General features: G+C 41.7%; 53 protein-coding genes and 2 pseudogenes (1 of these 55 cut by a window edge). 33 read left to right on the top strand and 22 right to left on the bottom strand.

The annotated features are described in order from the left end of the window. A protein-coding gene (gene purF, locus LC653_RS04095) for an amidophosphoribosyltransferase (RefSeq protein ID WP_229492732.1) crosses the window boundary here: on the bottom strand, positions 1-1,131 show its 5' portion. The gene continues 369 nt to the left of window position 1, outside the view; 1,131 of the gene's 1,500 nt are visible here — the first part of the coding sequence; the start codon lies at positions 1,129-1,131; its stop codon lies beyond the left edge, outside the window. Positions 1,132-1,480: 349 nt separating this feature from the next. Further along, on the bottom strand, positions 1,481-3,925 hold the full coding sequence (gene purL, locus LC653_RS04090; RefSeq protein ID WP_229492730.1) for a phosphoribosylformylglycinamidine synthase subunit PurL: 2,445 nt from the start codon (positions 3,923-3,925) through the stop codon (positions 1,481-1,483). A 393-nt stretch (positions 3,926-4,318) separates the two neighbouring features. Here purL and LC653_RS04085 point away from each other — a divergent pair. Further along, a pseudogene (locus tag LC653_RS04085) lies at positions 4,319-5,439 on the top strand (IS630 family transposase). A 583-nt stretch (positions 5,440-6,022) separates the two neighbouring features. Then, the gene (locus LC653_RS04080) at positions 6,023-6,928 is read left to right on the top strand and encodes a hypothetical protein (RefSeq protein ID WP_229492728.1); all 906 of its coding nucleotides are present in this window, start codon (positions 6,023-6,025) and stop codon (positions 6,926-6,928) included. 534 nt (positions 6,929-7,462) lie between these two features. Here LC653_RS04080 and LC653_RS04075 read toward each other — a convergent pair. Continuing rightward, positions 7,463-7,948, bottom strand: a complete 486-nt coding sequence (locus tag LC653_RS04075; RefSeq protein WP_229492727.1) for an allophycocyanin subunit alpha-B — start codon at positions 7,946-7,948, stop codon at positions 7,463-7,465. A gap of 220 nt (positions 7,949-8,168) precedes the next feature. Here LC653_RS04075 and rlmD point away from each other — a divergent pair, with 220 nt between their 5' ends. Then, positions 8,169-9,575 carry a 23S rRNA (uracil(1939)-C(5))-methyltransferase RlmD gene (rlmD, locus tag LC653_RS04070; RefSeq protein WP_229492725.1) on the top strand — a complete coding sequence of 469 codons (1,407 nt, stop codon included), beginning with the start codon at positions 8,169-8,171 and terminating at the stop codon, positions 9,573-9,575. A gap of 390 nt (positions 9,576-9,965) precedes the next feature. Continuing rightward, positions 9,966-10,415: an ATP-binding protein gene (locus LC653_RS04065; RefSeq protein ID WP_229492723.1), complete on the top strand. Its 450-nt coding sequence runs from the start codon at positions 9,966-9,968 to the stop codon at positions 10,413-10,415. A 91-nt stretch (positions 10,416-10,506) separates the two neighbouring features. Here LC653_RS04065 and LC653_RS04060 read toward each other — a convergent pair whose 3' ends face one another. Further along, positions 10,507-10,782, bottom strand: a complete 276-nt coding sequence (locus LC653_RS04060; RefSeq protein ID WP_229492722.1) for a DUF6439 family protein — start codon at positions 10,780-10,782, stop codon at positions 10,507-10,509. 44 nt (positions 10,783-10,826) lie between these two features. Here LC653_RS04060 and LC653_RS04055 point away from each other — a divergent pair, with 44 nt between their 5' ends. The 5 genes and pseudogenes from LC653_RS04055 to LC653_RS47195 form a co-directional block, all read left to right on the top strand. Next, complete coding sequence (locus LC653_RS04055; protein ID WP_229456953.1) at positions 10,827-11,189, top strand: sll0565 family protein; 363 nt, start codon at positions 10,827-10,829, stop codon at positions 11,187-11,189. Positions 11,190-11,315: 126 nt separating this feature from the next. Next, positions 11,316-12,707, top strand: coding sequence for an asparagine--tRNA ligase (gene asnS / locus LC653_RS04050; RefSeq protein WP_229492720.1), 1,392 nt, complete (start codon positions 11,316-11,318; stop codon positions 12,705-12,707). Between the two features lie 92 nt (positions 12,708-12,799). Then, positions 12,800-13,030 carry a DUF2281 domain-containing protein gene (locus LC653_RS04045; RefSeq protein WP_229456950.1) on the top strand — a complete coding sequence of 77 codons (231 nt, stop codon included), beginning with the start codon at positions 12,800-12,802 and terminating at the stop codon, positions 13,028-13,030. Beyond that, a complete protein-coding gene (locus LC653_RS04040; RefSeq protein WP_229492718.1) occupies positions 13,024-13,392 on the top strand; it encodes a type II toxin-antitoxin system PemK/MazF family toxin in 369 nt (122 codons plus the stop codon). The genes LC653_RS04045 and LC653_RS04040 overlap by 7 nt, the downstream gene beginning before the upstream one ends. Before the next feature lie 282 nt (positions 13,393-13,674). Further along, positions 13,675-13,794 (top strand): annotated as a pseudogene (locus LC653_RS47195) (amino acid--tRNA ligase-related protein); the annotation flags it as partial. A gap of 141 nt (positions 13,795-13,935) precedes the next feature. On the opposite strand, the gene LC653_RS04035 reads toward LC653_RS47195, so the two are convergent. Both LC653_RS04035 and LC653_RS04030 read right to left on the bottom strand, forming a co-directional pair. Then, positions 13,936-14,157, bottom strand: a complete 222-nt coding sequence (locus tag LC653_RS04035; RefSeq protein WP_229492717.1) for an RpnC/YadD family protein — start codon at positions 14,155-14,157, stop codon at positions 13,936-13,938. Between the two features lie 34 nt (positions 14,158-14,191). Next, positions 14,192-14,626 (bottom strand): hypothetical protein, encoded by a 435-nt coding sequence (locus tag LC653_RS04030; RefSeq protein WP_229492716.1) that lies wholly within the window; start codon positions 14,624-14,626, stop codon positions 14,192-14,194. A 431-nt stretch (positions 14,627-15,057) separates the two neighbouring features. Here LC653_RS04030 and LC653_RS04025 point away from each other — a divergent pair, with 431 nt between their 5' ends. After that, on the top strand, positions 15,058-15,366 hold the full coding sequence (locus LC653_RS04025; RefSeq protein WP_229492714.1) for an NIL domain-containing protein: 309 nt from the start codon (positions 15,058-15,060) through the stop codon (positions 15,364-15,366). Positions 15,367-15,443: 77 nt separating this feature from the next. Here the strand turns inward: LC653_RS04025 and LC653_RS04020 are convergent, their stop codons facing one another. Beyond that, positions 15,444-16,121 carry a response regulator transcription factor gene (locus tag LC653_RS04020; protein WP_012407592.1) on the bottom strand — a complete coding sequence of 226 codons (678 nt, stop codon included), beginning with the start codon at positions 16,119-16,121 and terminating at the stop codon, positions 15,444-15,446. Positions 16,122-17,257: 1,136 nt separating this feature from the next. Between LC653_RS04020 and groES the strand changes: the two genes are divergently transcribed. From groES to LC653_RS03995, 5 genes are all read left to right on the top strand, one after another. After that, positions 17,258-17,569 carry a co-chaperone GroES gene (gene groES, locus LC653_RS04015; protein ID WP_100898362.1) on the top strand — a complete coding sequence of 104 codons (312 nt, stop codon included), beginning with the start codon at positions 17,258-17,260 and terminating at the stop codon, positions 17,567-17,569. A 132-nt stretch (positions 17,570-17,701) separates the two neighbouring features. After that, entirely contained in the window at positions 17,702-19,336 is a 1,635-nt protein-coding gene (gene groL / locus LC653_RS04010) for a chaperonin GroEL (protein WP_229492712.1), read from the top strand. Positions 19,337-19,420: 84 nt separating this feature from the next. Next, the gene (locus LC653_RS04005) at positions 19,421-20,233 is read left to right on the top strand and encodes a DUF4351 domain-containing protein (protein WP_229492710.1); all 813 of its coding nucleotides are present in this window, start codon (positions 19,421-19,423) and stop codon (positions 20,231-20,233) included. A 20-nt stretch (positions 20,234-20,253) separates the two neighbouring features. Next, positions 20,254-20,487, top strand: a complete 234-nt coding sequence (locus LC653_RS04000) for a DUF4351 domain-containing protein (RefSeq protein ID WP_229492703.1) — start codon at positions 20,254-20,256, stop codon at positions 20,485-20,487. 3 nt (positions 20,488-20,490) lie between these two features. Continuing rightward, positions 20,491-22,467, top strand: a complete 1,977-nt coding sequence (locus LC653_RS03995) for a 3'-5' exonuclease (protein WP_229492702.1) — start codon at positions 20,491-20,493, stop codon at positions 22,465-22,467. A 75-nt stretch (positions 22,468-22,542) separates the two neighbouring features. Here LC653_RS03995 and LC653_RS03990 read toward each other — a convergent pair whose 3' ends face one another. Next, complete coding sequence (locus LC653_RS03990; protein ID WP_229492701.1) at positions 22,543-22,725, bottom strand: type II toxin-antitoxin system HicB family antitoxin; 183 nt, start codon at positions 22,723-22,725, stop codon at positions 22,543-22,545. Positions 22,726-22,843: 118 nt separating this feature from the next. Here LC653_RS03990 and LC653_RS03985 point away from each other — a divergent pair, with 118 nt between their 5' ends. From LC653_RS03985 to LC653_RS03940, 10 genes are all read left to right on the top strand, one after another. Next, on the top strand, positions 22,844-23,623 hold the full coding sequence (locus LC653_RS03985) for a class I SAM-dependent methyltransferase (RefSeq protein ID WP_229492822.1): 780 nt from the start codon (positions 22,844-22,846) through the stop codon (positions 23,621-23,623). Between the two features lie 66 nt (positions 23,624-23,689). Next, a complete protein-coding gene (locus LC653_RS03980) occupies positions 23,690-24,628 on the top strand; it encodes an SPL family radical SAM protein (protein ID WP_229492700.1) in 939 nt (312 codons plus the stop codon). Next, positions 24,621-25,907 (top strand): photosystem II assembly protein, encoded by a 1,287-nt coding sequence (locus LC653_RS03975; RefSeq protein ID WP_229492699.1) that lies wholly within the window; start codon positions 24,621-24,623, stop codon positions 25,905-25,907. The genes LC653_RS03980 and LC653_RS03975 overlap by 8 nt, the downstream gene beginning before the upstream one ends. A gap of 74 nt (positions 25,908-25,981) precedes the next feature. Continuing rightward, positions 25,982-26,821, top strand: coding sequence for an urease accessory protein UreD (locus tag LC653_RS03970; RefSeq protein WP_229492698.1), 840 nt, complete (start codon positions 25,982-25,984; stop codon positions 26,819-26,821). A 39-nt stretch (positions 26,822-26,860) separates the two neighbouring features. Beyond that, positions 26,861-27,163 carry an urease subunit gamma gene (gene ureA / locus LC653_RS03965; RefSeq protein WP_229492697.1) on the top strand — a complete coding sequence of 101 codons (303 nt, stop codon included), beginning with the start codon at positions 26,861-26,863 and terminating at the stop codon, positions 27,161-27,163. Between the two features lie 21 nt (positions 27,164-27,184). Beyond that, positions 27,185-27,490: an urease subunit beta gene (locus LC653_RS03960; protein WP_229492696.1), complete on the top strand. Its 306-nt coding sequence runs from the start codon at positions 27,185-27,187 to the stop codon at positions 27,488-27,490. A gap of 211 nt (positions 27,491-27,701) precedes the next feature. Beyond that, positions 27,702-29,417, top strand: a complete 1,716-nt coding sequence (gene ureC, locus LC653_RS03955; RefSeq protein ID WP_229492695.1) for an urease subunit alpha — start codon at positions 27,702-27,704, stop codon at positions 29,415-29,417. Between the two features lie 233 nt (positions 29,418-29,650). Continuing rightward, the gene (locus LC653_RS03950) at positions 29,651-30,076 is read left to right on the top strand and encodes a hypothetical protein (RefSeq protein WP_229492694.1); all 426 of its coding nucleotides are present in this window, start codon (positions 29,651-29,653) and stop codon (positions 30,074-30,076) included. A 97-nt stretch (positions 30,077-30,173) separates the two neighbouring features. After that, positions 30,174-30,389 carry a RelB antitoxin-like protein gene (locus tag LC653_RS03945; protein ID WP_233718030.1) on the top strand — a complete coding sequence of 72 codons (216 nt, stop codon included), beginning with the start codon at positions 30,174-30,176 and terminating at the stop codon, positions 30,387-30,389. Beyond that, on the top strand, positions 30,383-30,754 hold the full coding sequence (locus LC653_RS03940; RefSeq protein ID WP_229492692.1) for a type II toxin-antitoxin system VapC family toxin: 372 nt from the start codon (positions 30,383-30,385) through the stop codon (positions 30,752-30,754). Before LC653_RS03945 ends, LC653_RS03940 begins: the two co-directional genes overlap by 7 nt. 69 nt (positions 30,755-30,823) lie before the next feature. On the opposite strand, the gene LC653_RS03935 is transcribed toward LC653_RS03940, so the two are convergent. The 5 genes from LC653_RS03935 to LC653_RS03915 form a co-directional block, all read right to left on the bottom strand. Beyond that, positions 30,824-31,105, bottom strand: coding sequence for a hypothetical protein (locus LC653_RS03935; protein WP_229492691.1), 282 nt, complete (start codon positions 31,103-31,105; stop codon positions 30,824-30,826). Then, entirely contained in the window at positions 31,092-31,229 is a 138-nt protein-coding gene (locus LC653_RS03930; RefSeq protein ID WP_229492690.1) for a hypothetical protein, read from the bottom strand. Before LC653_RS03930 ends, LC653_RS03935 begins: the two co-directional genes overlap by 14 nt. Positions 31,230-31,338: 109 nt before the next feature. Then, positions 31,339-31,497 (bottom strand): hypothetical protein, encoded by a 159-nt coding sequence (locus LC653_RS03925; RefSeq protein ID WP_229492689.1) that lies wholly within the window; start codon positions 31,495-31,497, stop codon positions 31,339-31,341. A gap of 24 nt (positions 31,498-31,521) precedes the next feature. After that, positions 31,522-35,124, bottom strand: coding sequence for a WD40 domain-containing protein (locus LC653_RS03920; RefSeq protein WP_229492688.1), 3,603 nt, complete (start codon positions 35,122-35,124; stop codon positions 31,522-31,524). Continuing rightward, complete coding sequence (locus LC653_RS03915; protein ID WP_229492687.1) at positions 35,124-36,734, bottom strand: AAA-like domain-containing protein; 1,611 nt, start codon at positions 36,732-36,734, stop codon at positions 35,124-35,126. Before LC653_RS03915 ends, LC653_RS03920 begins: the two co-directional genes overlap by 1 nt. Before the next feature lie 359 nt (positions 36,735-37,093). Between LC653_RS03915 and LC653_RS03910 the strand changes: the two genes are divergently transcribed. Further along, on the top strand, positions 37,094-38,239 hold the full coding sequence (locus LC653_RS03910) for a hybrid sensor histidine kinase/response regulator (protein ID WP_229492686.1): 1,146 nt from the start codon (positions 37,094-37,096) through the stop codon (positions 38,237-38,239). A 195-nt stretch (positions 38,240-38,434) separates the two neighbouring features. Next, positions 38,435-39,817: an aldehyde dehydrogenase gene (locus tag LC653_RS03905; RefSeq protein ID WP_229492685.1), complete on the top strand. Its 1,383-nt coding sequence runs from the start codon at positions 38,435-38,437 to the stop codon at positions 39,815-39,817. A 91-nt stretch (positions 39,818-39,908) separates the two neighbouring features. Here LC653_RS03905 and LC653_RS03900 read toward each other — a convergent pair whose 3' ends face one another. The 3 genes from LC653_RS03900 to LC653_RS03890 form a co-directional block, all read right to left on the bottom strand. Further along, complete coding sequence (locus LC653_RS03900) at positions 39,909-40,514, bottom strand: sulfite oxidase-like oxidoreductase (protein ID WP_229492684.1); 606 nt, start codon at positions 40,512-40,514, stop codon at positions 39,909-39,911. A 377-nt stretch (positions 40,515-40,891) separates the two neighbouring features. After that, positions 40,892-41,065: a 50S ribosomal protein L32 gene (gene rpmF, locus LC653_RS03895; protein WP_094328804.1), complete on the bottom strand. Its 174-nt coding sequence runs from the start codon at positions 41,063-41,065 to the stop codon at positions 40,892-40,894. A gap of 383 nt (positions 41,066-41,448) precedes the next feature. Continuing rightward, positions 41,449-41,916: a hypothetical protein gene (locus LC653_RS03890; protein WP_229492683.1), complete on the bottom strand. Its 468-nt coding sequence runs from the start codon at positions 41,914-41,916 to the stop codon at positions 41,449-41,451. Between the two features lie 200 nt (positions 41,917-42,116). Here LC653_RS03890 and LC653_RS03885 point away from each other — a divergent pair, with 200 nt between their 5' ends. Continuing rightward, positions 42,117-44,009 carry a caspase family protein gene (locus LC653_RS03885; RefSeq protein WP_229492682.1) on the top strand — a complete coding sequence of 631 codons (1,893 nt, stop codon included), beginning with the start codon at positions 42,117-42,119 and terminating at the stop codon, positions 44,007-44,009. Positions 44,010-44,093: 84 nt separating this feature from the next. Here LC653_RS03885 and LC653_RS03880 read toward each other — a convergent pair whose 3' ends face one another. Further along, on the bottom strand, positions 44,094-44,471 hold the full coding sequence (locus tag LC653_RS03880; RefSeq protein ID WP_229492681.1) for a Mo-dependent nitrogenase C-terminal domain-containing protein: 378 nt from the start codon (positions 44,469-44,471) through the stop codon (positions 44,094-44,096). Positions 44,472-44,978: 507 nt separating this feature from the next. Between LC653_RS03880 and LC653_RS03875 the strand changes: the two genes are divergently transcribed. Next, positions 44,979-46,175: an anion transporter gene (locus LC653_RS03875; RefSeq protein ID WP_229492680.1), complete on the top strand. Its 1,197-nt coding sequence runs from the start codon at positions 44,979-44,981 to the stop codon at positions 46,173-46,175. Between the two features lie 18 nt (positions 46,176-46,193). Here the strand turns inward: LC653_RS03875 and LC653_RS03870 are convergent, their stop codons facing one another. The 4 genes from LC653_RS03870 to LC653_RS03855 form a co-directional block, all read right to left on the bottom strand. Beyond that, a complete protein-coding gene (locus tag LC653_RS03870; protein ID WP_229492679.1) occupies positions 46,194-46,499 on the bottom strand; it encodes a Uma2 family endonuclease in 306 nt (101 codons plus the stop codon). A gap of 223 nt (positions 46,500-46,722) precedes the next feature. Beyond that, positions 46,723-48,489 carry a ribonuclease J gene (locus tag LC653_RS03865; RefSeq protein ID WP_229492678.1) on the bottom strand — a complete coding sequence of 589 codons (1,767 nt, stop codon included), beginning with the start codon at positions 48,487-48,489 and terminating at the stop codon, positions 46,723-46,725. 279 nt (positions 48,490-48,768) lie between these two features. Next, positions 48,769-49,653 (bottom strand): 4-hydroxy-tetrahydrodipicolinate synthase, encoded by an 885-nt coding sequence (gene dapA, locus LC653_RS03860; protein ID WP_229492677.1) that lies wholly within the window; start codon positions 49,651-49,653, stop codon positions 48,769-48,771. A gap of 133 nt (positions 49,654-49,786) precedes the next feature. Further along, complete coding sequence (locus tag LC653_RS03855) at positions 49,787-50,830, bottom strand: aspartate-semialdehyde dehydrogenase (protein WP_229492676.1); 1,044 nt, start codon at positions 50,828-50,830, stop codon at positions 49,787-49,789. Positions 50,831-51,714: 884 nt separating this feature from the next. Between LC653_RS03855 and tig the strand changes: the two genes are divergently transcribed. From tig to LC653_RS03835, 4 genes are all read left to right on the top strand, one after another. Then, positions 51,715-53,148 (top strand): trigger factor, encoded by a 1,434-nt coding sequence (gene tig / locus LC653_RS03850; protein WP_229492675.1) that lies wholly within the window; start codon positions 51,715-51,717, stop codon positions 53,146-53,148. Between the two features lie 667 nt (positions 53,149-53,815). Further along, positions 53,816-54,514, top strand: a complete 699-nt coding sequence (gene clpP / locus LC653_RS03845; RefSeq protein WP_229492674.1) for an ATP-dependent Clp endopeptidase proteolytic subunit ClpP — start codon at positions 53,816-53,818, stop codon at positions 54,512-54,514. Positions 54,515-54,523: 9 nt separating this feature from the next. Further along, positions 54,524-55,864 carry an ATP-dependent protease ATP-binding subunit ClpX gene (gene clpX / locus LC653_RS03840; protein WP_229492673.1) on the top strand — a complete coding sequence of 447 codons (1,341 nt, stop codon included), beginning with the start codon at positions 54,524-54,526 and terminating at the stop codon, positions 55,862-55,864. Positions 55,865-55,968: 104 nt separating this feature from the next. Next, on the top strand, positions 55,969-56,889 hold the full coding sequence (locus tag LC653_RS03835; protein WP_229492672.1) for an alpha/beta fold hydrolase: 921 nt from the start codon (positions 55,969-55,971) through the stop codon (positions 56,887-56,889). A gap of 276 nt (positions 56,890-57,165) precedes the next feature. Here the strand turns inward: LC653_RS03835 and LC653_RS03830 are convergent, their stop codons facing one another. Then, complete coding sequence (locus LC653_RS03830; protein ID WP_229492671.1) at positions 57,166-57,525, bottom strand: hypothetical protein; 360 nt, start codon at positions 57,523-57,525, stop codon at positions 57,166-57,168. Positions 57,526-57,671 lie beyond the last annotated feature (146 nt).

The raw sequence follows: 57,671 nt of genomic DNA, 5'->3' as shown, positions 1-57,671 counted from the left end.
TTTACCCGCCAGCACATCTTTGAGGGGGTTGAGTTTCATACGGATACCTGACTCGCGCATGGTTTGTGTTGGCTGAATAAAGGTTCGTCCAACATAGCGATTTTTAATCAGTCCTTCAGCGTAAGCTACACCAGAAGCTTGGGAAAATCCGATCGCAGCAGGGATACCAGAATCAGGAACACCAAAGACAATATCGGCATCTACAAAGGATTCTTTAGCTAGTTGATGTCCTAACCGCATCCGATAGCTGTACAAACTCTCGTTGTGCATGATGCTATCAGGGCGGGCAAAGTAAATCATCTCAAAAATACACAATTTCCTCTGGGGCTGTTGACTCCAATGATAGGAAGCCAAACCTTCTTCAGTAATCCAAACTAATTCCCCTGGTTCTACATCTCGCAGGTATTCGGCTCCAATGATGTCTAAACCACAAGTCTCCGAAGCCAAAACGTAACGGACTGGATTACCAGCCAAAGTGCCAATCACTAGGGGGCGAATGCCATTGGTGTCCCGAACACCCATAACGCCGTTAGGAGTGCCAATAACTAAACTAAAGGCTCCTTGGCAACGATGAAATGCCTGAATTGCACCTTCTAGCCAATCTGCACCAGCGTTGATGGCTTCTGCGATCGCAAAAGCGATCATTTCTGAGTCTGTTGTCGTGACTAAGTTGCATTTGTTCTCAAGCAACTCTTGACGTAATTGTACGGTATTGACTAAATTACCATTATGTGCTAGGGCTATTGAACCTAAGCGAGTTTCTAGTACTGCGGGTTGGGCATTAACTTTGCGGCTAGAACCTGTGGTGGAATAACGAGTGTGACCAACAGCAAGGCTACCAGGCAACTGATCCAAGATGGATTCATTAAAGACTTGAGACACCAAGCCCATATCTTTGTGGAGGTGTACTTGTGTACCCTCAAAGGTGGCAATACCAGCTGATTCTTGACCCCGATGCTGGAGGGCATACAATCCAAAGTAGGTCAGTTTAGCAACGTTTTCTCCTGGTGCGTAGATGCCAAAAACACCACAAGCTTCTTCTGGCTTGTCAGGCTGATTTTCATGACTATTGATTGGGTTGTTGGTCTGGTCGGGGTATTCATCCGAAGTGACAGAATGAATAGAAATCATGCTAGCTTTGCTCCTGGTGGGGGGGTCAAGTCACTGGGATTATGTCTATAGATAATTACAGATTTCTTAATAAATCTTTAACCATCTATTAAAACAGTACCGTAATTATGATCACAGACGCTACTAAAAGAGTTAGGAGTTAGGAGTGAGAAGTTAGGGGTTAGGAGTGGGGAGTGAGGAGTTAGGAGTGAGGAGTTAGGAGTTAGGAGTTGTGCTGTTTATTGCGAATTGCTCTGTTGGCAGCGTTAGCGAGTCTTCTCCCAAGGGGAGACGCTTTAGCGCAACGAGCGTCATTGCGAATTGCGAATTGGTTTTATTCCTAACTCCTCACTTTCAACTCCTCACTTGTTTAACTGGGGTTAGTGCTATGGATGGCAAGACGTTTGGCGATCGCGTGGGAATAGCGATCGTTCATATCTTCGATCCTAACTTTGATTAAGGCTTGGTTATCAGTAGTGAAAACCCCCAAACCCGTCTCATAATTACGAACCGTGCCCAGTTTTTGCCACTCTTGACCCAGATGTTCCTGTAAATATGATTCCCAAATTTCTTGTTGTTCTGATGCTACAGAAACAAAAATCCTGGCACCACCTTCGGCAAACAACACTTCATCCAGACGGTTTAACTGCGTTGGTGCTATTTCTAAATTGATTTCGGCACCAAGATTGCCAGAAATGCAACATTCTGCTATTGCGATCGCCAATCCCCCCTCAGCACAATCATGGGCTGAACGTACCCAACCATTACGAATTCCTTCACGACAAACTTTCTGGACGCGACGTTCTAAGTCAAAATCTACTTGTGGTGGTTTTCCGGCAACAGTACCGTGGATTGTGGCTAAATACTCCGATGCTCCCAAACTGATTTTGGATGCCAGAGTCAATCCGAGAAGATAAATTACATCGCCGGATGCTTGCCAACCTTGACCACAAATTTTGGTGATATCGGGAATCAAGCCCACCATACCGACTACTGGGGTGGGATAAATTGGTTGTGGGATGCCTTGAGAATCGAGGGTTTCATTGTACAAAGAGACATTTCCGCCTGTAACGGGTGTTGCCAATTCTCGACAACCTTCTGCCAAACCGCGACAAGCTTCTGCCAATTGCCAGTAACCAATCGGTTTTTCTGGAGAGCCAAAATTCAGGTTATCCGTCACCGCCAGAGGTTCTGCACCTACGCAGCTAAGATTGCGTGCAGCTTCTGCCACCACTGCCTTAGCTCCCTCGTAGGGGTCAAGATAAACATAACGAGGATTGCAATCTACCGTCGCCGCCACTCCTGATTTTAGATTTGGGACTTCGGCTACGCTCAGTCGAACGATTTGGGATTTTAGACTTCGGCTCCTTTCGACTTCGCTCAAGGCAAGTCGCTCAGTCGAACGATTGGGGATTTGTTCTAGGGGGCGCAAACGGATAACAGCCGCATCTGCACCACCTGGTAGTATTACTGTATTATTTTGTACTTGATGGTCATATTGACGATATACCCAGTTTTTAGATGCGATCGTGGGTGTATCGAGCAAGGTTAACAAAATATCATTCCAACTTTGCACGCCTCCTTGGAGTTCTATTCCAGCAGTTGTGCAAGCAGGTAAGGAATCAGGTGTCCATTCCCAAGCTTGACGCGCATATTCTGGCGGTTCTGTCAACAATTCCCTGTTATATAGTGGGGTATTCTCCGCCAAAGCCTCGGCGGGAATTTCTGCTGCTACTTCACCTTGAAAGAGAATCCGCACGATGGGTTCAGCGATGACAGTACCAGCGACAACGGCTTGAAGTCCCCAACGGTGGAAAATGTCGATTAATTCCTGCTCACGTCCTTTGTGGGCAACGAACAGCATTCGTTCTTGAGATTCCGAAAGCAGATATTCATAAGGAACCATCCCAATTTCTCTTGCGGGAATCTTATCTAAATCGAGTTCAATTCCCACACCGCCTTTTGCCGCCATCTCTGAAGTAGAACAGGTGATACCGGCTGCTCCCATATCCTGGGCGGCGACAACTGCACCTGTCTTAAACGCTTCCAGACAAGCTTCAATTAACGACTTTTCCAAAAATGGATCGCCCACTTGCACAGCAGGGCGATCGTCTATTGACTGATCGCTCAATTCTGCACTGGCAAAACTCGCGCCTCCCATGCCATCGCGCCCGGTGGTGGAACCAACATAAAGCACAGGGTTGCCTAAGCCAGATGCTCCAGATTTGACGATTTCTGGTGTTTCCATTAATCCTAGTGCCATAACGTTCACCAGGGGATTACCAGAATAAGCAGGGTCAAAGTAAACTTCGCCGCCAACGGTGGGTACTCCCACACAATTACCATAATGTGAAATTCCCGCCACTACGCCTTGGAACAGCCTTTGAGTTTTGGCATCTTCTAGGGAACCGAAACGCAGGGAATTTAGTAGAGCAATGGGACGCGCACCCATTGTAAAAATATCTCTGAGAATACCCCCTACTCCCGTTGCTGCACCTTGAAATGGTTCTACAGCTGATGGGTGGTTGTGGGATTCAATCTTAAAAGCTAGTTGGAGTCCGTCGCCCAAATCTACAACACCAGCATTTTCACCAGGCCCCACGAGGATGCGGGGCCCCTCAGTGGGAAATTGTTTGAGTAGAGGTCGAGAATTTTTGTAACAGCAATGCTCTGACCACATTACCCCAAACATTCCCAGTTCAGCTTTGTTGGGATGACGCCCTAACCGACGGACAATTTCTGCGTATTCTTCTGGTTTAAGACCTTCAGCAGCGATTTCTTGCGGGGAAAAGAAAGCAGGAGATGTGGCGGTCATGGAAATAATGCACCAATTGTACAGAGCATTATTCTATCGATTTAATTAACCTGTAGATGCGGTTATAGGATAATTCATACTAAACGGTACAGATTTAACAAAATAAATTTACCTAAATAAAGATATAGCAATCCGGAATCATCTGTGAGAAAATATTTAAACTATAATCGTAGTTTTAAACACTCATTAACAACTGAATTTTGAGGCTAGAATTATATATATTGCATAATACATCGCTTCAAAGTAAGTTATATAAAGTACATTAGATGTCACCGTATTTTATCATAAATCATTTAGGATTGCTATATATATCTTTGTATACCTAAAGATAGATTGTAAGCTAATCGGCACTTAGGTTGCATAATAAGAAGATGAAGCTGTCTAAAAGCAAGTATGCCACCACCAGCCAAGAACTTTTTAACGCCGTCACAAGTTACCCAGTTACAGCAAGCTCTAAAAGAGAGCGAAATACCGCACGTCAGAGAAAGAATTCTAATTATTCTGCTGCAAAATGATGGTAAACCACAACACGAAATTGCTAAATTTTTAGGCTGTTCGCCTAGAACAGTTGCATATTGGTGTATGCATGGAGATCCAGATAATCTAGAAACTCTACATAATAAAAGAGAATACGAACATTACCGTAAAGCTACGCCTGAATATATTGAACTGTTATTAAAAATCGTTGATCAAGAACCATCAGATTTAGGTTATGAATTTGGAAGATGGACAGCCGAGAGATTAGCAACATATTTAACCGAGCAAACAGGGATTGATTTAAGTAGTTCTCAGGTGAGGAGAATATTAAAGCGAAAAAAGTATAGTTATATCTGGGCTAAATATGGCTTAGAAGATAAACAGAATCCAATAGATAGGGCAAAGTTCCAAGAAAAACTTGCTCAATATCTAACAATAGCACAAGAAGAGCCAGAGCGATTACAGGTATGGTTTTGGGACGAGAGCGGTTTCAGTTTACGTGTAATTCGCCGGAAGAATTGGGGTAAAAAAGGAAAGCGCAAAAATGTTCCAGGACAACGGCGTTGTGGTCGGGTAAATGTGATGGGAGCAATCAGAGAATCAGACCGCAAACGGGTATGCTTTTTTGTAAAAAAAGGGAATGCGGATATTTTTTATGAGCAACTACAACAATTAAATGAATTAATCAAACAAGAGTGGGTAAGTAATGTTACCGTTCTGAAGATTTTGCTAAGTATGGGCCGAAGATTATTTTAATTTTAGATAATGCTAGTTTTCATAAACGCAAGGATGTTCTAGCTAAAATATATCAAGATTTTACGAATTTAGTTTTAGAGTTTTTACCAGCTTACAGCCCTGATTACAATATTATCGAATTAGTCTGGCATTCATGTAAAGAATATATTGCTCACCGTCTTTTTCAATCAGTAGATGAATTGAAAGCACTACTAGATAGGCTGTTAAATCAAGGTGAATTAGTGATTAAATGGTATCGGAAAATCAAAAATAAAGGCGATTTTAACTATATTGCAGCTTAAATGCTGATTAGCTTATTCAATGCTTATTTACTGGTAATTATACTGCTAAGAATGAAGTAATAAAATTTTCCGCTCTTCATTACATATTATGCTAAATCTTCTTGATTAAACTCTGAAAACCTTGCCATACAATAAAAATGAACATTATTTACTAACATTTTAGAGTTTCGGCAATAATTTGGGCTTTTGACCTTAATTTCTAAGTCAAGCTTTGATGTTTAACTAATAATTTGGCATAACAGGTACTGAAGAATCAAATTTTCTTTCCTCTTAATATATGCATAGATCGTTTCCAGAATCTGGAAATGGCTATCAGTCTGTCAGATGATCCACTAGTTGAACGCACAAAAAACTCAGAAGATGCGATGCCTGCGGCGGGCTACGCCTACGCACTTGCTGAATAAGGGTTTAATGCCCTGGAATCTGATTAATTCCTTGGAACTTCATTCAGCTTAAGTGACTGCTACAACAACAGACTCAATCGCTGAATGGCTTTCAAAGAAGGGATTACGAAAGTTTCTTAAAAGACTACTCATCCAAAAAGCAAACTGACCTTACTAACCTAATTGAGAGGATTTTGATCGTGTCTAGACTAACCGTTCCACCCAATTTCATCGGCACCCAAGGTTCTGATACTCTAGTCGGAGAAGAGTTAAATGCATCTTCAGCAATAGGTATTGATATTTTAACTGGAGGTTTCATTTCTAGTTTCATTTCTACGAGATCAGGAAATGACACCGTTCAGGGCACGGGTGCTGGTGACAACGGCCTCGATAGCACTGGCGGTGACGGTGGAGATGGGATTGGTATCAGTAATAGTGGCTATCTGGATTCAGGGAACGGAGAAGATACGATTATTGGCAACGGTACTGGTGGCTTGGGCGGTGAAGGCGCTGAAGGCGGTGACGGTGGAGATGGAATTGGTATCCAGAATGCTAAAGACGGCATCATCACTACAGGATGGGGCAATGATACAATTACTGGTTATGGCAATAGCTTAGGAACAAACGCCATCGCCTATGGCATATTCAACGATGGAGTTATTGATACTGACAACGGTTCAGACATCCTTACCGGACAGGCTACAGCAACAATTGGTGGTACAGCCTATGGCATTTATGGGCAAGGAATCATCAAGACTGGCAATGGCAATGACGAAATTCTCGCCACCAGTACCATTGATGGAGTTCGACAGAAAGTCACCATCGGTGGTGGAATCAACATCGTTCTGGGCACTGGGAATGACTACTTACAGGGGTTCGGTGCTGTAACGGTCGATGGCGGAGATGGTTTTGACACCCTCGATCTCAGGGCTTTCAATCGCTCTGAACTCATCATATCTGGTGTTATTTCCGGCAATACCCTTAACACTGCGAACATCACTCTCAACAGCAATGGAAACTCCATTAGTCTGTCTACGACTGGCTTTGAAAAATTTATCTTTGCAGATAGCTCTTTCTGCTACAGCACTTTGGCAAACGGGGCATAGGTTTGTTAATTCCTCTATCTCGTGTTTTAACCCCTGAGTGTCTAATTGGTGTTGTTTGCTCTGAAGCTGAAAAAGCATTTACCAGCGTATATATTCTTAACTCAAAGTTACGGATATTTACTGATGCTCAGAAATTATTCGGGTATATGCAGTTTAGCTGTAACAATCATGTGACGAGAATCACACATATCTATGATTAGGATCGTCTCCCTGCCATCCCCAGCTAGGCATAATTAATGACAACTGAACTCTAGCCGAGTCATTAATAGGGAACACACTTAATTGCCGACAGCCTTAATCAAGGACTGTCGGTTTTTTCTGTCCGTATGTCCTTTATCCTTTGAGCAATCCCCCATAGTTATACTTAAATAAATTTCCCCACAACTGGTTAGTAACTTGACAGAGATTTTGCCACAGCCACTACCAAATGTGGGGAAGGTATGATCAAATTGGGTATCTTATGCCTATCGAGCGCTTATTGCACTCACTCTAGTAGACCGGAAGTATACTCCTAGAACCAGCACACACTTTGTATTAAGACATCGCTTGAATGATGTAATCAAAGTAGGGTGCTGCTTCTGCAGCGTCTTCTGCACTCAGTAAGCTAAGGGAGGCTATTTTGAGGGAATTGATCGCTTCTACCATTCCAGGCACGGGAACGCCCAATGAATTGTACATTTCCCGCACACCAATCAAACCAATTTTTTCAATTGGCTCTTTGTCGCCGGCAAGTACACCATAAGTAATTAGACGCAAGTACCAGCCAAAATCACGGATACATAGAGAGCGTTGGCGTTCTCCGTAAGCATTACCTCCGGGGGAGATAAAGTCAGGACGCTTCTGCCAAAGTTGTTTGGTTGCTTCTTGAACTATCTTTTTTTCGTTTTCGGCTAAGGTAGCCGCAATCCGCGTCCGTTGTACGCCGGTTTCCAAAAAGTCTTTGATGTTTTTAAGTTCGCCACTGCTGGGATAACGCAGTTCGTCGTCGGCTTTGAGAATAACTTGGCTAATTACAGTCATGATTATTGAAATCACCTGAAATATTATCTGTTAGTTTAGCGAGTTGCAGGTACACAAGTGAAGAGATAGGAGCTACTTATGTATTGAATTTATCTGTTTAGGGAGTGGGGAGTGGCGAGTGGGGAGTAGGGAGTGGGGGAGATGAGGGAGCAGGGGAAGAAAGAATAACTAATGCCCTATGCCCAATAACAAATGACTAATGACTAATGACTAATGACTAATGACTAAAATAATTTGGCAACAGGGTGAATTAATTGAAGTAACGATCGCTAACCTGAGTGATACAGGTGATGGTGTGGGACGCGCTGATGAGCGTGTAGTGTTTGTCCCAGATACTGTACCAGGCGATCGCGCGATTGTCCGTTTGGTACATGTTAAACCAAAATACAGCCACGGGAAGCTCCAGGAGCTATTGGAACCATCTCCCCACCGTATACGACCTAGTTGTATTGTGGCGGATAAGTGCGGTGGTTGCCAGTGGCAGCATATTAATTATAATTACCAGCTAGTTGCCAAGCAAAATCAAGTTATCCAAGCTTTAGAACGCATTGGCGGTTTTGTCCAACCACCGGTAGATCCGGTACTCGCCGCCGTTTCTGCTTTAAGCTACCGTAATAAATCTACATATCCTCTAGGTATATCGGCAACAGGACAGGTACAAGCTGGTTACTACCAAAAAGGTAGTCACCAATTAATTAACTTAAATCAATGTCCAGTCCAAGACGCGCGATTAAATCCCTTACTTGCCGAAGTTAAGCAGGATATCCAACAACGGGGTTGGCGAATCTATGACGAACAGCGCCACCTTGGACAAATTCGCCATCTTGGTTTACGCATTGGCCGACACACTGGAGAAATGTTGCTGACTTTGGTGGTGAAAGACTGGAATTTATCAGGAATTGAAACCCAAGCCCAGGAATGGTTAAAGCGTTATCCGCACTTAGTGGGAGTGTCGCTCAACCGCAATAGCGATCGCACAAATGCTATCTTTGGATCAGAAACCCGTTGCATCGCTGGAGTCCCACACCTGCGTGAAAATTTTGCTGGACTGGAATTTCAAGTGCGCCCAGATACATTTTTCCAAGTGTATACAGAAACCGCAGAGGCACTATTGCAGGTAATTCAATCAGAACTCAATCTTCAAGGGCATGAGTTGCTAGTTGATGCCTACTGTGGTATTGGGACTTTAACTTTACCCCTCGCCAAAAAAGTCCGGATTGCTACAGGATTAGAAGTGCAACCAGCAGCAGTGGAACAAGCTATTTTGAATGCCCACCGCAACGGAATTGATAATGTGACATTCCAAGTCGGGGCAGTAGAGAAATTGCTGACAAAAATGGGCACAATACCAGAAGTAGTAATACTCGATCCGCCACGTAAGGGGTGCGATCGCGCAGTCATCGACACTTTACGGCAACTGAAACCATCTCGGATAGTTTACGTCAGCTGTAAAGTAGCTACCCTCGCCCGTGACCTGAAATTGCTTTGTCAAGATGGGCAATATACTATCACACGGGTACAACCTGCTGATTTTTTTCCTCAAACTGCTCATGTTGAAGCTGCCGCCTTTCTTGTGCTATCAGATTTGCACAAGGATAGTAATTCCTTTACAAAAACTGAAATTTGAAATTTTTAGTCTAGTGCATACTAAAGATGCTAAAATTGAATTAAGCTAAAAATAAAAATTCGTTTTGTTTAAATAAATTCAAGCTGCATAGGTTCTTAGAAATATGAATTGGATTGTGTAAATTACAAATCGGCAATTAACTAGAGTATGCCAATACTCTGTCAAATTACTAGCATCTTTTTAAGTTGCTGACTTCATTATCAAACCTATTCCAGCCGCTATATATCTAAACAATCCCAACTCATACTATAAAGCTAATGCTCCCTAGCATTTTCAAAATTTAGTTTTAAAGACGCAAGTTTGAAGGCAGCATGACCACCTCAAGTTTTATCAGGGTGCCTGTAATAGCAAACTGATGTCTAGCTAACTGAAAGCTATGGGGTTTCTTTTGTGATTACTATTTCACTCCGTCCAGTTGCACGTTATTGGGGCACTATTAGTTTTGCCTCAACCCTCTACCTTTGTCCAATATTAGATTTACTGTTGGCAGAAATCCCATCAAAATTACAAGCAGAACTGCGGCTAGGACTTCAAGAAGCCCTAGTAAACGCAGCTAAACATGGCAATAATCTCGACCCAAGTAAAACAGTTGTAGTCCGTTTTTCCTTAATAGATAATCAATATTGGTGGATAATATCAGACCAGGGTAGCGGCTTTACTCCTTCATCTAGTAATGAAGAAGAACCAACAGACTATCTCCCACCAGATGAGTCAGAAAGTGGTCGTGGTTTATGTCTTCTGCATCAAATCTTTGATCAGGTAGAGTGGAACCGCAAAGGCACAGAATTGAGGCTTTGTAAACAAATGGAAACTCGCCGAGGAATATCTCTGCGGCGATAAGAGGGGAGTGGGGAATGGTGAGTGGGGAGTGGGGAAAGTTATTGATTAGTTGTTTTTTACTAACTATTCCCTATTCCCTATTCCCTATTCCCTACTTCCCATGAGTTGGACAGGGAGGGGCAGAAATGGAGCGATCTAACCAACCAATTGCCTGTTCTAATCTAGCTTGAGCTTCTTGTGGCTGATTCTTTAAAAGATACACAATAGCTGCTGCCACTTGTTCATTAGCGCGGGAATTGCGGTTAGACTTGAGGCGATGCCAATCGTTAGGGGAAATGCTCAGTCTTTCCATGAGGGCTTGAGCGAGTTCCAGAGTACTAAGTTCATTCAGTTGACTGGTTTGAGGCAGCTGGGTAGATTGGGACATAACTATTGGCACATTTGCATTTACTTCTACTGTACTACTTGTAAATGAAGCCGCCAAAACAATCACAGCCATCAGCAGAAAATCCAGAACCAGATTTTGAACAAGAGCTAGAGGAAGTAGAGCGATCGCTCCTATCCTTAAAAGAACGTTACGATCAAGTGCAACGCGATCGCCAACAACAGGCACAATGGCAACAGCGCCGCGATCAACTAAAGCACAATAAATCTCAGACACCAGAAATCAAAGCAGAGTTACGGCAAATTCAACAGCAATTGGAAATGCTAGAACTAAACTTAGAAAGCCAGTTATTTTCTTGGCGTAGCCTCAAAAAACCTTTCTGGCAAGTCGTCCGCTTTGGTGGAATGGGCGTTATCATAGGCTGGATATTAAAGTCTTGTGCTGGATAATCCTAATTTTGGATTTTAGACTTCGGCTACGCTCAGTCGAACGATTTTGGATTTTGGATTGGATTAACTCGTTAAGATTCTTTAATATCCGTACTCCTTACGTTGATGAAATATAAGTTGTAAAATATGGCAAATCGACGGATTGCAGAAATATTGCGAAGTGGTCAACCTGATGAGTCCCTCCAAGTGCAAGGCTGGGTGCGGACGAAGCGCGAGTCCAAAGGGTTTGCTTTTATTGAAGTCAATGACGGCTCATCACTAGCTAATTTGCAAGTCGTCATTAATCAGGATTTGCCAGATTACGAAGCTATTTTGAAAAAATTGAATACAGGTGCTGCTGTTGAGGTGACAGGGGTACTAGTGGCTTCTCTTGGTAAAGGACAACGGATTGAGTTGAAAGCCGAGTCCGTGAAAGTTTACGGGGAAGCTGATCCCGATACATATCCCCTGCAAAAGAAACGCCATTCCTTTGAGTTTCTGCGAACCATTGGACATTTGCGATCGCGTACCAATTCTTTTGGTGCAGTTTTCCGCGTCAGAAATGCTTGTTCAACAGCAATTCACCAATTTTTCCAAGAAAGAGGCTTTTTGTGGGTACACACACCCATCATCACCGCTAGCGACTGCGAAGGCGCGGGTGAACTTTTTAGCGTTACCAGTTTAGATTTAAAGAATATTCCCCGCACAGATAATCAAGCAGTAGATTATAGCCAAGACTTTTTTGCTAAACCCACCTATTTAACAGTTAGCGGCCAGTTGGAAGCGGAAGTTATGGCGATGACGTTTTCTAACGTCTACACCTTTGGCCCTACCTTCCGTGCCGAAAATTCCAACACCTCCCGCCACCTAGCAGAATTTTGGATGGTTGAGCCAGAAATGGCTTTTTGTGACCTAGAAGGCGATATGGATTTAGCTGAGGCGTTTCTCAAACACATTTTTAAATATGTGTTGGAAACTTGCCCAGAAGATATGGAATTTTTCAATGAACGCATTGATAAATCTGTGTTGGCAACAGCCGAAAATATTATTAATAATCAGTTTGAACGCTTAACTTATACAGAAGCCATCAAACTTTTAGAAAAAGCTGATGTTAAATTTGAATATCCAGTGAGTTGGGGTTTAGATTTACAATCAGAACACGAACGGTACTTGGCTGAACAATTATTTAAAAAGCCTGCGATCGTTACAGATTATCCAGCGCAAATCAAAGCCTTTTATATGCGTTTGAACGACGATGAAAAAACCGTTCGTGCAATGGATATTCTCGCACCCAAAATTGGCGAAATTGTCGGCGGTTCCCAGCGCGAAGAACGTTTAGAAGTATTAGAACGCCGCGTGTTAGCGCAAGGATTAAACCCAGAAGACTTGTGGTGGTATCTTGATTTGCGTCGTTATGGTACTGTTCCCCATGCGGGTTTTGGACTAGGTTTTGAACGACTCGTGCAATTTATGACGGGTATGGGAAATATTCGTGATGTGATTCCCTTTCCACGTACACCACAAAGTGCTGAGTTTTAGTTTAAATTTTAGACCTGGCCATTTCTAATCGCCAGGTCTTGACTTTTTTTGACTTTTGTGGATAAAGAGAAATCCATCTGAAAAGATTTATCATGAGCATACAAGACCAAACCATTGGTAAAATCCGGCAAATGCCAGAAGCTTTAGTTCAGGAAGTAAGTGATTTTATCGACTTCCTATTAATGAAGCATAGCGGTAAGAACTGGGAACTATGGCTTCAGTTTAGCGAGTCGTTAGAAATAGTGGAATCAGATTTTTCAGAATATTTATCTAATTTAGAAGATTATGAAGAACGCTTGGCGCGTGGAGAAATTCAGTGGTAGATATCTCAAGAGGAGATGTAGTTTTGTGTGATCTAAATCCTGTTATTGGTACAGAACAAGCAGGGATTAGACCTGTCGTAGTAGTGCAAATTGATCGGGCAAATGCTGTTAGTCCTCATACTATTATTGCACCATTCACCTCAAAAATTAGACGGGCTATTTTAGCCTCTCATGTGTTTGTACCTGCTGGTATCGGTGGTTTAAGCCAAGATTCTGTAGTGCTTTGTGAGCAACTTAGAGTTGTTGATAAATCAAGAATTATCAGAGTGATTGGTCATTTGGATGATAATTATTTAGATGAATTGGCAATAGCTTTATGTACTATCCTTGGGTTAAGGATTATGAACAATGATAATGAGTGATATCATGTTCGCTTGATTACTTATTAAACCCGAAGAACCCCACCCCGACAATCGTCGCTTCGTCTCCCCTCCCCGCAAGCGGGGAGGGGATTAAGGGGTGGGGTGCAATGACTGTGGAAATCATAACTAATTATGCGAACATGATATGATAAATATTAGGTATTCTCACATCATTTATTTATATAGTTAAGCTAATCGTCATTCATTTTTCTAGAATGATTCGCTCGTAGTAAGGGCTTCAGCCCTGCTTTTATGCAACTTAAATGCTAATTAGCTTATTGAACTGTCCCACATGCGGATTTTGGGTTGGGTTTTGAACGACTCGTGCAATTTATAAGGGGTATGGGAAATATTCGTGATGTGATTCCCTTTTTGCGTACACCGCAAAGTGCTGAGTTTTAGTTTGAGAATTTGAAAACCAGGGGATTATAAATCGCATCTATACAAACCAAGTCCGTCTGCGCGGACTAATAAAAACTTTGAAACCCGCGAATGCGGGTTTTGCTTGTATAGCCGTGTATTTTATAAAGCGATTAGTTAAAATTAAGAATTTTGAATCTCCTCTTGTAAAACTTGAACTTGCTCAATAGATAATTCAGTAACTTGAGCAATTTGCTCTAAACTCATTCCAATTCGCAACAAATTTAAAGCCAACTTTCTTGTTGTTTCTGCTTTGCCTTCGGCTTTGCCTTTGGCTTTGCCTTTGGCTTCACCTTTAGCTTCGCCTTCTTCTAGGATTTGTTGATAAATGACTGATTCGCGCATAATCTCACTCCTTAAAATCTTGCTAATTACATTTTTATTTAACACCAGACCTGCTAAAATGCCACTGGCAGCAGCTATATTTCAGATCCCAATAGCAAATAAGGGTGTTATTGTAGTCTGCGATCGCAAAATAATATGGATGATGTTGTTCAGGGTTGTAGCAATCTAGATTAAATTCTGTCAAGGTATGTAGGCATTGCATTTTTGCAAAGGGCAGATAATTCAATATGGCTTGTTCAGCAATAGCTTCGCTGCTATAGGACAATAAGAGCAAAGCTGATTGCCGCACTTCTCTGACATCATCGCCCAATGCCTGGATTACTAGATCAATTCCTTTAGACCCATATTGAAATGCTTCTAAAAGAGCATCCACTTTTTCTTTTGTAGAACCACCGCGCAAACGATATCTAATGCCCTCTAATCCCTCTAGTGCTGCACTAGAAGAAGAAACTAGGTCGTCTTCTCTCATAACCTCGCTGTTATCTGTGGGGGAATTTATCTAATAGTGTATGTCCATTAAATCTGTTAAAAGGGGAGAAATCTTAAGCGCATATTTTGCCAGTACAACAGTAAATATCGTAAACAATTAACTTTTATTCATATCTAAGTTTCTAGTAATAGAGTTTTCTAATATTTACTTTATACAAAATAAATTAGGGTTACAACAATTGTTGTAACCCTACAGATTAGCTATATTAAATCTGCTTAAAAAGCATCATAAAATAATAATCAACCTCATAACTACCGAATTATGAACAATTCTTCACATTTACTATATCTAGATTAACGGTTTGCAAAGGCAAATACTTTCTTGCTTGCCTGCGTTGGATAAGTGACGCTAGTGTTAAAAGAATTGTGCAAAGTCAAACCTTCATCTCAGAAGTCGAGTAGGAAGCTAGAATGGCAATTCCAAGTAAACAAGTAAAATCTAATACTGATATTTTAGATAATAGACGCACCCAAACTCGTATCCAAGTTCACATTCCTAAAGACTTACATGAGGAACCAGTCATTTCACGACTGGTTTCTCACTATGGCATTACAGTGATTATTGCTGATGCTCAGGTAAGCGCAAACGTGCCACAATATAGCTGCTTCGATCTGGAACTGCGAGGTACTGTTTCTCAGATTAAAAGCGCCCTAACTTACCTGGATGAACTAGATTTAGAAGTTTTGCACCAATCCAGCCCTGAAAAAGATGGGTGGTAAATCTTAGTTAGGAGTTAGGAGTTAGGAGTTAAAAAATTCATAATTCATAACTCCTAACTTTTAACTCTTAACTGGGTTTAGGCCATTTGATTTTCAATCGCCCACCGCGCTAGTTCAGTGCGGTTGTGGAGATTGGTTTTGCCCAACATATTGGACACATGGCTTTCAACCGTGCGCTGACTAACATTTAGTTCTTCAGCAATTTCCCGGTTAGCTAAACCCCTAGCGACAAACTGGACTACTTTCAGTTCGGTTGGGGTTAATTGCACGTCGAAGGGAACCTGGATACGGGAACCGTTTTCGCCTCCTTTTGCTTGGTGTTCTTTCCAACGGATAGTTTGTTTCAGCGAGGATTCAACTTGTGCGACGAGTTCTTCTGGTTCAAAGGGTTTGACCATATAAACATCAGCACCTTTATTCAGACCCTTAACTCGGTCTGCACTTTGTCCCTTAGCTGAAAGGAAAAGAACCGGAATCCAACTGGTGCGTTCGTTTTGCCGGACTTGTTCTACAAAAGTATATCCGTCCATTTCCGGCATCATCACGTCGCAGATAATCATGTCTGGAACATCTTGCTCTAAAATTTCCAGAGCTTCACGTCCATTTTCGGCGGTGATGACTTCGTATCCCCGGAATTCTAAGTAATCCTTCACCAGCAAGATGAGGTTAGGGTCATCATCAATCAATAGAAGTCGTTTGTGATCTTTCATGCTGGGCTCTTTCATAGCAGTGGCACTTGTCGCGCTTCGGTCCATCAAAGTCTTGAATATTTATCCTCTATTGTGGGTTATTTCGAGATGTTGTCCTTTTTCCTACTTAACTTGCCTTTGCTGTCTCGAAGTCTCAAAAAATGCCGAGCACTTTCAAGAGACTAATAGCTGGATAGCAAAAGTCCAGCAAGGATACGTATAGCAGTAGTATCTATAATGCGCTATTATATATCGCATTGAAAGTGACGGGCGAAAAAACACTGATTAAATAATAATCCTTCTGACTCACAAGTAAGTATTGGCTTAAAGATGACCCTACCTCAAAACCAACCCGCACTTTCTTAAAGCTTACTACTGTACCATATCCTTCGGTTGTTAAGCCTCTATGAGGTGTTCACAATAAACTAGGGAAGTTTCTGGCAAAGGATGGGTTAAAAATGCATATTTTTCTACCACCTTATTGCCTATTACACCTTATTGCCTATTAAGTGTTCTTGGATGATCCGCTCAATAACTTCCGGGCTTGCTTGGGGATATCAGACACCATTAGGGTAAACCACCATTATGAGTCCAGAACAACAAACGCGCAAGCAGTTGGCTTTAGTTCTATAGACGCAAATGGGATGACTCTGTTGCGGCTCATCAAATTTTAACTCTTTAAGTCGCTTTTTTAAGTATTCCCAGGATTCCAGACTAGCTCGTTTTGAGTAGTAGTTAGCAATTGTCTGGTCAGCGCAAATAAAAATGTGTCGCTGAATTTTTGCAATTCCTAAAGTTTCTACATAATTACTCAGGGCTTTATGTTCTAGAGACTTAGCGGCTTTGGGGATTTGATGGCTTGACTGGATCGCTGTATTGTTACTTATCGAGCGGCTCCCTGATTACAGTTTTATAACAATTTCCAAGCTTTGCAAATAAAGTTCTGAGAAGGGGAGTAGGGAGTAGGGAGTGGGGAATGGGGGAAGAATTCTTATAACTCCTAACTCTCCACTCCCTACTCTCTTCGTAACTTACGGAACAGAACCCGAAAGGTAGAAATAATTAAGCATTTATACTTGAGTAGATATCTGAGCCTCTAGTTCGGGAACCCGTACTCAAAGAATTCTTGCCATTGGACGCTACTTTTCGGTAGATTAGCACTCAGGAGTTGAGAGTGCTAATCTCTAAAGGAAAGAAATAATATGGCAGCTTTATCTCTAAGCGTTTCTACAGTTAAACCTTTAGGCGATCGCGTTTTCGTAAAAGTGAACGCCTCTGAGGAAAAGACCGCAGGTGGTCTGTATTTGCCCGATACCGCCAAGGAAAAGCCCCAGGTAGGGGAAGTAGTGGCTCTTGGCCCTGGCAAGCGTAATGACGACGGAAACCGTCAGGAATTGGAAATCAAAGTCGGCGATAAGGTGCTGTACTCGAAGTACGCTGGCACTGACATCAAACTCGGCACCGAAGAATATGTACTGCTTTCTGAAAAAGATATTTTAGCAGTCGTTATCTAGTGGGGAGTGGGGAATGGGGAATAGGAAAGAGTTTTCCCGATGCCCAATGCCCAATACCCAATACTTCGACTTCGCTCAGTACAAGTGCCCAATTCAACAAAAAATTGACTTACTCCTGGAATTTAGACACCTATGGCAAAGCGCATTATCTACAACGAAAACGCCCGTCGCGCCTTGGAACGAGGCATTGACATCCTGGCTGAGGCTGTAGCTGTTACCCTTGGCCCCAAAGGTCGTAACGTAGTCCTAGAAAAGAAATTTGGCGCACCGCAAATTGTCAATGATGGTGTAACGATCGCCAAAGAAATCGAATTAGAAGACCACATTGAAAACACTGGTGTAGCTCTGATTCGTCAAGCTGCTTCTAAGACCAATGATGCTGCGGGCGATGGTACGACCACTGCCACCGTTTTAGCTCATGCGATCGTCAAAGAAGGCTTGCGGAACGTTGCAGCTGGTGCTAATGCAATTTCGCTCAAGCGTGGTATAGACAAGGCTACTGGCTTCCTCGTAGAAAAAATTGCTGAACACGCCCGTCCAGTAGAAGATTCCAAAGCCATTGCCCAAGTTGGTGCGATCTCGGCTGGTAATGACGAAGAAGTTGGTCAGATGATTGCCCAAGCAATGGACAAGGTGGGCAAGGAAGGCGTAATTTCCCTAGAAGAAGGGAAATCTATGTTCACCGAATTGGAAATCACCGAAGGGATGCGCTTTGACAAAGGCTACATCTCTCCCTATTTCGCTACCGACCCTGAGCGGATGGAAGCGGTTTTTGATGAGCCTTTCCTACTGCTGACCGATAAGAAAATCGCCCTAGTGCAAGACCTCGTACCAGTGTTAGAGCAAGTAGCTCGTGCTGGTCGTCCTTTGGTGATTATCGCTGAAGATATTGAGAAAGAAGCTTTAGCAACCTTGGTAGTAAACCGTTTGCGCGGTGTACTCAACGTGGCTGCTGTTAAGGCTCCTGGCTTTGGCGATCGCCGCAAAGCACTACTGGAAGACATCGCTGTTTTAACTGGTGGTCAACTAGTTACCGAAGATGCTGGTCTGAAGCTAGATAACACCAAGCTGGATAGCCTGGGTAAAGCTCGCCGGATCACCATCACCAAGGACAGCACCACAATTGTTGCCGAAGGTAACGAAGCTGCTGTTAAGGCTCGTGTCGAACAGATTCGTCGTCAAATCGATGAAACCGAATCTTCTTACGACAAAGAGAAATTACAAGAGCGTCTTGCTAAACTCTCTGGTGGTGTCGCTGTAGTGAAAGTGGGTGCAGCGACCGAAACCGAAATGAAAGACAAGAAGTTGCGCTTAGAAGACGCTATCAACGCCACCAAAGCTGCTGTGGAAGAAGGTATAGTTCCTGGCGGTGGTACAACTCTGGCTCACCTTGCTCCTGAATTGGAAGTTTGGGCGAAGAGCAATCTTAAGGATGAAGAGTTGATTGGTGCTTTGATTGTCGTTCGCGCCTTACCTGCACCTCTGAAGCGGATTGCTGAAAACGCCGGTCAGAATGGTGCTGTGATCGCTGAACGGGTGAAAGAGAAAGAATTCAACGTTGGCTACAACGCTGCGACAAACGAATTCGTCGATTTGTTAGCTGCTGGTATTGTTGACCCTGCTAAAGTGACTCGTTCTGCTCTGCAAAACGCTGCTTCCATCGCTGGTATGGTGTTGACAACCGAATGTATTATAGTTGACAAGCCTGAGCCTAAGGATGGCGCTCCTGCTGGCGCTGGTGCTGGTGGCGGGGACTTCGATTACTAATACTTTGTAGTTAGATAATTTGTGAAAATGGCTGCTTCCTTTTTGGAGGCGGCTGTTTTTTTGTGTCGGGAGAAGAGGAAGAGTGTGAGTTACGACAACGCTTGTAAATATTTAGCTGAACAGTACCCAGCCGAGTTTGTGCGTTGGTTGCTTGGGGTAGAGGTGCAAGAAATTGAAGTCTTAAAAACGGAACTCACGCTTGAACCAATTCGCGCGGATTCTGTGACATTTTTGCAGGCGGCTAACCAAATTTTGCACATTGAATTTCAAACTTTGGCGAAATCTAATCCGGCGCTTAATTTCCGAATGCTTGATTATTCTGTGAGGTTGAAGCGTCAATACCGTTGTTCTGTAGTGCAAGTGCTAATCTTTTTGCAAGAAACTACTAACGAAATGGCTTTTACTGAAGAATATCGGGACAACACAACGATTCACCAATATCAAGTTGTTCGTCTTTGGGAGCAAGATTCAACACTATTTTTAGCTAATCCGGCGCTGCTACCTTTAGCAAGTTTGACGCGAACTGAGTCGCCGCAAACTTTACTGGCGCAAGTGGCTGAACAAGTCGCTACAATTCCAGATAGGGAGGAGCGACAAAATATTGCGGGTTGTGTAGAAATTCTGGCGGGTTTGCGGTTTGATAAGGATTTGGTTCGGCAATTTTTACGGGAGGATATTATGAAAGAGTCTGTAATTTATCAAGATATCGTTCAAAAGGAAGCGTTTAAATTGATTAGTCGTCAGCTTAAACGGCGTTTTGGTGATATTGATGGATCATTAGTTGAGCAGGTTCGGAATTTATCTGCTGAACAGTTAGAGGAGTTGGGAGAGGCGTTGTTAGACTTTTCGGAAATTGCTGATTTAGTAGCTTGGTTAGAGCAGCAGGAGAGAGACTAAAATTTTTGCAGAAAGATACTATGAAAGAGTCTGTAATTTATCAAGATATCGTTCAAAAAGAAGCTTTTAGATTGATTATTCGTCTACTTAGACGGCGTTTTGGTGATATTGATGAATCATTAGTTGAGCAGGTTCGGAATTTATCTGCTGAACATTTAGAAGAGTTGGGAGACGCGTTGTTAGATTTTTCCAAAATTGCTGATTTGGTAGCTTGGTTAGAGCAGCAGAAAGAAGAAAAACAAGATAGGTATTAAACTATGGCTTTAATGGTTCCCGAATCTATATCATCATCTGCTAGTCAAGGCGAACAAATTTTATATAGAATACTTCGTGAAAAATTGCCAGATGACTTTTTAGTTTGGTATAAGCAAGTCGTTGAAAGTAATTATATTGATTTCCTGATTATTGCACCTAATTTTGGACTATTGATAATTCAAGTTATTACTTGGTATCCATCGCAAATTAACGGTACTGATATTAACAAAATTAAATTATTTAATTATCCAGAAAAAAATAAAAAAATAGAATTAAAAAATTCTCCGTCATATCTATATATTCCGGGAAGACGAACCCGTAAGCGTTCTATAGAGATAAATGAGGAACAGGATACTTTCTCAGTATGGACAAATCTATTTCAAGAGTTGATAGATCAATTATTAGTGAAATTACAAAAATATCACATACTCACTCACCTTAATGGAGATAATCAACAGAAATTAGCATTCCCTTGTAACTATGGCCTATTTTTTTCTAATATTACCGCAGAGCAAGCGCAAGAAAAAAATATTGATAAATTATTATCTCTATCACAAATTATATACCGTCATGAATTATTTTATAATCAGAGTATTAGTAGTGATGAATTAGTAAATAGATTAATAAAAATATTTACTAATACTTTTACTTTACCTCGTCTTACCCATGAGCAGATTGACACTATAAAAGCTATTATTTTTCCAGAAATAGCTATTAAATTTGTACCAGCATCTCTCCACAGTGTTCCTAATGGCATTGAATTAAAAAATGAAAGTTATGTATTTAAAACGTTAGATCATCGTCAAGAATGCATAGTTAGATCAATTGGTGATGGACATAGAATAATTTATGGTGTAGCCGGCTCAGGAAAAACTTTAATACTTTTATCTCATGCTAAATTGCTAGTTAAACAAAATCTTCATCAAAAAGTTTTAATTCTTTGTTTCAACAGAAGTCTTGCTGCTTATCTCAAGTCTTTAATATATGAATATTCAAATCAGTACAATTCCACTAGCAAAATAGAGGTGTTTACATTTTATGCTTGGGTAAGTTCGCTTATAAAAAAAATCCCAGCACCTTCAGGTTTTACTACAGAATATTATGATGGGATTTTAGGTGAAATACTACTAAAGCAACTTGAAAATACTCCGATAAAACATAAATATGATGCAGTTTTAGTTGATGAAGGACAAACATTTGATCCTATGTGGTTTAAATGTTGTGTAGCTGCGTTAAAAGACCCAGAACATGGCAATCTCATGATTGTGGCAGATGGTCGTCAATCCGTTTATAAACGTAATAATTTTACTTGGAATTCTGTGGGAGTCAAAGCAGTTGGACGGACAAGTAACAAAAAATTAAAACTTGACAAAAACTATAGAAATACTCAGGAAATATTAGCAGCAGGCTGGAGTTTATTTAGTAACGTTATTGATGAAGAAAATTTAACATTCGATATTGTTAAGCCTACAGACGCTGTACGTCGTGGTGTAAATCCAATTCTACATATTGAAACATCAGAAATTTATGAAGTAGAATCTGTCATTAATGAAGTTAAAGATTTAGCAAGACTAGGTTATGCACTAAATGATATTGCTATTTTATATAGAATGGCAGATGACCAAAAAAAGGTATTATTAAAATCTCTAATTAAAAAATTGCAAAATTTAGGAATTGAAACAGATTGGGTTAGTGAAAATAGAGAGTCTGAGAAAAAATATAATATTAAAAATTCTGGTATTAAAATTATTAATACGCTTGGGGCGTTGGGTTTAGAATTTAAAGTCGTTTTAATACTCTGGGTTCAAGACTGGGATTTTAGTATACCTCCACGTTCTGAAAGTGATGTTTTGACTTGTAGAAGACTCTATGTTGCTATGACTCGTGCCCAAGATGTACTATACATTTTTGGTTCTGGAAACTCCAAGTTACTTCAACAATTGCAGTACAGTGGAAATTTTACAGTTAAACAAGCATGAGCGTTCAGCTAGAATCAGAAAATTCTATTAGTTGGCATGGCAAACTTAACTTAGTGTCTGCTGATCGCCAAAATTTCACCCAGGTAATTTACAATTACCATACTGTACTTCCATTAATTTAATCGCTACATCACGAGCAATTTCTAAAGTTTCAGCAATAGTCCGTCCTTGAGCTACTAAACCTTGAAGTTCATCAGATGTTGCTAAATAAACGCCTTCTGGTAGTTTTTCAATGTGGATGTTTAGCAATCTTTCCATTATTGTATGTAGATGTTAGTGTTTGGAGCGGTTTAATTGTTATGATATCGCTTTTCTGAACAACAGCGATGTCTACGACGGGCTACGCCTACGCACTTCCACTTTTACATCAAAACCGATGAGCCAAATTAATCCTGAAACAACCCCCTTACATACCTTAAACCCACTCAATCGATTTTCTGACAGAGCAGAGGATTATGTAAAATATCGACCAAGCTACCCCGCAGATGCAATTGATATTATCTTGGAAGGATTAGATGAAAATTCACAACTCGTAGCAGCAGATATTGGTGCAGGTACAGGAATTGCTTCAAGACTGTTAGCTGAACGGGAGGTTAATGTCATCGCCATAGAACCAAACGCGGCGATGCGAGAAGCTGCCCAACCACATCCTTTGATAGAGTTTCGTGATGGAACAGCAGAATTTACTCAACTACCTGATAATTCAGTTGATTTAGTTACTTGTTTTCAAGCTTTCCACTGGTTCAATCCCGAACCAACTTTATTGGAATTTCACCGCATTTTAAAACCATCAGCACGCTTGGCTGTGGTGTGGAATAATCGCGATCAAGAAGATGCATTAACCACAGAATATAGTCGAATAGTCCGCGAAGCATCTAATAATCACCCAGCAGAATCTCGAATGCAGTCGGTAGAGCCACTGTTAGTAACTCCCCATTTTATTAACATCCACGAATATAATTTTACTTATAGACAACAGTTAGATTTAACTGGACTGATTGGACGAGCAATGAGTGTTTCTTACCTCCCGCGTGAAGGCTTGGGATATGAACAGCTTATTGATAGGTTTCAAGAATTATATCAGCGCTTTCGTGATGAGAGTGGTTTTGTCTATATGGTCTATCGCACTAGCGTACACCTTGGTGAAGTAATTTAAAAATAAAAATGGGAATCATAGGAAGTAGGGTGCGTTAATTCACTCTCAATAAATATCGGGATTCACATGGCACAACCAAAATATGAAGGTTATTGCGAATGCATTCCTACCAAGTTAGTCAAAGAAAAATTTGGAGATGTTAATGTTTATGCACAAAATGCGAAATCACTCTTAACAAAAGCTACCGGATTTATTGGTAATTATGATTTTACTCTAAATCCTTACAGGGGATGTCAATACGGTTGTAGTTATTGCTATGCTGCTGCATTTACCCCTAATGCTCAAATGCGCCAAGATTGGGGAAAATGGGTAATTTTTAAGGAAAATTCTGCTGAAATTTTAGCGAAAGAATTAAAAAAATGGTATGAAAAAAATCCTCAGATTCCTCCTAGTATATATATGAGTAGCGTTACTGATCCTTATCAACCACTTGAGTCTAAACATCAACTGACTCGTCGGTTATTGGATGTAATGCTTGATGTGAGTATTGACGGTTATCCAACTCCAACTTTGGTGATTCAAACTCGTAGCCCAATTATTACTAGAGATATTGATTATTTACAACGATTTAAGCGATTGCGAATTAATATGAGCATCCCTACTGGGAGTGAATTAGTGAGAAAAGATTTTGAACCGCGATCGCCCAGTATTAAAGCCAGACTAAATGCTATCACTAAAATTAAACAAAATATTGATTATTATAAAGGTTTTGTTCCTAAAATATCTATCACTATTACCCCTCTACTTCCTACTTTACCAACTGATGAAGCTGCTTTTATTGACAAATTAGCCATCGCAGATAGGGTTGTAATTCAAGCTTTTCATGCTAGCCATAGTCGTTCTATTATAGCATCAACTCGCCAAGAAGCTGAAGAAATTAAGCAAAAATACGCTTGGTGGTATGACAATGAGAAACTAAACTATATGAAATTTAAGGAAAAGTTAAGTTCTCGGCTTCCAGGTGTAGAAATTATGGAAGGTAAAGAGGGATTTGGTTATGAATAATCCTATCGTAAATTGGTGGCGAAGTCAGCAGTTAAAATTATCTTTAAGACGCGGGGATATCCGACGTGCAGCCCAACTATTACAAGAGATTCAAAAGTCAGGTGCAAGATTCTCATGGTTAGAAAAATTATTTAGGGATAAACTTCAACTTGAACGTTATTCCCAAGAATACAAACGACAAACGGAAACTTTAACTAAACAACTAACAGAAGTATCACAGCAAAAACCTAATCTTATATTAATGCCAGATGAGGAGTTTGTTAAATATATCTATAAAATTTTTAATTTAATACACCACGATGAATATAAATTGCAATCTACTGGTATTGATGAACGTATATTTGATGATTTTGAATCAAGTTTAGTTGAATATCTTAAAGAAGAATTTAGTAGGATTCCTGACAAACAGTTATTTATTAAGTTAGAAGACGCTCTTGAAGATATTAATAACTTAAAAATTGGACAAGACCCAGACTATCGTTTTAGTCTAACTCCTCATGTCTATTTTATGAAGTATTTTTTAGAAAATGTATATTGTATATATTTAGCTTGGTTTCTGATTTACCAGGATGCTTTACTCCCAAGTAAGGTTAATATCCTTGATATTGCAGCAGGCCCAGGAACAGTTGCTTATGGTTTAGCTTTATTTCTCCAAAGTAGTAGCGGTTTTTTTCATATCCCGCAAATACACATATCCTACTACTCTTTAGAAAAACAAGATGCCTTCCAGTTTCGTGGACTTCAGTTTTGGCGACGATATATAGAGTCGCGTCTAACCCCAGTGAATGCTTATTTCCGCTTTGTTACTACTGATATTTTTACTTGGAAAACTCAATCGAATAATCTACCCAAAGATTTTTTCGACTTTATCGTAATTTCCCACTGCTTCTTTTTAGATAAAGCCAAGAGGATTGAAGCTAATAATACTTACAAGCAAATATTTGCCACTAGCTTAAAAAATTCAGGTTATGTTCTGCTAATTGTGCAAGATAAGAAATTATTCAAAATTTACGATGTTCACCAAGTTGAAAACCAAGAGCAAGAAAAAAACGTAGTGGATAAATTTATGGCAGAACTTGGATTAGAGTTAGTCTGGTATAGATATTTAACCTCAACAGGTTCAAGAACATCTTTGCCCGGTGCTGAATTTGCTAAGTTTGCTCAAGACAAATTACCAAAAAAACTGTATATGAGTCCAATACTGCAACAGTATTTTAGTCAAAAGCATCAGTCAAACTATACATTAGATGATTATGTAATCTTGGCGAAGAAATCATGATAAATTGCAGGTAACGCACCAAAGAATGCATTAAATAAATATGAGATATCTGAAGTTTAATCATGAATTTATAAATGATCTGCAATTCACAAACAGTAGAAGGTTGGCATGGCAAACTTAATTTAGTCTATGCCGATCACCAGGGTAAAACCCAATTAATTTACAATCACCAACAAGCGCCCCTGAAGGTACAACGCCCATTTTACCCAGAAGGGGAAAAAGTTTGTCATAGCGTAATTTTACATACAGCCGGGGGAGTGGTGGGAGGCGATCGCTTATCCTCTAACATCCACCTCCAAGCCCAAGCCCAAGCCTTAATCACTACAGCTGCTGCAAGCAAGATATATCGCAGTAATGGCTTACAAGCTACGCAAACCATCCAGATACAAGTTGATGCTGGTGCTTGTTTAGAATGGTTGCCGCAAGAGACAATTTTATTTAACGGTGCGATTTATCGGCAAGATTTACGGGTAGAATTAGCAACCGGGGCTAGCTTTTTAGGCTGGGAAATTACCCGGTTTGGTCGCAGTGCTAGAGGAGAGAAATTCTTGCAGGGAGAATGGCGATCGCACACGGAAATTTGGCAGCAAGGTGTTCCTTTATGGATTGATCGGCAATGGTTACGGGGTAGCGAAGAAATTTTCCACAGTCCCCACGGCTTGGCTGGAAAACCAATTGTAGGTTGTCTAGTTTGGGTTAGTAGTGGAGTTTCTGCAGAAATTGTCGAAAAAACGCGAAATTTATGGGATGGGGAAGGAGAAGCGGGTGTTAGTCGGTTACAACATGGATTATTGTGTCGATATCGCGGTGCTTCTACATCTGAGGTGAGAAACTGGTTTATTGATATTTGGCAACTACTGCGAGTTTCTTTTCTGAATCGTAGTAATTGTATACCAAGAGTGTGGCAGGTTTAAACGAACCACGAAGGCGCGAAGGACGCAAAGGAGATAGGAATGCAACTTACGCCGCAGGAAAAAGATAAGCTATTAATTTTTACAGCTGCTTTATTAGCAGAAAGACGTAAAGCAAGGGGTTTGAAACTGAATTATCCTGAAGCGATCGCTTATATTTCTGCTGCCATTTTAGAAGGTGCAAGGGATGGGCAAACTGTAGCTGAATTGATGAGTTATGGTACAACTCTATTAACGCGGAATGATGTCATGGAAGGAATACCTGAAATGGTGCATGAAGTGCAGGTTGAAGCAACTTTTCCTGATGGCACAAAGTTAGTAACAGTACATAATCCAATTCGTTAATTTTGGAATTTTGAATTTATTATGATTCCTGGGGAAATTATCACACCAGCAGGTGAAATTGAACTAAATGTTGGTCGTCCAACTATAAAATTACAAGTTTCAAATACAGGCGATCGCCCCATCCAAGTCGGTTCCCATTATCACTTTTATGAAGTTAACACCGCCTTAAATTTTGACAGAGAACAAGCGCGAGGAATGCGTCTCGATATCCCCGCAGGAACCGCAGTCCGCTTTGAACCAGGCGACGAAAAACAAATAACTCTAATCCCCCTCGTTGGTACTCGCCAAGTCTACGGCTTCAACGCCAAAATTAACGGAAAACTCTAAAAATCTTCGCACTAGCCAGTAGTCCCGCTCACCAAGCGCCAGTCAACCGGACGGAGGCTATAGGCTAATGGAGTATCAGATTTTATGTTTTGGATGAATAATTCTACTTAGCATTTTATTAGTTGGAAGTCCCTTTGAAAAAAATTATCACCTTATCTCTATAAGGTTGCTGAAAAATATTAAAATCAACACCATTGTCAGGAGTAGCATTATGAGTTACAGAATGGATCGCCGCGCCTACGCCGAAACTTATGGGCCGACAGTAGGCGATCGCATCCGACTTGCAGACACAGAATTATTTATTGAAGTTGAACAAGATTTCACCACCTACGGCGATGAAGTGAAATTTGGCGGCGGTAAAGTCATCCGAGATGGCATGGGACAATCCCCTATTTCTAACGCTGATGGTGCTGTAGATTTAGTAATTACTAATGCCTTAATTCTCGATTGGTGGGGTATTGTCAAAGCAGATATCGGTATTAAAGATGGCAAAATTTTCAAAATTGGTAAAGCCGGAAATCCTTATATTCAAAATAATGTAGATATTATTATTGGCCCTGGAACTGAAGCCTTAGCCGGTGAAAGAATGATTCTCACTGCTGGCGGTATTGATGCCCATATTCATTTTATTTGTCCCCAACAGATTGAAGTGGCGATCGCTTCCGGGATTACCACAATGATCGGCGGTGGTACTGGCCCAGCTACAGGTACAAATGCCACTACCTGCACCCCCGGCCCTTGGAACATTTACCGGATGCTGCAAGCTGCTGATGCTTTTCCCGTCAACTTAGGATTTTTGGGTAAAGGTAACGCCAGTCAACCCCAAGGACTTGTAGAACAAGTAGCCGCCGGTGCAATGGGGTTAAAACTGCATGAAGATTGGGGAACCACACCCGCAACAATTGATACCTGCCTCAGCGTTGCCGATGAATATGATGTGCAAGTAGCTATTCATACTGATACCCTGAACGAAGCCGGATTTGTTGAAGATACGATCGCCGCTTTCAAGAATCGTACCATCCACACCTACCACACCGAAGGCGCAGGCGGAGGACACGCACCAGATATCATCAAAGTTTGCAGCCAAGCCAACGTTCTGCCTTCTTCCACCAATCCCACACGTCCTTACACCCTCAACACCTTAGATGAACACCTGGATATGTTGATGGTATGTCATCATCTTGATCCAGCGATCGCCGAAGATGTCGCTTTTGCCGAATCTCGCATCCGTCGGGAAACCATTGCTGCTGAAGACATTTTGCACGACTTAGGCGCATTTAGCATGATTTCTTCCGATTCTCAGGCTATGGGAAGGGTAGGCGAAGTGATAATTCGCACCTGGCAGACATCTCACAAAATGAAGGTGCAACGGGGAACTCTTAATCCACAGGGTACAGAGCAAAAAGCAGATAATTTTCGTGCAAAAAGATATGTTGCTAAGTATACTATTAACCCAGCGATCGCTCATGGAATTGCTGAATATGTGGGTTCAGTAGAAGAGGGAAAATTAGCAGATTTATGTTTGTGGCGTCCTGCATTTTTTGGCGTGAAACCAGAGATAGTCATTAAAGGCGGAATGATTGCATGGTCGCAAATGGGCGATGCTAACGCCAGTATTCCCACACCGCAACCAGTGTATATGCGACCGATGTTTGGTAGTTTTGCAGGGGCGCGTCATGCCACATCATTAACTTTTGTTTCCCAAGCAGCTTTAGAGAAAGAAATTCCCAGCCAGCTAGGTTTACAAAAAGCAGCAGTTGCAATTTCTGGGACACGCCAATTGAGTAAGCAAGATATGAAGCTGAATGATGCACTACCCTACATTGAAGTAGATCCAGAAACATACCAAGTTAGGGCAGATGGTGAGTTGCTGATTTGTGAACCTGCAACAGTTTTACCAATGGCACAGAGGTACTTTTTGTTTTAATTCATGACCGAGCAACTTACTGATTACGATAGTCCTTGGAAAAAAGTCAAAATAATTCGTAATTCGTAATTCGTAATTCGTAATTATTATCCCACGACTAAAGTCGCTTGCTCCAAAATAATTATGCTACGCGCTTTTGTGTCTCCATTGATTGATCGAGTTACTCTGTATCCTTCAATTACGAATTACGAATTAGTAATTATATTGTGATGGCGCATCTCAAGACCAAGGCAATGCAACGAAACCCACAAAATCGGCTACAGTGGAAACTAAGCCTAGTCAGACGGCTGTATGAACGGGGATATAGCCGGGAAGATATTCGGGAATTATTTCGGTTTATCGACTGGATAATGGTTTTGCCAAAAGAGTTGGCGCTTAGTTTTAAAACAGAAGTAAGAAGTTACGAGGAGGCAGATAGAATGCGGTACGTAACTAGTATTGAAAGGCTAGCAAAAGAAGAAGGAATTGTCGAAACTGCTAGAGAAAGCATCATTACAGTCCTAGAAACGCGATTTGGAGAAGTGCCAAGCTCTATTGTCGAAGTTATCAATAGTATAGAAGAACCATCTGTACTAAAAATGCTTCATAAAAGAGCGATCGCTATTCCTTCCATAGCAGAATTCGAGCAAGTTTTAGATAGTATTGCCTCTGAAAAATGAGCGATACTGGTTTTAAGTGACAGTAAAATTGCCCTGATCATTTTTTAATTTTGAAGTTACGATAAAATATTTGAAGTTGTATCTAAAGCTGAAAGTTATGCTACCTTTTAAGAAAAAAATTGTGACTGATGAAGCCATGCGTCCAGTAGCAGTATTAATTGATTATCAGGACTGGCAGCAAATTGAGAAGATATTAGAAGCTCATCAATCACAACAAAAACAAGAGTTTAATTTAAACCAGTATGCGGGTGTAATTCAACTAACTCAAGACCCTTTGGAATATCAGCAGCAAATTAGGGATGAGTGGTGTTGATACAACCTTTGATTTTTTTAGATACAAATATAGTCTTGTATTTTTTAGGTGGTCGCTTGATAAATCCACTACCATCAGGACAATATTTTATTTCAGTGATTACTGAGATTGAATTACTCTCTTATCCAAGTCTCAGTCTAGAAGAAGAAACACAAATTATTGATTTTTTAAATAAAATTACAGTTGTTGGTATTGATAGTAATATTAAGAATTTAACAATCGCATTTCGCAAACAATATAGACTTAGGCTTCCTGACGCAATAATTGTAGCAACTGCAAAATCTATAAATGCAACATTGTTTACGAATGATGTCAGATTGGCTAATTTAACAGAAATTAACACTCAGTCTGTGCAAATTGTGTAAGAGGAGCGATCGCTTGCTTTGTAGTGAGGGTGCGATCGCCTGTTTTAGAGTCAGAATGCAATTAGACAATTACTCGGATATCCTCATGCTTTCTTTCATAGCCATAAACCGTTCTCGCAAATTGCCATTTTTTTTTAGATAATTTGCAATTGATTTATCATCAAAAATTTGATTAGCTAACTTAAGGAATTCTTGTTTCTCTTCTTCGTTAAGAGTATCGTTATTATTAAGACTACCTACTGACAGATGAGGATTACCTCCAGTATCTAAATGTCTTTGCCTTGCAATGCTTCCGAGTTCTACCAGTCGGCGGATTTGCTCTTGTTTGTTATGATCATTAGTTACTGTCATCGCCTTGAACCCACTCTGTAGGGTAAATCTCTCCATCTTGGGTGATTAGTGCTATTGGTAAAACAGGACTCATAGTAGCAATAAACCATAAACCCCTATCTCTTTCATATGTATTGTAGGTCATTAGCTCCAGGGTTTGTAAAGCATTGATAATTATATATTGTGCGTCGCTGGGTTCCACAGGTTGTTTAACTCGATTTCAGCCAAGGCTGACTTTACATTATTCCAATGCATCAATAGCGCGATCGCTTGTTTTGGATTGAGAATACGATGGTCGCAAAGCGAACCGCCTTCGTCATCGCAATTCCTTCCACAGCAGAATTCCAGCAAGTTTTAGATAGTCTTTCCTCTGAAAAATGAGCAATATTGCTTTGCGGTAAGGGTAAAGTCACCTCATCATTTTTTTGATTGAATGCTTATTTATTTGGGCATACATTAAGCTTTTGTTGAGGATAAGTGTCAAAGTAATCTTTTAGCCATTTGCAACCTTGATTTAGCAGTTCGTCCAACTCTCTAACAGGCCATAGTATTGCTTTGTCATCTCCAGCTGTCGCCAGCCACTTGCCATCGTTGCTAAAACTAACACTTTTAACAATGCCCTGATGACCTTTAAAATCTGCCAGTTGTTCTCCAGAGGCAGTCCGCAGCTTTACTGTACCACCAAAGCCGACTGTCGCAAGTAGTTTTCCATCATTGCTAAAACTGATGTTAGTGACGCTCCTCTGATAAGTCTTTATTGGTTTTCCCAATTGCTGTCCTGATAAATTCCACCGTCTAATAGTGCTATCATCACCAGCGGTAGCAATTTGCTGACTATCTGGCGTGAAACTGACACCATAAACAGTGCCTTGATGACCTTTGCCTTTAAGTTCTACATATTTTTTTTCTTGGATGTTCCACAGCCTTTCCATGCCACCCTCTCCTACTACAACTAGAAACTTGTCATCCGGGCTAAATCTTACAGCCTCAACCTTATTCTTGGAAATAGAAAGTACTTCTTTCCGATTACCCTTGAGATCCCACAGTTTTACTGTGCCATCTTCTCCAGCCGTTGCCAGCATTTTGCCATCATTGCTAAAATTTACTGTTGCAATACTGCCTTGACCACTATTGAACTCTTTTGCTTGTGGCGATTTTATATTCAGGTTCCATAGTCTAATAATCTGATCATCTCCTCCTGTAGCAATTAAATTGCCATCCTTGGGACTAAAACGGACACTTATGACCTTACCTTTAGCTTCCTGAACTATTTTTAACTGTTTTCCCTTGGAATCCCATAGCCTTACTGTTCCATCCTCAGAACCTGTAACAATTCGTGTTCCATCTGGACTAAAACGGACACTTCTAACTTTGCCTTGATGTCCGTCTAATTTTAGCAATGGCTTCTCATCAAGATTCCACAGCCTGACGGTGGCATCATCTCTACCCGCAGTTGCCAAAATATTAGAACGACCTTTTGGGCTAAAACGAATACTCACAACACTGCCCTGATGTCCTTTAAATTCTGCTAGGAGCTTTCCTTGAGTATTCCACAGTTTTACTGTGCCATTCTTGTTAGCTGCTGCCAGAATATTGTCTTTCGTCTGATGAAAACGGACAGTCTCAACACCCTCGGAATTAGCTGGAAATTCTTGCAATTGTTTTCCTGAAGAATTCCATAGCCTGATCGTGCCATCATCTCCAGAGGTGGCAATTCTCTCACCATCAGGACTAAAGGTGACACTATTTACTCTACCTTTGTGACCTCTGAATGTTGTTACTAAGCTGCCATCTAGTTTCCACAGCTTCGCCAAACCATCATCTCCAGCTGTGGCAATTTGGTTTGTTTTGGGGCTAAAATTCAAGCTTTTAATAGTGGGCTGATAAATATCGCATTCAATGGCTGGAGTAGGTACATTTTTATCGCAGCGCTTATGAGCGTTAATTATTAACTTTTCTTTTTTTGTTGAAAGATCCCAAAACCTGACAGTGCCATCTTCTCCAGATGTAGCAATTTCGTCATCTCTAATAAATCGGACATTGTTAACACTGCTTTGTCCTGTCGGAAGATTTGCCAAATTATCAAATGACTTATCTGATATGTCCCATACTTTTAACGTACCATCCTTGCTTCCTGTAGCTAATTTTTTTGCATCCTGGTTAACATCGATGCTTAAGATTCTCTGTTGATGGGCTTGAATTTTTAACAACTCTTGTCCTTTGCTATTCATTAGCTTTACAGTCCCATCTTCGCCACCTGTAGCAATTAGCATGTCTTTGTCATTCTTTGTATCAATAAAACGCACACTATTGACACCATCTTGATGAGTGTCTATCTGATTTTGTTGACGGATGTTATCGAGAATTGTCTGTAAAGCCAAGATAGGACTGACGGCTGGATATTCTTCCAAAGGGCGACTAGTAACTAAGTTTTTCAGGTCTTGTCCACTCTGCATAGCCGAAACTAAAGCTTCTAGTGGTGCAGTCTCAAACTGTAGCAAGGCTAGAGCTCCTACTTTCTCTAATTTCGTGGCTGTTTGGGTTTGTGTTAGCTTCTGTTGTGCGGCTATTTGGGTTTGTGTTAGCTTCTGTTGTGCTTGGTTGACTGATATGATCGCTACTGTTACCACGAATATTGCTGCAACTGCGATCGCTATCAGGGCGTATATTCCTTTTTTGATCGTCTGCTTGGCTTTTTGAATTGTCTGGTTGGCTTTTTGAATTCTCTGCTCGGCTTTCCTTTTTGCTCGATCCAAAATCTTCATCGCCTCTATCTCAGCTGCCAAAGCAACTTGAACTTCTCGTTGTTCGGCTTGTTGACTAGCCGTCAAAAACTGATTGTCCTTATTACTCAAGCTTCTAGGATTTGCCCATTCCAGCGCTTCTTGCAATGCCTGTCCGCGTAACAGCCGCGATTCATCCTGACAATTGGAATCTAACCATGCCTCTATCGCTTCAGCGTAAGGTCGTAACCTCGCTAGTGCTGCTTTAACCCAACTTTCGTCAAAAACAGATTCATAAATGTGGTTATAAACTCTTAACTTGCCACGTTGTTTGACTACCAATCCTGACAGACATAATTCTCCTTGTTCAGGGCTATCATCAGCTGCAACTTCTGTCTCCTGCCAGATTTGCTGATATAGTCCCAAAAGTCGCCCAGCCCTATGCTCATTTCTGGAAATGCGATCGCGTATCGTCCGCAAATGCTCCGGCTCATCTTGTGATTCCCAATTCTCTATAATTACCGTTAGCACTAACTCCCTTACTTGGGCTAAATTTATCCCAGATGGGATGAGATTACAAAGCTTCTGGGTGAGAAATGGTTGCCCACCAGTCCAATTCAAAATCTCTTGCAGTAACCTTTGGGGATTACTAACTTTCCCTACTAATCCTTGGGCTAATGGTTCAACTTCATCCAATAGAAAACCGTTGAGTTCAATCGCTCGACCAATATTAAACGGTGTACGGTTGCTATCTTGAATCAAATCTGAAGGAGTCGCTACCCCCAACAGTGTAAAGGTGATACGCCTATATTCTGGCTGATCAGCACGCTGGTTATAGCAGTTGCGGATCAAAGCAAAAAAGTCATCAGTGGCAAAATTCAGGCTGAGAACACTATCGATTTCATCTATAAAAATGACGATATTTTGAGAGACTTCAACTAATAGAACTTCTTCAATAAATTCACTCAAGCGCTGTACTGGAGAAAGATGATCGCGATCGCGCCACCAACTCCGTAAATCAAACCTGCCACCCAGCGCAAAACTCGTCACTAAAATCCGCACTACACCTGCATACCACTGATCTGCTGTAACGTGTTTGCTACCAATTTTCGTCAATACAATCACAGCACAGGCAATCCCCTCTGTTTGTAGCCTGTGCATCGTTTGCACCTGCAAGCTAGACTTACCCATCTGCCGTGAGTTCAGTACATAACAAAACTCACTAGCCCTCAAGGCTTTATACAAATCTGTATCTGCTTGTCGCACTACATAACTAGGGGCATCAACTGGCAAACTCCCCCCAACTTGATATTTCATCAGCTCACTCTCAGGCGATCGCCGAAATATTGACGATACAAATCACAACGCGGTGTGACATCATTTCCTTGTTGTTGCAGCAAACCCATGCTGAGTAATTTAAAGCATTGCATCGAATCCAACCTAACTGGGTTAGTATTGGTGATTACATTCATCATCGCAGCTGCTAATTCCGGACGCTGTTCTAAATTCCACAAGTGCCGACGTAAATGCTCGCTATAAAGGCCGGTTTCTATGGGCGCTGTTTCTAATAGCATATCGAGTGTAGTATCTTGTCTAGCGATGTAATAAAGTGCCACACGTACAAGATAGGGATGCCCTCCTAGCATTGCCATCAGTTGCTCAACTTGGGTATAACTCCAATTGAGTCCATGCCTTAGTGCCAAATCAAGCACCTGTTGACGGCTAAAATCTGATAATGCAATTGGCAAGCCGACATTAAATGGTGATTGATTGAAATTGAACGGGATATACACTTCAGTAGAATGCACCACTACCAACCGCAGTTTTCTCCAAATCTCCTGATTTTTTCCATCTTCATGCCAAGCGCGTAACAGCCCAAAAAAATCAGCAGCAATTTCCGGATATTGAAAGACCAAATCAACTTCATCCAAACCCAAAGCTAGAGGCTGTTTGATTTCTGCCAGGAGATACTCCTCGAAATAAGCGGTGCAGTTGATCTTACTACTGCCATCACTCTCGTCCCACCAGTGCCTCTCTAACTGGTTGGGTAGTTTTAGCCTCCTTCCTACACTGGTACAAAACCACCGCAGGAACTTATCTAAATCAGCAAAAACTCTTCCATCTGCCAATTGAAAGCTTAAAGGCACAGTCAGATAACCTTGCTGTGAAGCTTGGTAAAGAATCCTTGCCATAAGTGAGGTTTTACCTGTCTGCCGGGGTGCTTTGATCCTGATTAAAGATCCCGACTGCAAAATTGCCTCGTAGCAGCGAGATTCGATGGGGGGACGTTCTATATAAAATTCTGAAGCTAAATCCACCTGTCCTTCAGGCAATTCTGGTTCTGCTACTGGCAAAGGAGGATGATAAGATGGGGTGATGGGGGAAAATAATTGTTCGTCTCTCAATTCCCCAATTGCCCAATTCCCCACTCTCGCACTCTCACCGTCTGCCAGTAAACTAAAAATTTCCTGTAAAATTCTGGAAGTATCGGCAGGTGAATTCCATTCTCGCTGCTGAATCTGTTGTAAATAACCCCGCAAATCATAATTTAGTGGCGTACTCCAAGGGAAGTTGACGCGAATGGGCAAAATCACTGGCTTATGCTGATCACTGCCATCCCGCAACTCTTTGGCCTGTCTCACCTCTTCTGTCACCATCTCGCTAGTTGCCGATCGCTCAGACAACAGCAACAAAAAGTAATCACACAGTTTTAATTCTTCATCAATGCGCTGAGGCCATTTTTCCCCCAAGCGAATACTCTCGCCCGCCATGAATGCTTCGTGTCCAGCAGCTTTAAGAGCTTCATAAAAATTATGGGCAAGGCTCAAATCTGGATCTTGACTGCGATAGCTGATGAAAAACCTGGCACTTTTCCTGGCTGCTGGCAAAGTTGGCATAGTCGGCTCAATATCCAGAAATTTTGACAAATTTGACTATTTTTTGCAATCAATGTAGAGAATCGAAGCTAGTCTCTACCTGTTTCCACAAGTAATTCGCTAGTAGTCGATACACTACTTAGTCGTATTTTTTTACTTGGTGATATTAATACTACTATATTCGTGTTGTTATCCTCTGTATTAAGTTCTAGAAGTTTATGAGCCATAATTCAATTAGCTTGTGGCTATCTGTTAAAAAGGTAAGTAAAGTAGTTTTTAAAACACATTTATATAAATTTCTTGGTAAACAATTTTTTTCGGAGGGAGTTTACCTAAAAGTACTATCTAAAAAACTATACCAATAAACCAGTTTCCCTAAAAATTTACTTTTACCCATACCTTGCATCTATATGACTTCACAATCTTCTCGCTCTGACAAAATTCTGGTTGTTGATGACTCTCCTGATAACGTGTTTTTGATCAAAACTATTTTGGAGGAAGAAGGTTACACCATTAGCACCGCAGAAAATGGAATTTCGGCCTTGGCAGAATTGAAAGCATCTCCTTGTGACTTGGTTCTACTGGATCTGATGATGCCAGATATGGATGGGTACGAAGTCACCAAGCACATTCGTGGAGAGATGAAGTTGCCGCAATACATCCCCATATTGCTGATTACTGCACACGATGCACCCAATGTCGCCCACGGATTAGACTTGGGTGCTGATGATTTTATCCGCAAACCTGTAACAGTAGATGAATTGCTGGCACGAGTGCGATCGCTCCTGCGCTTAAAGCATAGTATGGATGAACGTGATGAAATTGCCCGTCAGCGAGAAGATTTTGTCTCCCGCCTCACCCACGATTTACGCACTCCCTTGGTAGCCGCCGATCGCATGTTGATGCTATTTCAGCAAGGAGCGTTGGGAACATTATCACCGCAAATGCAGGAAGTAATCGCCATCATGGCGCGTAGCAATATCAACCTGCTTTCTATGGTCAATACCTTATTAGAAGTTTATCGCTTTGAAGCAGGTCGCAAAAGTTTGGCGTTTCAACCAGTTAATCTGGGCCAATTGCTAGAGGAGGTGACTGGAGAATTAGCACCTCTAGCTCAAGACAAAGCACTGTCCCTAAATTTGGACTTTACTGAGGAGTCAAGTACAAACACAGTGATGGGCGATCGCTTAGAATTACATCGTCTATTCACCAATCTTATAGGGAATGCAATCAAATTTACCGACTCTGGGTCTGTGACTATTCGTTTAACTTCTCAACGTCAGTTTAATAAAAATAGTCAATCTCAGTTCTCAGGAAAATCTAATTCCGTTGAATATATTAGTATTGAGATAGCAGATACTGGCCCAGGTATTCCTCCTGAAGAACAAGCCACCATATTTGAACGATTTCGCCAAGGCAGCCACAAAACTTCTGGTAGTGGCTTAGGACTGTACCTTGCTCGCCGAATTGTCGAGGCACATCAAGGCATTATTCTGCTTAATTCAGACTTGGGCAAAGGTAGTGTATTTATTGTCCTTCTACCCACCACAACATGAGAAAATTAACAATTATAAATTATTAATTATCGAATTTTTTACCCTGATAATTCCTAATTTATAACTTTACTACTCTCTACCAATAATTTAAAGTAAAGGTTTCAACTAGAAAGTCAACTACTAAAAATTGACGAATCAAATATGCTTACATAACATAGTTAACATTAAATAAATAGTTTTTTAAGAGACAAAACAATGATTACCACTGAATTATCTAACGTTGGCGATATTATCCAGAATCAGCGTGAGTTTTTTCAAACTGGCAAAACTAAAGATGTCACTTTTCGCATTGAACAACTCAAAACTCTCAAGCAAGCAATCATTGAGCATGACCAGGCAATAATTCAGGCATTACAAGCGGATTTACATAAACCAGAAGTGGAGACTTACATTACAGAAATCAGTGTAATTAAGGAAATTGATTACGCCATAAAACATCTTAAAACCTGGACTAAGCCCAAAAAAGCAGCCGTTTCCTTTGATTTTTTTTCCTACTCAGCTAAAATTTATCCAGAACCGCTAGGGGTTGTCTTAATTATCGGGCCTTGGAACTATCCATTTAACTTAATTATCTCACCGTTAATAGGTGCGATCGCAGCCGGGAATTGTGCAATTATCAAACCTTCAGAAATTGCTTCTCATACGTCTGATGTCATTGCTAAGATTATTGCCAAACATTTTGACCCTGCTTATATCGCAGTGGTTGAAGGAGGTGTTGAAGCAAGTCAAAAACTACTTGCAGAAAAGTTTGATCATATCTTTTTTACTGGTGGCACAGCCGTCGGCAAAATTATTATGGCAGCAGCAGCAAAATATCTCACACCAGTTACTTTAGAATTGGGTGGTAAAAGTCCTTGTATCGTAGATAGTGACATTAATCTTGAACACACTATCAGACGAATTACTTGGGGCAAATTTATTAATGCTGGACAAACATGTATCGCCCCTGACTACCTTTTAGTTAATAAAACAATCAAAAAAGATTTAATAAATGGGCTGGGAAAATGCGTAAAAGAATTTTATGGCGATAATCCAGCAAACAGTCCTGATTATGCCAGAATTATCAGTGAAAAACACTTTGATAGGTTGGTTAACTTTCTCAAAGATGGTGAAGTTCTCATTGGTGGAGAAACTCAACCTTCAGAGCGTTATATCGCCCCCACAGTGGTTGATAATGTCTCCTTAGAAGATTCTGTAATGCAGGAAGAAATTTTTGGCCCGATACTACCCATCATTGAATATACTGACATTGCAGAAGCGATCGCTTTGATTAACTCTAGACCCAAACCTTTGGCGTTATACTTATTTTCTCAAAACAAAAACCTACAAAATCAAGTTTTGCAGGAAACTTCCTCTGGCGGAGTTTGTATCAATGACACAGTGATGCAGGTTGGTGTTTCGTCTTTGCCATTTGGTGGCGTGGGAGATAGCGGTATTGGCAACTATCACGGCAAAGCTAGTTTTGATACATTTTCCCATAACAAAAGTGTATTGCAAAACTCATTCTGGCTCGATTTAAAATGGCGATACGCTCCATATCAGGGCAAATTGCCTCTAATAAAGAAGCTTCTGGGTTAAAAGTTATGAGTTATGAGTTATTAGTTATGAATTTTTAACTCTTAACTCCTGTACAGACGCGATTAATCGCGTCTCTCCTAACTTCTAACTCTTAAAACCCAAAAGCGTTGCTGTAACGCTCCTCAGCCCAAGGTTCACCACGGCGGTGGTAGCCATTACGCTCCCAAAAACCAAGTTCTTCAGCAGCTAAAAATTCCAAACCATTAATCCACTTAGCACTTTTCCAAGCGTAGAGATGGGGAACAACTAGCCGCATCGGGCCACCGTGTTCAGATGGAAGGGCTTCACCAAAGACTTTAAAAGCAAAGAAGTTTTCTTCGCGCATAAAATCTTCTATAGAAATATTGGTAGTGTAGCCGCCGTAGCAGTGTTCCATAATGTGGGCTACTTTAGGGTCTAGTTCAATCAGACCCATGAAATCCGTAACTTTTATGCCAGTCCATTTGACATCCAGTTTAGACCAGCGCGTTACACAGTGGAAATCTGCTGTGAATTCGTGTTGAGGTAGCGCCATAAAGTCTGACCAACTAAAGGTAGCAGGTTTTGCCAAACCCCAAACTCGAAATTCCCATTCTTCAATGCTGACTTGGGGAGTTGCACCGTAAGTTAATACGGGGAAACCTTTAGCTAAGTGTTGACCAGGAGGAACGCGTTCTCCCTCTTCCTTCCCTGGTTTCTGAAAAAATTTTCCTAGCATAGTTGGAGAAAAATAAGTTTTCTCAAGATATTCACAAACTTTTTTGCTGAGTTGCCAACAGCACCAGATGTTTTACCAAAACAGAATACATGCGTCAGTCGCCAGAATTCAGTTGGGTATTTTGATAGCGCAGCGTCTCGAAGAGAGCGTCTTGATTTTGACCGGAACAACGGAAACGTCTCCGGCTCCGCTTCTGACTTCTTCTTCAATCTTTATATGATTACTTGATCGTTACTCATGAATGATCGGTAATGGGTAATGGATATTCCCAATTACTCACTACCAATTTTTTTGATCTAATGAGCTTGTGAGTTTCAGTCGGGGTTTAAACCCCCGTCTGAAAATGTCTTTCATTTTGAATTTTGAATTTTGAATTGTTAAGATTCTTCTTCCTCTTCTTCAGCAGCTGGATATACAAATGTAGAACGTCCAGTCAAAATTGATTTGCCCAGAGAAAGGGCTTTTTGAGCTTCGACGACGGCTTTATGCCTCCAGGTAGCTCGACGTTTATCTCGTTTTGATTTTGAAGTTTTCTTCTTAGGAACAGCCATGTCAGCAGATATCGCGATTCTTGACAACCTTCTTATTCTAGGCCATCCACTGACGCGAAGGACAACGTAAGGGCAATACCCTGCCTTAAGCCCTCCGGGTTCGGGGGTGACGCTCCTGCGTCGCTAACGCGTAGCGATCACAAGACGCTCGTTGCGCTAAAGCGTCTCCCCTTGGGAGAAGACTCGCTCATAGCGTTGCCATGCCGTTGGCGCAGCCTAAGAAGAGAAGGCTTTACGCTGCGCTAACGACGGGAACCGCCAGACGCTCGCGGACTCGCTAACGCTACGCTATCGCTTTTAGCGTCTCCCCTTGGGAGAAGACTGCGACCCCCTCACCGCAAAGCGTCTACATGAATTGCCCCTACTGAAAATAAGGGTTTCGGCTATTTTTTGGGTAAGTCCTGGCTATTTTCAAAGAAAAGTAGCGATCGCGAAGTTTTGAAGTAAGTCGCCCAATTTTGAGCATCGGGACGCGATCGCCATTGGGGACGACTGACTTCTAATGTCATAACTGGTGCGATCGCTCCATAATTTTGTACGGACACAATGATTGAAACATCTGTCACCAAGATATCTTGGTCGAAACTCCGTTGAGCAGATGCTCTAGCGGCTGCTTCGGCTCTCCTGAGAACGGTTTCATAGTTTTCATCTGGCAGGCGGTCAATAGCTAGATCAACTCTAGCGGTGTAAGCTCGCACAACCTGAGGTGCGATCGCTTCCGTCAAAAACCACGCAGGAACAGTAGATATGAGCAAAACTAATAAAGGAACTATCCGGATTCTTCCGGCAATTTGGCTAATAAATGAAAAGGGAGTGATCGATGATGGTAGGTGAGCAGAAATCTTGCTCATGACCTTCTATCTCCTTAGTGATGATCTGTTATTGAAATTAGGTAAAAGGTATTTTCCGACTTATAAACGTAATAAAAATTACATTTTAACTTAAGATTCGATCAGAATCACCTAGACTATAAGACATCGGTTAGCTTTGTTTTTTTGGCAAAGCCAACCGCAATTTTAAGACCAGCAAACAATAACTGACAAATAGCGGGATGGCAAATTACTGGGCGATCGCGATTGGCATCAATCAATATCAGTTATTTCAACCTTTAAGTTGTGCCCAAGCGGATGCTGAGGCACTAGAGGATTTTTTGGTGACAGATGCAGGTTTTCTCCCCAAACACTGCCTGTTAATGACGGATACCTCCCCACCGATTGGGGATAGATCAACTTATCCGACTAAAGAAAATATTTTGCTGCTGCTTGAGGATTTGGCAGCGACAAGTTGGCAACCAGAAGATTATCTGTGGTTATTTTTTAGCGGTTATGGGGTCAACTACAAGGACAAAGATTACTTAATGCCAGCAGAAGGCAACCCCGAAATGGTGCAAGAGACTGGCATAGAATTGCGATCGCTAATGCAAAGTCTGCAACTTGCCGATCTAAATGTATTGTTACTACTCGATATCAACCGCGCTTTTGGTACTCAAGCGGATGCTCCGGTTGGCGAAGAAACAATAGAATTAGCCCAAGAACTACAACTCGCGACAATTCTTTCTTGTCAACCAGAGCAATTTTCCCATGAAAGTAGCGAACTAGGTCACGGATTCTTTACAGCAGCTTTGTTAGAAGCTTTGCGTTCTGGTAATGGCAGCAACTTGGCAGATTTAGAAAGCTACCTAAGCCTGATCATGCCAAAATTATGTCACCACCACTGGCGTCCTGTCCAAAACCCTGCCACTATCATCCCATCAAGGCAGCAGGTAATCTTGCCAAAATTGGCAATGGAAAGCGACTTGCAAGCAGAACCGGTGATTTATCCCGAAGAATCCTTTGCTGTTGCTCTTGCGGCTCCTCCCCTCGACGATTACCCTAAAACTTCAGCAGAACGGCGCAGATGGGGAGAAGCTACTGTGAACTCCTCCCAGGCTAACAAGGTCGAAAAATCTAAAGATCAACAAGTCCAGGAGTCAGCTACAGGCCTAGTTTCCCAGCCAATGGCGGAAACTTCTTTAGGAGTGAATCCGAAGGGAAGATTTATCCCCAATTCCTCTAAAGGTTACGTCTCTCGATTGCCATCGAATCAGCCAAGTATCCCTTTTTGGAAACAGTTTATTTTATGGGGCGGAGGCAGCTTGCTGGTAGCAGGTTTAATCGCCGTAGTTTTTCTCCGTAATCAAGAGACTTTTAAAATTAAGCAAATATCAAGCACATCACCCAATGCTACTGCTAGCGATCGCCAGGTTATCGAGAATTTACCAAGCGATGTCTACGACGGGCTACGCCTACGCACTCCACCAGTTAGACTTAAAAATCAATCTAGTGCCCAAATAACTTCTAGTTTCGAGTCAAAAAATCGCAATCAAGCAGTACTAGACCTGGCGAAAATGTCGCTCAGACAAACTCAGGCTAGCGATTTGAGCATGGCGATCGCAACAGCCCGGAAAATTCAACCCGGTGAACCACTCTACGATCAAGCTCAGGAGAATATTAAGATTTGGAGTCAGATGATTTTAGATTTAGCAGAGGGACGTGCTAAACAAAGACAGTATGCTAGCGCTATTGCTGCTGCTCGATTAATCAGCAAAGATGAAGCTCCTTATGCGAAAGCACAAGCAGCAATTAACCTGTGGCGGTTAGAGGGCAAGCAGTATGTAAGTAACAAAACTCTTTTAGATGCAGCTAATGCCTTAATTAAGTCTGGACAGGCATCTACCTACAATCGTGCGATCGAAGTTGCTAAGAAAGTACCACCGGGTCAACCTGGCTTCGATACTGCCCAAAAATCGATCAATAAATGGAGTGAGAAAATTTTAGACCTGGCCAAGCGTCGCGCCACCGAAGGAGAACTTAATACCGCAATTGCTACGGCTGCTTTAGTGCCAGAGGAGACAGGCGCTTACGAAGATGCTCAGGATGCCATCCAAAAATGGCAAAAAAAATAGTTAGGAGTGGGGAGTAGGGAGTGGGGAGTAGGGAGTTTGGAGTTTTAATTCCTCACTCCTCACTCATAACTTGTCCCTCACTACTCAGCAGTACTGCGATACATCTTCGCCACATTCGTCGGCTAGATAGCACATTGCTCGGAAACGTAAACCAACCACTTCTTCATATAAGGGGTTGAGCTTGCACATGGGCGGAATGTGAAACAAGGTTTTCCCAAATAATTTGACATCTCGCTCAAAGGGACACTGAGATGGAATCAGCTTGCACAAACGGTGAGCTAGTTGGCGATCGCGGACTTGAATGTTTTCTACACGCTGCCGTAGGGGGTGGAGAATATTCCAGTAAGGCTTAGAAACAGAAGGGTTTAGCTGGGTTAATGTATGGTCACTAGTTTCTGCTTGATTGATTGATACCCAGCTTGCCAGAAAAATCTTTTTAGTGGTATTGTCGAATACCTTCATGGTTAATCCTCTGTGTTATTGAGGCTAGTCATCTTTTTGATGAATATATACAACGTGGCAACGAACTTTCCCGGAAAAATCGCGTTCTGACTGCGATATAATGTAATACCTGATTAGCCACTTAAGTCAGAACCTAATTTATTACTACGTCAAGTTAATCGCAATTTTCTGGGGATCGGTAGTGTAATATTACGATCTTGTTCATAACTTGATGTAGTTTAGATTTTAATAAAGACATCCGTCATTGGATAGGTTTTAGTGTAACATTTACAGAACTTAATATAAGGTCTTTCTCAAAGAATTTTTGCTAAGTATAAACATCAGTAATACCCTAGAAGGCATTTTTCCTCTCCGTGTTCCCACTTTCTCACGTAAGTGTGTCCAGTTCATTACTGGCTGAAGATTGTAGATGTTGCTGCGGCTGAAAGCCAGGTGGGTTGGCTTTATCAGTAGATGCAGAGCGGCTAGTCATGAAACATCAGTTGTCGCAAAGTCTCACTAAAGAAAGTGGTTTTTCTCCAATTAGCAATCTACAGCGTCTTAGGGCTAACTTATCTGGGGTTAGCATTGGGATACATTCCTGGTTTACGCATGAACCGTGCCACCATCGCTTTGGTCGGTTCTGCCTTTTTAATTGCTTTAGGTGTTCTGAATTTACAGGAAGCATGGCAGGCCATTGATGTCAATACCATCGTATTTCTCTTGAGCATGATGGTAGTTAATGCCAATCTATCCTATGCAGGGTTTTTTAGGCGATCGCTATCAGTGATATTGATTATCACTCGCAGCCCTCTAGGTTTGTTGATTGCTTTAACTTTTGGTAGTGGTATTCTCTCCGCCTTTTTTCTCAATGACACTATAGCGTTGATTTTCACACCCTTAACTTTAAGCCTGACTCAAGCTTTGGGCTTAAATCCGATTCCTTATTTACTAGCGATCGCAGGTGCAACTAATATAGGCTCGGTAGCAACTTTGAGCGGTAATCCCCAAAATATCTTGATTGGCTCCTTTTCAGGCATCTCCTATCTAGATTTTTTGCGTGTATTGGCCCCAGTTGCCCTAGTAGGCTTGGTAATTCAGGTAATATTACTGTGGCTATTTTACCCAGATGTGCGCTCAGTTAAACCTTGCCAACAGGTAACAGTTGGCAACCAACGGATTTTTAAACCTTTATTTAATAAAACATTAATCATCACAATCGGTCTGCTGATTGCATTTACTATCGGCTTACCCTTAGCGGAGTCTGCTTTAGTTGCTGCTAGCTTGTTGCTAATCACTCGGCGGATTAAAGCCCAACGCATTTTGCAAAAGGTCGATTGGAACCTGTTGGTAATGTTTTCTGGATTGTTTATCCTGACGCGAGTCACACAAAAGTTGAATTTGCTCCAGCCATTTACCCATGCAATCAACTCTGCTGCGAGTTTTTTGGGTGTAACTGTTGTTTTATCTAACTTAATTTCTAATGTGCCTGCTGTACTTCTGCTGCATCCCCTGGTTCCTCCAGGTGACACTAAGTATTGGCTATTGTTGGCAGCCGGATCAACTTTGGCTGGTAATTTAACTTTGTTTGGTTCCGTCGCCAACTTGATAGTTGTAGAAGCTGCTACTGATTTAGGTTACAAGCTAACTTTTTGGGAACATCTAAGGTTTGGAGCGCCACTAACAGTGTGTACTTTAGTTTTAGTATACCTCTGGGTTCATTGAGGATATGTAGCAACAACCCTAAGCTGAAAACACCTGCTGGGCTGTCAGGGTTAGTTCTGCGAATGTTTGAGAAATAATCTGCTGGTTTCCAGTAAACACAGTTTGCTTATAACTACCATTGTCTAGCAAACACACTGTCACCTTATTTTTTAAGGGGTCAACAATCCAATACTCGACCACACCCATAGCTGCATACTCAGAGGTTTTTTGATTATAGTCCCGGTCAATAGTTTCAGGGCTTACCACTTCAACTAAAAGGGGTGGAGCAGTTTTAAGGATAGCCGAAGTACTCTCAATACTTTTTGCCTGTTCGTTGGTAATCACACAAATATCATGCCATCATCAAAATTGATGTATTCCTCAAGAGTACTAATTTTTATTGGTGTTTTAGTCATAGTGATCGCCTCCAAGAACTAACTATAGGCAAGTACTATTTACTGTGATTTCTATACCCATAATAAAAGACTATATCTCACGCCAAAGCGCAAAGACGTTAGAAAAACTCTGCGTCTGTGCGTTTTTACGTGAGATTTTTATCTTAAATTCTCTATGATGCTACCTGAGCAGCAGTCCGAGTCCGCCGTCTTCTACCATCAGCAACTTTCACGGGTGGCTCATCAGGGATTTGCATCAACAAAGTCACAGATGGCTGACATTGCAATTCCCGACGGATGGAACGTTGCAATTCTCGTTCTAAAGTACCTTGCAATCCACCCCAGTCTATATCTGCTGCTTCCCCAGGAGCAAATTCTGACCAGCGCACAGTTAGAATTTCTTCAATCCGTTGTTTGACCCAGGTTTGTAGCAGCGATCGCTCTACACTTGTAACTACACCCCGTAGGTGAACTTCTGGTTTTGCCAACAGTTTACCATTCCAATCAATGGCAGCTGCGATCGTAATAATGCCTTCTGAAGCCATACGTTGCCGTTCTTGCAGCACTTTGGCACTTACCATACCCGAACTAGTAGTATCCACCAATTCGATACCAGATGGCACTTTACCAGCGACGCGAATAGCATCTTCAGTCAGTTCGACAATATCACCATTCTGAATAATGATCATGTTTTCTGCGGGAATGCCCATACTCTGAGCCGTTTCTGCGTGCTTCACTAACATCCGATGTTCGCCGTGAAATGGCACAAAGAACTTGGGTCGAGTTAAGGCAATCATCAGCTTTTGTTCTTCCTGACAGCCGTGACCAGAGACGTGAATCCCTTTATCCCGCCCATAGACCACTTTCGCACCTTGAATCATCAATTTATCAATGGTGTTGACTACTGCGATCGTATTTCCAGGAATTGGGTTAGCAGAGAATACTACCGTATCTCCTTGGCGGATTTTAATGTGAGGATGTTCTTTGTTGGCAATGCGGGTCATTGCTGCCATCGTTTCACCCTGAGAACCTGTAGTTAAAATTAGTACTTTCTCATCCGGTAGATTGCGGACTGCGTGCAATGGTTGCAGCAGATTATCTTCACACTTGATGTAACCTAAATTACGGGCATGAGCAATCAAGTTCAGCATCGAACGCCCCACAATCGTCACTACACGGTTTTGCTTCTTGGCGATATCCAAAATCATGTTGATGCGATGGACGCTAGAAGCAAAGGTAGTGACAAATAATCGCCCAGTGGCTTGACTAAATACTCTCTCCAGATTGGGATAAACTGAACGTTCGGAAGGTGTAAATCCTGGCACTTCTGCGTTAGTGGAATCACTTAGCAGGCAAAGAACGCCTTTTTCACCATGTTCTGCTAACCGTTGCAAGTCAAACTTTTCACCATCCACTGGGGTATGGTCAATTTTAAAATCCCCTGTGTGAATGACTACACCAAGGGGAGTATGAATGGCAACAGTGAAACTATCAGCAATGGAGTGGGTGTTGCGGATATATTCAACTAAAAAGTTTTTGCCAATCCGTACCACATCGCGTGGTAGAACTGTTCTAATTTCTGTGCGATCGCGCACTCCTGCTTCTTCTAATTTACCCTCTAGCATTGCCATTGCTAGTCTGGGCCCATAAATCACCGGGATATCAAATTGCTTGAGATGAAAAGCAATCCCGCCAATATGGTCTTCATGACCGTGAGTAACGATCATCCCTTTAATTTTGTGACGATTTTCCCGCAGATAGGTCGTATCTGGCAGAACAATATTTACTCCATGCATCGCCTCTGTGGGAAAAGCCAATCCTGCATCTAACAGGATAATTTCATCATCATACTCAAAAAGACAGGTATTTTTCCCAATTTCGTGCAAACCGCCCAAAGGAATAATTTTCAAGGCGGAATTATTAGCTTCGTTTTTAGCCATTTTCTCCTTAGATTGTTACTTGTGGTTAATTTAGTTGATAGTTAACGAACTTATATTTAAGACAACATCATTTGTCTCTTAATTCAGTCCCAAAGCAATCAAGTTTTAATTGAAGATTTCAATTTTTTATTCAATAAAATCGACTGTACACTGAAGAATTTATAGTATGTCTATCAGTCCTAACACAGATTTTTAAATTGCAACTTATGAACAATTATGAACATTGTTTATATGTATCTTTAGAAAGCAGCAGATTAACAGCCCTTAACCAGATGGTGGCTAAATTAAACTAAGTTCTTTCAGAACCGCTTCTAACTTTTGACTTACTTCTAAATCAGCTTCACATAGCGGTGGACGAGTTGAACCAACCTCCCAACCTTGAAGTTTCAGTGCTTTTTTCACTGGAATGGGATTTGAAGTGATAAATAAAGCTTTAAACAACGGGAAGAGTTGGAGATGAATGTCGCTAGCTACCTTAATTTTCCCCGCACTAAAAGCTTGAATCATCTGCTGTAGTTGGTTTCCTACCAGATGAGAAGCCACACTTACCACACCCTTTGCCCCGATCGCTAACAAGGGCAAAGTCATGTAATCATCACCAGAATAGATGTGGAATTCTTTTGGTGTCAAGCGACGAATTTCGCTTGCCTGATCTATACTACCAGTGGATTCTTTAATCCCGACAATATTGCTAACCTCAGCTAACCGGGCAACTGTTTCTGGCTGAAGGTTTTGTCCGGTACGACCGGGGACATTATATAGCAACAATGGAAGGTCAGGACAGGCTTGTGCTATCGCCTGAAAGTGAGCTTCCAATCCCGCTTGTGGCGGTTTGTTGTAATAAGGGACAACTTGTAAGGAACCATGTACTCCTATTTTAGACGCTTTTTGGGTGGCTGCGATCGCTTCTTTGGTGGAATTTGAACCACAACCTGCGATCACCTTGGCTTTTCCTGCCACGGAGTGCAATACCTCGACAAACAGCTGGTATTCCTCATCCCAACTTAGGGTAGGGGATTCTCCAGTTGTGCCGCACACCACCAATGTATCTGTTCCGTTGTTAGCTAGATGTGCTGCCAGTTCTGCCGCTACATCATAATCTACACTACCGTCTGCTTTAAACGGCGTAATCATAGCGGTTAAAACATTGCCAAAATCTCCCACCCTTTTTTCACTCCTGATTACCCATGTTTTTATATCTTGGTGGTTTTCTATTGTAATAACCTATGTGCAAATTTCTTTCAACAGTAATTTGCACATTTGGTCTTTTTCATTAGTTGTTTATTTTTACTAATGACTAGCTTGAAACGTAAGCTTTAGCAGGTTTGAGTAGATTTTTTTCTACCAGCAACTCGGCGATTTGTACTGCATTCAATGCTGCGCCTTTGCGAATTTGGTCACCACACAACCATAATTCCAAGCCACAGGCATGAGAAATATCTTGACGAATTCTTCCTACTAAAACTTCGTCTTTACCAGTTGCTTCAATTGGCATCGGAAAATAGTTAGTTTTCCAATCTTCTACCAACTTCACTCCAGGGGAGGAATTTAAAATTTCTCTGGCTTCCTCTGCACTAAAGGGAGTCTCAAATTCTAAATTAATGGCTTCTGAATGGGCGCGGAGTACGGGAACCCGTATACAGGTCGCAGTGATTCTGATTTGCTGCGTACCAAATATTTTTCGGGTTTCGTTGACCATCTTCATTTCTTCCTCACAATAACCCAAATCGTTTAATGGTGAGTTATGCGGGAATAAATTAAATGCCAGTGGGTAAGGCAATACCTCAGCAACTGGCGGCTGTCCTTGTAGTATAGCGCTTGTTTGCCTTTTGACTTCTGCCATTGCTCTAGCACCAGCACCACTAGCAGATTGGTAGGTTGCGGCTACGATGCGTTGCACTGGTTTAATTTTATGCAATGGCCAGACTGCCACTGCCATTAAAATTGTTGTGCAGTTGGGGTTAGCAATAATGCCTTGGTGATTAGCTGCGGCTTGTGGATTCACCTCTGGCACTACTAAGGGAACTTCCGGGTTCATCCGAAAGGCACTGGAGTTATCAATTACCACTCCACCCTTTTCGACGGCTATTGCTGCCCAAGCTTTGGATGTGGAACCACCTGCACTAGCTAGTACTATATCCACATTTTCAAAGGCGCGATCGCTCACTGCCTCTATAGGTATATTTTCCCCTTTAAACCGCAGCGATCGCCCTACACTCCGCTCTGATGCCAATAACTTTAAGTCAGCAATTGGAAAATTACGGATTTCTAATAATTCCAGCAACTCTGTACCAACGGCACCAGTCGCCCCCAGAATAGCTATACGATAGGATTTAGACAAATTCACTTCCTCCTTTAAGAGGTTTTTTTGCAATTTGGAACAGTTGAAGATTTACTTATATTTAAATAGCGATCGCACTTTCTAAATGCATTTTAAATAAATTTATATTTTTCTATAATTTAGTCTCTAATCTGTGGATTTATAAATATTTAATACATTTATTTTCTTGGTTATTTAATAATTTAAGTTATGTTGCACTTGACAACAATGGCTATTCCATTTTTCCATCGATTTCAACTATATATTATTATACAACAAATAGCCATTTAACAGAAAACTGGAGATATCTGCACGTTAGGCGTTTCATAGGCATCTTACTTGCTAATGCGACGAACGTCTTAGTTTCAAAGTTGCTTACTAAAATGATGAATATACTATGATCGAAGTGGATAAAACCAGCACAGCATAAAACTGAGCTATACGGTTCGGTAATAGATGCGCTGTTCTACCACAACTTAATAATAGCTAGACTCAATACTATAACTTTAACTTGGGAGTACTAACCAGTCGCTGAGAACCAGGATATCACGGCGTTAGCCCACTGAATAATTAATTCCTAAGTTGAGAGGGAGTAGGGAGTGAAGAAGGGAATAGGTTACAGGGTACAGGTTGCAGGGTACAGATTATTCCCTATCACCTGTCACCTGTCACCTCTGGCCTAATCCCAATGCCCCCATTAACTAAATTGTTATGAGGGTAAAATGTCAAGTCCTTGGTGATTGGCAGTAAACTGGATCTTTGCTCCAGGACAAACATCCATCCTTGGATGTCATAAAGCCTTTTGGCATCCCATTCCCTTAAGACACATCAAGCCATAAACGCAAACAATTATTGCATCTTGTGTGTACTTGGAGTATAAAATACCAGAAAACTAGAGACGAAGCATGAAAGTTACCCAGGAAAAACTTCCCGCCAGCCAAATTGGCCTGGAAATAGAGATTACGCCGGAAATTACCAAGCAAACTTACGAACAGGTCATTAAAAACTTAGCGAGTACTGCCAATATTCCTGGGTTTCGTAAAGGCAAGGTGCCTCGGCCGATATTGCTACAACGGCTGGGTACAACTCGTATCAAGGCAGCAGCGCTGGAAGAACTAATTCAAGACGGCATTGAGCAAGCGGTTAAACAAGAAGCTATCCCGGCAATAGGTCAGCCGCAATTGCGCTCCTCCTTTGAGGATTTAATTAAGAATTATGAACCTGGAAAACCCCTGACGATTTCGGCTGCTGTCGATGTAGAACCAGAAGTGAATCTAGTTCAGTACACTGATTTACAAGCTAAAGCTGAAGAAGTCAAGTACGATCCAGAACGAGTGGACGCTACCCTTGACAAGGAACGTCAAGAATTAGCGACATTGATTCCTGTGGAAGGACGTGCAGCCCAAATCGGCGATATTGCCGTAGTCGATTTTAAAGGTGTATTCTCCAAAGCCGAGGGCGAAGACGAAACAGCAGAACCAGAACCGATTCCCGGAGCCGAAGCAACTGATTTTCAAGTTGAGTTGCAGGAAGATAAGTTTATTCCAGGCTTTATTTCGGGAATAGTGGGGATGAATCCGGAACAAACCAGAGAAATTGCGGCACAGTTCCCAGACCCGTATGCTAATGAAGATTTAGCTGGAAAAGCGGCAACTTTCACAGTGACGCTCAAAGAACTCAAGGAAAAGGAACTACCAGAAGTAAATGACGATTTCGCCCAAGAAATCAGCGATTTTGAAACCTTAGAGGAGTTACGCGCTTCTTTGGTCGAGCAATATCAAAAAGAGGCGGACGACAAAACAAAAACAAATAAACAGGAAGCGTTGTTAACAGAACTGCTCAAGCACGTAGAAGTTGACTTACCAGCAACCATGATTGAGCAAGAAGTGGATGCAATGCTAACGCAAACAGCAATGCGTCTGTCTCAGCAGGGATTAGATGTGAGGAAGTTGTTTACTCAAGATATTATTCCTCAATTGCGGGAGCGATCGCGCACTGAGGCAATTGAACGCATCAAACGCTCTTTGTCATTGCGTGAAGTCGGTAAACGCGAATCTATCCAGGTAACACCAGAAGAAATTGCAACCAGAGTCACAGAACTTTTGGAACAGTACCCAGAGGAGCAAGACGTTGATGAAGATAAACTGCGCTCAATCGTGGAAAACGAACTATTAACCGAAAAAACCATCGATTGGCTCTTAGAACACTCCTCAGTTGAACTTGTACCCGAAGGCTCGTTGAATCCCATAGAGGAAATAGAAGCCACAGAATCAGATGCTGATGCACCCCAGACAGAGGAAGAAACCATCGAAGCTTCAACAGAAGTCACAGAAGGATAAGTGAACTACCCCGCCGTAAGACGGACGGGGCTTCCCAATTCATCGGGAATAGCCTCTCTTGTCTCCGTAGTTCTATTGGTCTGACATTCCCTCCAAGGGCAGAAGTCCTGGTTCCCAAAACTCAAATCTTCCTCTTGCAACATATACCTATTAGCTTGGTTCTCGCTTGTGGCATTGATGGTCAAGATACTAACTATAATACCCGAAAAATTGGTGATTCCTTATACATCCAAGATATATTTTGCACAGCAAAATATACATCACCTGCTCACAATCCCTACCTTATGAGTACATTGAAGGTGAGGACTTCCGCGAACCGTTAAAAATCCCACAGCCATGAATTCACCAGTTCTGAGTTAAAGTACTGGTGAAATGGCTAAGCTAAGAGGGAGCAGGGAGCACGAGGAGAAATGACCAATGCCCAATGCCCAATGCCCCATAACTCTTAACTCCTGAAAACTCAGAGATAAAGGCAGAATAATTCAAGAATTAAGGAATTTTCAGCAAATTGTGACACATGTTATTGCCTGAGCTTGATACTGTGTTACACGAGAGGAAATTATATGAGGCATAATGGTTAACACGTACCGATAAAAATCCCATTCGTCGAAAAGGCAGCATCTGCTGCTGAAACATTTGTCCTAAATTATCGTCAAAGAAAGCTTGTATGCTTGTATCGCAGTCGGGAAATAACCCCATCAGCAACCAAAGTCGAATAAACATTAACTCCCAGTTGAACAGCCCTAGCAACATCGTGCCGATGGTGGTGGAACAGTCTGGCATGGGAGAAAGGGCTTTCGACATCTACTCCCGCCTGCTGCGAGAGCGGATTATCTTTTTGGGAACGCCAATAGACGATACCGTAGCCAACTCAATTGTGGCTCAGTTGTTATTCCTAGACGCTGAAGACTCAGAAAAAGACATCCAACTGTATGTTAATTCTCCCGGTGGCTCGGTCTACGCAGGGATGGCAATCTATGATACAATACAACAAATTCGCCCTGATGTTGTTACCATCTGTTTTGGATTAGCCGCGAGCATGGGGGCATTTTTGTTGACAGCAGGGGCAGCCGGTAAGCGAATGTCTCTGCCCGACTCCCGGATTATGATTCACCAACCACTTGGTGGCGCTCAAGGTCAAGCCATTGACATTGAAATTCAAGCCAGAGAAATTCTTTACATTAAGGCTAAGTTGAATCAGTTAATGGCTCATCATACTGGTCAACCCATAGAAAGAATTGAAGCAGATACTGAGCGCGACTTTTTCATGTCGGCAGAAGAAGCCAAGAACTACGGTTTGATTGATCAGGTCATTTCCAGGCAAAATCTTCCCACAGCAGGGGAAAACGTCACCATTCTGAAATAAGAGGCTGGTATGTCTAAGTACGACTCCCATTTAAAATGTTCATTTTGCGGCAAGTCTCAAGAGCAGGTGCGTAAATTAATCGCGGGGCCGGGAGTCTACATCTGCGATGAATGCGTTGACTTGTGTAATGAAATACTAGACGAGGAGTTACTCGATACCAATGGTGCGGCAGCACAACCGGCACCAAGAGCAGAACCACCTCAAAAACGGCGGACTCAATCTTCTAGTATTTCGTTTAATCAAATACCCAAGCCAAGAGAGATTAAAAAGTATCTAGACGAACACGTTATTGGTCAAGACGAAGCCAAAAAAGTGCTGTCAGTAGCCGTTTACAATCACTATAAGCGGTTGGCGGTGATTCAGTCTAAAGCCACTGGCAAAGGTGGGGCGGATGATGCTGTAGAATTGCAAAAGTCCAACATTTTGTTAATTGGCCCGACTGGTTGCGGCAAAACTCTCTTAGCGCAAACCCTAGCGAAAATCCTGGATGTACCCTTTGCCGTCGCTGATGCTACGACGCTGACAGAAGCGGGGTATGTAGGAGAAGATGTGGAAAATATCTTGCTGCGACTGTTGCAGGTGGCAGATTTAGATATAGAGGAAGCGCAACGAGGAATTATTTACATTGATGAAATTGACAAAATCGCTCGCAAGAGTGAGAACCCGTCAATTACCCGCGATGTTTCTGGCGAAGGTGTGCAGCAAGCCTTGCTGAAAATGTTAGAGGGAACGATCGCCAATGTACCACCCCAAGGAGGGCGCAAGCATCCCTATCAAGACTGTATTCAGATTGATACAAGTAATATTTTGTTCGTCTGTGGTGGTGCTTTCGTAGGCTTAGAAAAGGTTGTAGATCAGAGAGTTGGCAAAAAAGCAATAGGCTTTGTGCAACCGGGAGAAGGCCAATCGAAGGAAAAACGGGCAGCAGATACTCTCCGCCATCTAGCACCAGATGATCTAGTAAAATTTGGCATGATTCCCGAATTTATTGGGCGCGTGCCAATGGTAGCAGTAGTAGATCCGCTAGATGAAGAAGCGCTGATGGCGATTCTCACCCAACCACGCAGCGCCTTAGTCAAGCAGTACCAAAAACTGCTGAAGATGGATAATGTCCAGTTAGATTTTAAACCAGATGCTTTACGAGCGATCGCTCAAGAAGCCTACCGCCGTAAAACTGGTGCTAGAGCGCTACGGGGCATTGTCGAAGAATTGATGTTAGATGTAATGTACGAGTTACCATCCCGTAAGGATGTGACACGCTGTACAGTAACACGGGAGATGGTCGAGAAGCGATCAACTGCTGAACTGATAATACATCCATCTTCACTACCGAAGCCGGAATCAGCCTGATAGTCATTGGTCATTGGTCATTAGTCATTGGGCAAAAACTAAGGAATAATAACTATGTACCAAGGATAAATGACTAATGACAACTGACAAAGGATTAATGACTAATGCCTTATATTAATATTCGTGGCGTTGAGCATTACTACGAATCGGTGAAAAAACCATCTGGTTCTTTGGTAAAACCAGTGATGGTTTTCATTCACGGTTGGGCTGGTTCGGCTAGATATTGGCAAAATACCGCTAATGCTTTATCAGAGCAATTTGATTGTTTACTCTACGATTTGCGGGGATTTGGCCGTTCTGGTGGTAAGCCAACCATAGCCGAAGCAAGTGAAGCTGTTGCCGAATCTAAATCCGTTCAGGAAGAATTAGAGGCAATCAGAGAGTTAACCTATGAATTAGAGGAATACGCTGATGATTTGGCAGCTTTGTTAGATGGGTTGCATCTTCAGCGTGTTTATATCAATGCTCACTCGATGGGCGCGTCTGTTGCTACTTTATTTTTTAATCGCTATCCCCAACGAGTGGAACGAGGAATTTTAACCTGTAGCGGTGTTTTTGAGTACGACGAAAAATCCTTTAGTGCTTTTCATAAATTTGGTGGTTATGTAGTTAAATTCCGTCCCAAGTGGTTAAGCAAAATTCCATTTGTTGACTGGATGTTTATGGCCAGATTTCTGCATACTTCCATACCAAATTCTGAGCGTCAAGCTTTTTTGCAAGATTTTCTCGAAGCAGATTACGATGCGGCTTTGGGTACAATTTTTACTTCAGTCAGCAAGGCTCAATCTGAAGTGATGCCGCAAGAGTTTGTCAAGCTGACAGTGCCGACTCTACTCGTGGCGGGAGAGTACGACAAAATTATTCCAGCCGAGATGGGGCGTCAAGCAGCTGCACTGAGTGACAAAGTGGAATTTGTGATGATTCCTAACACAGCGCATTTCCCGATGTTGGAAGATGCGCCAACTTACTTGCAACGGGTACAAGAGTTTTTGCAAATTTCCATAATAGAACCGCAAGAGAGTTAACTTATTTTTCGGGCATTGCTGATTGAAAGTATGAATTAGCCTTACGCAAAGGCGAGGCAGTCAGTTGGGCGGGTTTCCCAACTTGAAGCAACTGCCGTCGCAAAAAATTGTTCTTTAATCATATCGAAAAATGCCATTACAGGTTAGGACTTAGGCAAACAATAGCCGAAACCCTTATTTCCACGTAGGGGCAATTCATGAATTGCCCCTACAGCGTGTACTTTTGCGTAAGTTCTACAGGTTTGAAAAGTCGAGGTGCAATGCTAATTACAATATTTATCTCCAAGGACAATTCTCTCCAGATAAACAAATGGCACTTTTACCCAAGCTTGTTTGAGGAGTGTCGGTGAGACAAAAGAATTCTAATGCATCTCCACCTGCATTTATACCAAAGTCATCTACAGATCCATCAGGTACAGTTGCTAATCGTCGAACATAGTAAAATGTATTACCAACTAACCTGTAGCCGATAACACCCTGAGTAAGTCCATCTGTAACACAATCGGGTGTTTGTATTTTAGGTGCCGAGAATTGAGCTAGAGCAACGAATTGCTTTGAAAAAAAGCCAAAGAAGAGCGTTAGAACTATTACAAAACTAGTAATCCATAAACCAGTTGTTCTTTTAATCTTGAGCATGGTTAAAACCTCTGATGTTTATACGGTATTAGAGGATGTTTTAAAAGTATTTTTGGTAACATCTAAGCTTCGCAAACCTAACTCCCTAGTACCGCAAGACGGAAGTCAAAAGTTACCCATGCTTTAATTTGGGCTTTCTGGCTGTA

The organism is Nostoc mirabile CHAB5784, assembly GCF_020829645.1.
Lineage (GTDB): Bacteria > Cyanobacteriota > Cyanobacteriia > Cyanobacteriales > Nostocaceae > Nostoc > Nostoc mirabile.
The sequence above is the reverse complement of the archived record's forward strand: the minus strand, read 5'-3'. Positions and strand labels throughout refer to the sequence as shown.

Coding starts and splice junctions, on each gene's coding strand:
- purL (WP_229492730.1), bottom strand. CDS start 3,925: ATGACCGCCACATCTCCTGCTTTCTTTTCCCCGCAAGAAATCGCTGCT.
- LC653_RS04075 (WP_229492727.1), bottom strand. CDS start 7,948: ATGACTGTAATTAGCCAAGTTATTCTCAAAGCCGACGACGAACTGCGT.
- rlmD (WP_229492725.1), top strand. CDS start 8,169: ATGACTAAAATAATTTGGCAACAGGGTGAATTAATTGAAGTAACGATC.
- LC653_RS04060 (WP_229492722.1), bottom strand. CDS start 10,782: ATGTCCCAATCTACCCAGCTGCCTCAAACCAGTCAACTGAATGAACTT.
- LC653_RS04055 (WP_229456953.1), top strand. CDS start 10,827: ATGAAGCCGCCAAAACAATCACAGCCATCAGCAGAAAATCCAGAACCA.
- asnS (WP_229492720.1), top strand. CDS start 11,316: ATGGCAAATCGACGGATTGCAGAAATATTGCGAAGTGGTCAACCTGAT.
- LC653_RS04045 (WP_229456950.1), top strand. CDS start 12,800: ATGAGCATACAAGACCAAACCATTGGTAAAATCCGGCAAATGCCAGAA.
- LC653_RS04035 (WP_229492717.1), bottom strand. CDS start 14,157: ATGCGCGAATCAGTCATTTATCAACAAATCCTAGAAGAAGGCGAAGCT.
- LC653_RS04030 (WP_229492716.1), bottom strand. CDS start 14,626: ATGAGAGAAGACGACCTAGTTTCTTCTTCTAGTGCAGCACTAGAGGGA.
- LC653_RS04025 (WP_229492714.1), top strand. CDS start 15,058: ATGGCAATTCCAAGTAAACAAGTAAAATCTAATACTGATATTTTAGAT.
- LC653_RS04020 (WP_012407592.1), bottom strand. CDS start 16,121: ATGGACCGAAGCGCGACAAGTGCCACTGCTATGAAAGAGCCCAGCATG.
- groES (WP_100898362.1), top strand. CDS start 17,258: ATGGCAGCTTTATCTCTAAGCGTTTCTACAGTTAAACCTTTAGGCGAT.
- groL (WP_229492712.1), top strand. CDS start 17,702: ATGGCAAAGCGCATTATCTACAACGAAAACGCCCGTCGCGCCTTGGAA.
- LC653_RS04000 (WP_229492703.1), top strand. CDS start 20,254: ATGAAAGAGTCTGTAATTTATCAAGATATCGTTCAAAAAGAAGCTTTT.
- LC653_RS03995 (WP_229492702.1), top strand. CDS start 20,491: ATGGCTTTAATGGTTCCCGAATCTATATCATCATCTGCTAGTCAAGGC.
- LC653_RS03990 (WP_229492701.1), bottom strand. CDS start 22,725: ATGGAAAGATTGCTAAACATCCACATTGAAAAACTACCAGAAGGCGTT.
- LC653_RS03985 (WP_229492822.1), top strand. CDS start 22,844: ATGAGCCAAATTAATCCTGAAACAACCCCCTTACATACCTTAAACCCA.
- LC653_RS03980 (WP_229492700.1), top strand. CDS start 23,690: ATGGCACAACCAAAATATGAAGGTTATTGCGAATGCATTCCTACCAAG.
- LC653_RS03975 (WP_229492699.1), top strand. CDS start 24,621: ATGAATAATCCTATCGTAAATTGGTGGCGAAGTCAGCAGTTAAAATTA.
- LC653_RS03970 (WP_229492698.1), top strand. CDS start 25,982: ATGATCTGCAATTCACAAACAGTAGAAGGTTGGCATGGCAAACTTAAT.
- ureA (WP_229492697.1), top strand. CDS start 26,861: ATGCAACTTACGCCGCAGGAAAAAGATAAGCTATTAATTTTTACAGCT.
- LC653_RS03960 (WP_229492696.1), top strand. CDS start 27,185: ATGATTCCTGGGGAAATTATCACACCAGCAGGTGAAATTGAACTAAAT.
- ureC (WP_229492695.1), top strand. CDS start 27,702: ATGAGTTACAGAATGGATCGCCGCGCCTACGCCGAAACTTATGGGCCG.
- LC653_RS03950 (WP_229492694.1), top strand. CDS start 29,651: ATGCAACGAAACCCACAAAATCGGCTACAGTGGAAACTAAGCCTAGTC.
- LC653_RS03945 (WP_233718030.1), top strand. CDS start 30,174: ATGCTACCTTTTAAGAAAAAAATTGTGACTGATGAAGCCATGCGTCCA.
- LC653_RS03935 (WP_229492691.1), bottom strand. CDS start 31,105: ATGACAGTAACTAATGATCATAACAAACAAGAGCAAATCCGCCGACTG.
- LC653_RS03930 (WP_229492690.1), bottom strand. CDS start 31,229: ATGACCTACAATACATATGAAAGAGATAGGGGTTTATGGTTTATTGCT.
- LC653_RS03920 (WP_229492688.1), bottom strand. CDS start 35,124: ATGAAATATCAAGTTGGGGGGAGTTTGCCAGTTGATGCCCCTAGTTAT.
- LC653_RS03910 (WP_229492686.1), top strand. CDS start 37,094: ATGACTTCACAATCTTCTCGCTCTGACAAAATTCTGGTTGTTGATGAC.
- LC653_RS03905 (WP_229492685.1), top strand. CDS start 38,435: ATGATTACCACTGAATTATCTAACGTTGGCGATATTATCCAGAATCAG.
- LC653_RS03900 (WP_229492684.1), bottom strand. CDS start 40,514: ATGCTAGGAAAATTTTTTCAGAAACCAGGGAAGGAAGAGGGAGAACGC.
- rpmF (WP_094328804.1), bottom strand. CDS start 41,065: ATGGCTGTTCCTAAGAAGAAAACTTCAAAATCAAAACGAGATAAACGT.
- LC653_RS03890 (WP_229492683.1), bottom strand. CDS start 41,916: ATGAGCAAGATTTCTGCTCACCTACCATCATCGATCACTCCCTTTTCA.
- LC653_RS03885 (WP_229492682.1), top strand. CDS start 42,117: ATGGCAAATTACTGGGCGATCGCGATTGGCATCAATCAATATCAGTTA.
- LC653_RS03880 (WP_229492681.1), bottom strand. CDS start 44,471: ATGAAGGTATTCGACAATACCACTAAAAAGATTTTTCTGGCAAGCTGG.
- LC653_RS03865 (WP_229492678.1), bottom strand. CDS start 48,489: ATGGCTAAAAACGAAGCTAATAATTCCGCCTTGAAAATTATTCCTTTG.
- tig (WP_229492675.1), top strand. CDS start 51,715: ATGAAAGTTACCCAGGAAAAACTTCCCGCCAGCCAAATTGGCCTGGAA.
- clpP (WP_229492674.1), top strand. CDS start 53,816: ATGCTTGTATCGCAGTCGGGAAATAACCCCATCAGCAACCAAAGTCGA.
- clpX (WP_229492673.1), top strand. CDS start 54,524: ATGTCTAAGTACGACTCCCATTTAAAATGTTCATTTTGCGGCAAGTCT.
- LC653_RS03835 (WP_229492672.1), top strand. CDS start 55,969: ATGCCTTATATTAATATTCGTGGCGTTGAGCATTACTACGAATCGGTG.
- LC653_RS03830 (WP_229492671.1), bottom strand. CDS start 57,525: ATGCTCAAGATTAAAAGAACAACTGGTTTATGGATTACTAGTTTTGTA.